Genomic DNA, 44,128 nt, shown 5'->3' with positions numbered 1-44,128 from the left:
TGTTCGACAAGGTGCTGCTCACGGTGCACCCGGCCGACTGCATGGTGCGCGAATTTTTTGCGAACCGCCTGCTGCAGCAGAAGCCCGGTACCGAAGCGCGTGGCGGTGCACGCATGCCGCCGAGTCCGGCCGACCTGATGCTGCGCATGGTCAACCACATGGTCGACAGCTACCTCGAACTGCGCCGCCTGCTGACCCGACAGCTCGACTACCTGCAGCAGGAGCTGTTCAACCCGCGCAGCCACTTCACCAGCTGGCGCACCTTGCTCGATTCGCGCAACACGCTGCACATGCTCGAAGACACGTGCGAAGACCAGCGCGCCGCGATCACCGAATGGATCGACGCGCTCGACGAATGGCCTGACGAGGCCGACAAGGCCGCCGGCCGCGAGCGCGAGCTGCTGCGGGTGCGCTCGCGCGACGTGCTCGAACACATCGAGCGGGTGTTGGTGCATGTGCGGCGGCTCGAATCGTCGGCCGAGAACGCGGTGCAGATGCACTTCGCAGCGCAGAGCCACCGCACCAGCGAGATCATGCGCACGCTGACCGTGCTGACCGCGATCTTCCTGCCGCTGAACCTCGTGACCGGCTTCTTCGGCATGAACTTCGAAGGCCTGCCCTTCATTCACAGCGCGCGCGGCTTCTGGTTCACCTTCGGCTTCATGCTCGTGATCGGTGCGGGCCTGAGCCTGTTCTTCTGGCGCAAGCGTTACCTGAGCCGATCGCGCTGAACCGGCTGCCAGCCCTCAGGGCTGGCCGACGAAGAAGTAGACCGACTGGTTGCGCCCGTCGCTTCGGCCATAGGCCAGGTACACCGGCCCGATCGGCGTGTCGAACGCGAAGTACAACGACGCGCCGCGGTGCGAGCTGGTGGTGTCGGTGGTGCTGAGCTTGTCGGCGATCCGCCCGGCTTCGAGCGACACGCCCACATAAGCGCCGTCGAGCAAGCCCGGTGTGCTGACGCGGTAGTTGTAGACCAGCCGGCCGAAGCCCATTTCGCGGCCGAGCAACTCGCCGGTCCGGTAGCCCGAGAGCTGCAGGAAGCCCCCGAGTGTGAACAGCTCGTAGGTGGGCAAGTCGCGGTTGCCAAGGCTGCGTGCAGCCCGCAGGCCGAGCTGCACCGAATGCGCGCCGCTCGACAGCGCCGAATTGAAGTTGGCCGAGAAGCGCGTGTAGTTGTCGGTGGCGCCGAGTTTCTCGCGCGAGGCGTAGACCTGCACGTCGGCGGCATAACCGGAGCGCGGGAAGCGCAGGTTGTCGAGCGTGTCCAGGCGCACGCGCGCGTCGAGCCCACCCATCTGCGTGGGCGGCACGAACACCGAACCGGGAATGAAACTGGTGTCGGTGGCCAGCTTCAGGTGCCCGCGCACCCAGCCGATGCGGGCTTCGCCGAAGGTGCCCAGCGGCACACCGAGGTCGATGCCCGCGCCGTAGGTCGCCCGGCGGAAACGCGCGAGCCGCGAGCCATTCAGGTACAGGTCGAAAGGCTCGCGCGATTTTTCGGCGTGCAGCGCCACGAACACGCGCTGCGCGTCGGTGAGCGGTTGGTAGAACTCGGTCGCAAGACGGTCGGTGTGACCGACCTGCAGGTCGTTGCGCCACTCGGCGCCCAGGCTGTTGAGCCAGGTCCAGCGGTGGGTGGCGACGAGCGTGAAGAACGAGTCGCCGCTCAGGTCCGACGACAAACCCAGGCCGAAGCGCAGGTAATTCGGGCCCCACGATTTTTCGGTCACGTCGGCCGTCAGCACGCGGCCCAGCGCCGGTTCGTCAGAAAGCGAATAGCTCACTCGCTCGAAATAGCCGCGGGCGAAGATGCGCTTCAGGTCTTCGTCGGCGACCGCCGGGTCGAGGTCGCTGCCGGCCAGTGTGCGGATGGCGCTGGCGATCACTTCGGGGTTGACGATGCGCGTGCCGCGCACCCGCACGGCGTCGATGCGCGCGCTCTGCGCCGCCGGCTCAGCCTCGCGCGCCGCGTGCCAGGCCGCGTAGGCCGGCGCGTCGATGGCGTAGCGCGCCAGTTGGTCCGTGGCCGCGCGCGCTGCCGTTTCGCCGAAAGCCGCCGCTTCGCCCAGTCGGTCGAAGTCACCGGTTGCCACCGTGCCGAGGTCGGGCGTGATGAGGATGTCGCGCGGGCCCAGCTCCCTCAGAGACTGGTTGACGTTGTTGGCCGTGAGGATACGAGAGATCTGGTCCGACACCGTGAGGATGCCGCGGATCTCGGAGCGCTTGCGCAGCGGCGTGCCGATGTTGACCGCGATCACGACGTCGGCGCCCAGGGCGCGCGCCACGTCGACCGGCAGGTTGCGCGACAGGCCACCGTCGACGAGCAAGCGGCCGTCGAGCTCGACGGGGTCGACCACCGCCGGGATCGCCATGCTCGCACGCACCGCGACCGCGAGGCTGCCCTTGTCGAGCACCACCATCTCGGAGGTGGCCAGGTCGGTCGCGATGGCACGAAAGCGGATCGGCAGGCGGTCGAAGTCGAGCACCCGCTGGCGTGCGGTGAGCTGGCGCAACACCGCCTCGATCGACACCCCCGCCACCATGCCCTTCGGAAAGGCCATGCCCTTGGAGGTGACGCCGATCTCGGGGCCGATGTAGTTGGTGGCGTCGTTGACCTTGTCGCGCAGCGGCGTCTCGGTGCGGTCGCCGTCGCGGAACAGCATTTCGGTGCGCAGGCGGCTCATTTCGCGGTCGATCTGCGGCAGCGGCATGCCGCTCGCGTAGGCCGCTGCGACGATGGCACCGGCGCTGGTGCCGACGATCACGTCGACCGGCACACGCAACTCTTCCATCACCTTGAGCACGCCCAGGTGCGCACCGCCGCGCGCCCCACCGCCCGACAGCACGAGGCCGATGCGCGGCCGCCCGAGCGGCGCAGCCGGCGCACTGGCGGGCGCAGCCGCCGGCACGGGTTGGGCCAGCGCCGCGCCCGGCACCGCCCAGCCCGCCGCGGCGCCGACGGCGCACGCCGCGAACCAGGCCAGCGTGCGCACGACACTCATGGCGCGTAAGGGTCGGCGAAGCCGAGCGACAGCATCAGGGCCGACTCGCGCGCTTCCATCACGCGCGCCTCGGCCTCGTCTTCGTGGTCGTGCCCCTGGGCATGCAGGGTGCCATGCACCAGCAGGTGCGCGTAGTGAGCCTCGAGCGTGAGGCGCTGCTCCTTTGCCTCGCGTTGCACCACCGGCGCACACAGCACAAGATCGGCCACCACCACGGGTTCGTGGGTGTAGTCGAAGGTGAGCACGTTGGTTGCGTAGTCACGCTGGCGGTAGTCACGGTTCAGCGCCTGGCCTTCTTCCGCACCGACGATGCGCACCGTGATCTCGGCCGGCGCGTCGAGCGCGGCGCGAATCCAGCGCACGACCTTGTGGCGCGGCAAGGCCGCACGATCTGCCGGGTCGGCGAACTGCAGCGACAGCGTGAGGGGCGGGCGCGCGGTTCTCATGAGCGCGCGGCGTCGTAGGCTTCGACGATGCGGGCGACCAGCGGGTGGCGCACCACGTCGGCCGACGTGAACCGGGTGGTCGCGATGCCCGGCACCCGCCGCAGGATGCGCTCGGCGTCGATCAGGCCGCTTTCGGTGCCGCGCGGCAGGTCGATCTGGCTCACGTCGCCGGTCACGACCGTGCGGGTGCCGAAGCCGATGCGCGTGAGGAACATCTTCATCTGCTCGGCCGTGGTGTTCTGCGCTTCGTCGAGGATCACGAACGCATGGTTCAGCGTGCGCCCGCGCATGAAGGCGAGCGGCGCGATCTCGAGCGTGCCCTTCTCGAACGCCTTGGTCACCTTGTCGACGCCCATCAGGTCGTAGAGCGCGTCGTAGAGCGGGCGCAGGTACGGGTCGACCTTCTGTGCCAGGTCGCCCGGCAGAAAACCGAGGCGCTCGCCGGCCTCGACCGCCGGGCGCGTGAGGATGATGCGTTGCACCGTGCTGCGCTCGAGCGCATCGACGGCGCAGGCGACGGCGAGAAAAGTCTTGCCGGTGCCGGCCGGGCCGATGCCGAAGGTCACGTCGTGGGCAAGGATGTTGCGCAGGTAGTTCAGCTGGTTCGGCGTGCGGCCGGCGAGGTCGGGCCGGCGCGTGCGCAGCGCCAGGCCGCCGGGCGACTCGCCACCGGTGGTGTCGGCCATCACGAGCTGCAGCTGCTCGGCGCCGATGGCGCGTGCCGCCTGTTCGTAGAGCGTCTGCAGCAAGGCCATCGCACGCTCGGCGCGCGGCTTGGCGCCCTCGACCCGAAAGAACTCGTTGCGCCGCGAGATCGACACGTCGAGCGCCGCTTCGATGCTGCGCAGGTTTTCGTCGAGGCTACCGCACAGGTGCGCCAGACGCTGGTTGTCGGGCGGTTCGAAAGAATGGCGCAGGATCACGGTTCGGTGTGGGCTCGGGTGGGTGGCGAATTGTCGCAGCCGGAGTGTGGCGCAATCGTGGGAAACGGGCTGCCAGCGCCGGCGTGGGGCGCCGCCCATCCGTCACAATCTTTGCCGATGCTCGCCCGACTGCCTGCCCACCCCTGCCTGCGCTTGTGGCGCATCGCGTTCGCTTGGCTGGTGCTTGCGGCAGCCGGGTTCGCCCAAGCGGCCCCGACGCCGGTGCAGACGATCTCCAGTGCTTTGGCCTCCGCCAGCAACGCCGAACAGTTCCCGGTCGACACGCCCGGCAGCGCGGTGCAGTTGCCCGACGACTGGGACGATTCGCGCCCGCTCTACGAAGGCAGCGTCTGGTACCGCGCGCGATTCGACACGGCCGAAGGCAGCGACCCGAACGAGCTGCTCGCGCTGTACATCGAACGCGCCTGCAGCAACGTCGAGGTGCGGCTGAACGGCCACCCCGTCTTCAGCGGCGGGCGCCTGGCCGAGCCGGTGACGCGCAACTGCCTGTACCCGCAGCTGGTGACCCTGCCTGCCGCGCTGCTGCGCGAACACGGCAATGTGCTCGACCTGCACGTGGTGGGCCACGCGCTGCAGCGGGTCACATCGCGGCAGCGCGCCGCCGGCTTGTCGGCGCTGCAGGTGGGCCCGCAGGCGGTGCTGGCGGCAGAACATGCGCGCCGTCTGTTCTGGAGCGTCACCTCGGTGCAGATCGCCAGTCTCGCGCTGGCGGTGCTGGGCTGCGTGATGGTGGCGCTGAGCTGGATGCAGCGGCGCGAGGCCTATCTCGGTTATTTCGGCTGGCTCTCACTGGCCTGGGCCCTGATGTCGCTGCGGCTGTGGTGGCGCGACATGCCCTTGGACAACGCGGTCGTCGAGTTCCTGTTCTGCACCGCCTTCGCGCCCGTGACGGCCCTGGCGGTGCAGTACCTGATCAGCTACACCGACCTGCGCTCGCGCTGGATCGAAGCGGCGCTCGCGGTGCAATGGGTGCTGCTGCCGCTCACCTTGCTGGTGGCCGGCCCGGGCCGGCTGTTCATCATGGCTTCGGTCTGGTACGTGCTGCTGCTCATCGAGGTGCTGGCCGCCATCGGCCTGCACCTCTACGTCACGTGGCGGCGCAAGCGCCACGAGTTCTGGCCGATGGCGGTGCTGCTGGCCGGCGCCACGGCGATGGTGCTGACCGAACTCGCGGTGCAGCACGACCTCGTGGCCCTGCCACGCGTTCAGTGGCTGCACTTCGCGCTGCCGCTGCTGTTCATCGGCATCGCCGCGCGGCTGTTGCAGGTGTTCGCGCGCTCGCTGCAGGCGGCAGAAGCCGGCCGCACCACGCTCGAAGTGCGGGTCAAGGAGATCACCGCCGAGATCGAACAGAACTTCGCGCAGCTCGCCGAAATGCGGGTCGAGCAGGTCACCGAGAAGGAACGCAAGCGCATCGCCGCCGACCTGCACGACGACCTGGGCGCCAAGCTGCTGACCATCGTGCACACGAGCGAGAGCGAGCGCATCTCCACGCTGGCACGCGAAGCGCTCGAAGAAATGCGTTTGTCGGTCCGCGGCCTCACCGGCAAGCCGATGCGCCTGGCCGACGCGCTGGCCGACTGGCGCGCAGAAACCGTGTCGCGCCTGGGCCAGGCCAACATCGAGGCCGACTGGCGCGGGCCGGCCGAAGAGGTCGACCAGCTGCTGCCGGCACGCGGCTTCGTGCAGACCACGCGCATCCTGCGCGAAGCGGTAAGCAACATCATCAAGCACAGCGGTGCTTCGCACTGCAAGGTGCGCTGCTCGATCGGCGAGCACGAGTTCGGGCTGATCGTGCAGGACAACGGCAAGGGCATCCCGATGGAGCTCGACGGCAAGCTCGACCGCGGCCACGGCATGTCGAGCATGAAACACCGCGCCAAGCAGATGCAGGGGCAATGCCTGGTCGAGTCGGGGCCGGGGTATGGCACCGTGATCAGGCTCACGCTTCCGCTCTGACACCACGGCGCGGCCGGCCAGCCGAGGTGGCCGGACTGTTACGATGTTTTCGGGCGCGCGTTCGCGCCTGAAAGCGAGGGCCTCGCATGAACAACATCCTGCTGCTCGAAGACCTGCCCGAGATCCGCTCCTGGCTCAAGGTGCTCATCAAGGGCGTGTTCCCCGATGCGCAAATTCACGAAGCTGCGCGCGTGCACGACGCGCTCGGCCTGGTCGGCGCCGTGAAGTTCAACCTCGCGCTCTGCGACCTCGGCCTGCCCGACGGCTCGGGCGTCGACGTGGTGGCGGCGCTGCGTGAACAACAGCCCGAGTGCCAATCGGTCGTGGTGACGATCCACGACGACGACGACCACCTCTTCCCTGCCCTGCAGGCCGGCGCGTTCGGCTACCTGCTGAAAGAGCAGGCGCGCGAACTGATCGCCGAGCAGCTCAAGCGCATGAGCGCCGGCGAACCGCCGCTGTCGCCTTCGATCGCCCGCCGCGTGATCTCTCACTTCGCGTCGCAGACACAGCGCCAGGAACGCCCGCAGAACATGCCGCACGTGGCGCTGACCGAGCGTGAGAACGAAGTGCTGCTGCGCGTGGCCAAGGGTTACACGCTGCCCGAGATCGGCGTGCAGCTGAACCTGTCGCGCCACACGATCGCCGACTACGTGAAGCAGATCTACCGCAAGCTCAACGTGAGCTCGCGCGCCGAAGCCGCGCTGGAAGCGCAGCGGCTCGGGCTGTTCCGCAGAGCATGATCGGCAGGCTCACCGGCACGCTCGCGGGCAAATCGCCACCGCAGATCCTCGTCGACGTGAACGGCGTCGGTTACGAAGTCGACGTGCCGATGAGCAGCTACTACAACCTGCCCGCGCTCGGCGAGCGCGTGGTGCTGCTCACGCACTTCGTGGTGCGCGAAGACGCGCAGTTGCTGTTCGGCTTTCTCACCGCGGAGGAGCGCGCCACCTTCAGGCTGCTGGTGAAGATCTCGGGCATCGGCCCGCGCATGGCGCTGGCGATTCTCTCGGGCCTGAGCATCAACGAACTCGCACAAGCCGTGAGCCTGCAAGAAAGCGTGCGGCTCGTGAAGGTGCCCGGCATCGGCAAGAAGACCGCCGAGCGGCTGCTGCTCGAGCTCAAGGGCAAGCTCGGCGACTCGCTCGCCGCGCCGGCCAGCGTGAGCAGCGGCGCGCAGGGCGACATCCTGCAGGCGCTCGTGGCGCTGGGTTACAGCGACCGCGAGGCGGCGGCCGCGCTCAAGGCGCTGCCGGCCGACGTGGCGGTGAGCGACGGCATCAAGCTGGCCTTGCGCGCGCTGGCCAAGTAGCGCGCTCGGCGCTGCGGCGCTTCAGTGTTTCATGCCGTGGTCGGCGCCCGGCGCCTCCACGTTCACCGTCACGATCACTTCGCCGGCCTTCTCGAACTTCAGCTTGACCGGGAACTTGTCGCCGACCTTCAGCGGCTCTTTCAGGCCGATGAACATGACGTGGTAACCCCCGGGCTTGAGCTCGACCGTCTTGCCGCCCGGCAGCGTGATGCCCTCGACCTGGCGCATCCGCATCACGTCGCCTTCCATCTTCATTTCGTGCAGCTCGACGGTCTTCGACACCTCGGCGCTGACCGACAGCAACTTGTCGTCGGCACCGCCGTTGGCGAACTTCATGAAGCCGCCACCGGTCGGCTGGCCCGCCGCCGTGGCACGTGCGTAGGGGTGGCCAATGGTGATGGCGCCGGCCTTGAATTCGTGGGCCTGGGCCGCGAAGGCCGCGAGCGTGAGCGCGGTGGCGCCGACAAGAGAGTTGAATCGCATGGTTTTCTCCTTCAATGACGTGGTTTTCACAGGTCGAACTTCAGTTCTGCGCTGTAGCTGCGCTGCGGATAGGGGTGGAAGTTCCAGTACGCGTAGTTGTTGAGATTGTCGATGCCGATGGCCGCCGACCATTGGCGCGTGACGCGGTAGTGCACCCGAAGGTCGGCCGTGATGTACTTGCTGACGCCCTGGTAGGTGAAGCCGTTGACGTCGGCGTTGTTCAGGGTGCGGTACTGCGCGCCGCTGTAGCGCACGCCGAGGGTCGTGGAAAGCGCCGCATCGAAGCGGTAGCTGGCCAGCGCCGTGGCCCGCCACGTCGGGATGTTGGGCTGACGCTTGCCGATCGTGTCGCCGGGGGCGGCAACGAAGCCGTCGTTCTCCTTGATCACCGAGTCGGTGTAGGTCGCGCTGCCGCTCAGGTCCAGCCCGCCGAGGAACACGTCGGTCCCGCTCAATGCCAGCTCGAGGCCGCGGGTGCGGATGCGCCCGACGTTCTGCACCCGGCTGATGTTGCGGTTGGCCGCCGGGTCGAAGGTGGTCTGCGAATAGAGCGAGTCGCGCGTGTTCTCGGTGAACAAGGTCGCGCGCAACAGGGCTTCGCCCAGCGTCTTCTCGGCCGTGAGCTCGGTCGTCACCGACTTCTCGGGCTTTAGGTTCGGGTCGTTGATGTACTGCGAATTGGCCGTCGAGGTGGCACCGTAGAGCTCGCCGACGGTGGGCATGCGCACGGCCCGGCCGGCCGAGGCCTTGAGCACCAGGTCGGGCAGCGCCTGGAATGCGAGTGCGGCCTTGGGCGACAGGTAGTTCTCGTTGCGCGACGGATGGTCGAGTGTGCTGCTGGCCGAGAACGCGGTGCGGCCCTCGTACGCGTGCCAGTTCTCGGCGCGCAGGCCGAGCACGGTTTTCCAGCCCGGCGCGAAGGCCCACGCGTCCTGCGCGAAAGCACTGATCAACTGCGTCTTGCCGCCGACGCTGCTGGCGAGTGCGCCAGCAGGATCGGCGAGCCAGTTGCCGACGATGTTCGACGTACGGTACTTCAGCCGGTAGCTGTCCTGTTGCAGGCCGACGTCGACGATGTGTTCACCCTGCATGCCGCCGGGTCGCCAGATGCCCTTGAACGCGAGATTGTTCCACCCGGTGCCGCTGCCGTCGGCGATCGTGCCGGCACCGCCCGTCAGAGCGTTCGGCAAGGTGTTGCCGGCGGCGTTCTGGCGCTTGTCGTCCTTGCGGTAGTCGTAGAGGCTGGCCGCGGCCTCCCAGTCCCACACGCCCTGGGTGTTGCTCTTCACCGTGAGGCCATGCATCAGATGGGTCAGCTTCTCGCGGGTGGCTGCGAAGTCCGCGCCCGTGAGCGGCGCGAACGACTGGCCGTTGATGTTGATGGCTCCGGCGTAGACCGGCTGCCCGTTGGCGTCCTGCAGGTACGAGACCGGGTCGTTGTTCGAGGTGTTCTGCCACACACCCAGCTGGTAGTTTGCGCGGACTGACGGCGTGATGTCGTAGGCCAGCTTGAGTTTGAAGTGGTCTTGCTTGGTGCGGTACTCGGTGCCGGTGCCGATCACGTACCAGGGCTGGTTGGCGTTGTTCAAACCGGGCACGGCGCCAGTCACGGGGGTGCCTGCGGCGCCTGTGGTGCCGCTGCTCTGCAAACGCGTTGCGAAGGTCAGCGGCTGGCCATGACTGTCGGCGTGGTTGACGTTCAGCCACCAGGCGAACTCGCCGCTGCGGTTGCCGATCGTGGCATTCGTCTCCCAGGCGCGGTAGTTGGCACTGGTGTTGTAGAGCTCGAAGGGCTGGCTGGTGTAGCCGACTTTCGCGTGCGCTTCGAAGGCCTGTGGCATGCGTGTCGTGAACACCACCACTGCGCCCACCGAGTTGCCGGGGTAGGCGGCCGAGAACGGGCCGTACATCACGTCGACACGCTCGATTTCCTCTGGCGTGACCATGCCCCAGCGGGGCGGGAAGCTCAGGCCGCCGACACCGTTGCCGAGGTAGTTCGACAACAGGATCCCGTCGGCGTAGACGGCAGAACGCGCACTGTTGCCGGTGCCCGAAGCGCGGCTCGAAAGAATGGCGTGGTTGTAGTCGCCGATGTAGCGCTTGCGCACCAGCAGGCTGGGCAGGTACTTGAGCGCGTCTTCGCTGTCCGTCGCGTTGACGGTGCGCTCGAGCTGTTCGCGTGTGACGCCTTCCATGGTCGCCGGGATCTGCGTCGGCAGCGAGGTGGGCTGGCCGCCGACGACAGTGACCACGCCAAGCGATCTGACGGGCACGTTGTCGTTCGGGTTGCCGACCGGCGTGGTGGCGGCGGGCTGCACCGGCTCGACCGGGCCCGACTGGGCGCGGCCCGGCCAGGGCAGCGCCAGCAGCACGGCACCGGCCAGCGTCGAGAGGGGAAATCGGGAAGAGGTGGAGTTCATGTTGTGGTTCCTGAAGAAGTATTGAAACTGGCGTCGGAGGGCATGGGCCTCACGCCGACGTGACGGCGGCCGAGCGACGGCGCCAGAGGGCCCCGGCCAGCTCGGCGCACATGAAGGCCACCAGGCTGACACCGAAGGCCGGCAGAGCCACGGCGAGCAGCGCGGTCAGCGCCCACAATCCGGGCGGCACGGCGCGCAGTTCGGGCTGGCTGACCTGCGGGGCGCCGAGCCCCTGCGCTGGCCGCCGCTTCCACCACATCACGACGCCCGAGACCAGCGCGAAGATCGCAGCGAGCGCCGCCGCAGCGATCAGCCACTGGTTCCACATGCCGAGTTCGGCCCGGTGAAATGGGATGCCGACCGCCGTGGCTTTCGCCAGCAGCGGCAGGTCTGCCCACCCCGAGCGGTAGCGCACCTGGGCCGTGCGGGAGTCGAGAAGAAGCGTCAGGCGCTGTGTCGGGTCGTTGCGCACGAGTGCGTCCACACGCCAGTGCGCCTGGGCGCCCGTCGGGGGCGTCAGCTGCAGTGGCGCCGTGCCCAGCCCGGCGGCGGCGAACTCGTCGCGCGCGGTTTCGACGACTTGCTGCAAGCTGGCCTGGCGCCCGTCGGAGCCTGCCAGCGCCGGCAGATCGGTCGGCGGCCGCGGGCTGTTCTGATGCAGCGCCTGCTGGGCGGCGCGGAAGTTGTCGCCCGCATGCCGCGACCAGGTCAAGCCGGTCACCAGCACCACGACCAGCAACGCACTCATCAGCACGCCGACACTGGTGTGCAGGCCACGCCAACTCGCGCGGCCACGCCCGAGTCGCGGCACCAGCGCACGCCAGCCCGGCCCGCCGCGAGACTGCGGGCGCGGCCACCACATGGTGATGCCCGTGGCGAACATCAGCAGCATCCAGCTCGCCGCCAGCTCGATCGGCCAACGCCAACCATCGCCTTGCAGCATGCTGGAATGCAATGCGCGGGCCCAGGTCTTGAAGCGCGCCGTTTCGGCGAGGCTGCCAACCACTCGCGCGGTGTACGGATCGACGTAGACGATGCGGCCCTGTGGCAGCCCCCGCAGGTGGGCCGGTGCAGCGGCGTGGCCGACATGCGCACCCTGGTCGGCACGGGGTCGAGCGAACACCACCTGGGTGGTGTCGCCCGGCTCATGGCCAGGCACGACGCTGCGCACACGCACGTCACCCATGGCCGCGGTGGCCGCGGCCAGTTGCTCGTCGAGCGGTCGCGCCACTCCCCCGACCGGCACCCGATCGACCGACGCATGAATCCGGGCTTCGATCTGCGGCGTGAACACATAGAGCAGGCCGCTGAGGGCCGCGAACAAGACCAGGGGCGCGCTGATCATTCCGGCCCAGAAGTGGACGCGCCAGAACACGCGGCGCAGCGCGGCGCGGGCATCGCCCGCGGCATGGGAGAAAGACATGGCAATCGTCCTGAACAGGCCGCGGCAGCAAGGCGCGGCCAAACACGCGGGGCTCGCGCGCGCCTTCTCAGGCAGACGTCAACAAGCCGGCGGAATGGAGTTCAGGAAAAGGCGGGCGGCCCGTGCTTGAGCCGCGCCACCCAGGTGGCGCTGGCGTCGCGCGCTTGCGAAGAAGCGGGGGCGCGAGTGCGCACCACTGCGCGCTGCGGCCCATCGGCCACATCGAGCTCCGAGGGCCCGGTCGCCGCCAGGGCCACCAAGGCCGTGAGCACGCAGTGATCCCCGCCATGCTGTGCCATGGACTCGGGCGCGGGCTCTTGCCCGGACGGCTCGAGCGGCACCAGCGACACACCATAGACGGTGCACACCTCGACCAGCGTCTTGCCCTGCAGTTCGGCCGAGGCCGTCGCCAGCAGCGGCATGGCCGCCTTGAGCAGCAACGCCACGGCGAAGGCCCAAAGGGCCCAGCGCCGGGTTGGAGGGTGACGGGTGTTCACGGCGGCGATTCTGCCCCATGTTGCAGACGCCATGCGGGAAATGAGCAGATGACGAACCCCTCGGATCGATTGGGGAGCCACCCCACCGGCCCCGCGGGACGAGCGCGACTCGCGGCTTCACACGCAGCCGATAATGAAGCATGTCGATCCAGACCGATGACTTCGAACCCGCGCGCCGTGTCGTCAGCGCAGCGCCCGCATCGCCCAACGAAGAAGCGATCGAACGCGCGCTGCGCCCGAAAGGCCTGGCGGAATACGTGGGCCAGGCCAAGGCCCGCGAGCAGCTCGAGATCTTCATCGGCGCCGCAAAGATGCGCAGCGAGGCGATGGACCACGTGCTGCTGTTCGGCCCGCCGGGCCTGGGCAAGACGACTCTCAGCCACATCATCGCCAACGAACTCGGCGTGAACCTGCGCCAGACCTCGGGCCCGGTGCTCGAGAAGCCGAAAGACCTGGCCGCGATCCTCACGAACCTGGAGCGCAACGACGTGCTCTTCATCGACGAGATCCACCGGCTCTCGCCGGTCGTCGAAGAGATCCTCTACCCCGCGCTCGAGGACTACCAGATCGACATCATGATCGGCGAAGGCCCGGCCGCGCGCTCGATCAAGCTCGACCTGCAGCCCTTCACGCTGATCGGCGCGACCACCCGCGCCGGCATGCTCACCAACCCGCTGCGCGACCGCTTCGGCATCGTCGCCCGGCTCGAGTTCTACACCCCCGAAGAACTCGCGCGCATCGTGCGGCGCTCGGCCGGTCTGCTGAACGTGCACACCGACGACGAAGGCGCTTTCGAGATCGCACGCCGCTCACGCGGCACGCCACGCATCGCGAACCGGCTGCTGCGCCGCGTGCGCGACTACGTCGACGTGAAGGCCGACGGCCGGATCGTGAAAGCGCTCGCCGACAAGGCGCTGAAGATGCTCGACGTCGACGCGCACGGCCTCGACGTGATGGACCGCAAGCTGCTCGAAGCGGTGGTGCACCGCTTCGACGGCGGCCCGGTCGGCCTGGACAACGTGGCTGCTGCCATCGGCGAGGAGCGCGACACGATCGAAGACGTGATCGAGCCTTACCTCATCCAGCAGGGTTACCTGCAGCGCACGCCGCGCGGCCGGGTGGCCACGCCGGCGGCGTACCGGCACCTGGGTGTCACGCCGCCGAAGGTGTCGGGCGGCGACTTGTTCGAAGGCTGAGTTCGAAGACCCGCTCAGCCCTTGTTGCGCCGCTGCTGCCAGGCCAGCAGCTCGCCGATGAAGCCCTTGCGGAAGGCCACCACGCACACGACGAAGATCACGCCGATGATCACGTTGATCCACGAGCCCACCTGGTCGGCCAGGAAGTTCTGCAGCCCGATGATCGTGAAGGCGCCGATCACCGGCCCGGCGAAGGTGCCCATGCCACCGAGCAGCGTCATCAGCACCACCTCGCCCGACAGCGACCAATGCGCGTCGGACAAGGTGGCAAAACCCAGCACCAGCGTTTTCATCGACCCCGCCAGCCCGGCGATCGCGGTCGACAGCACGAAGGCGAGCAGCTTGTAGCGGTCGACGTCGTAGCCGAGCGAGACGGCACGCGGTTCGTTCTCGCGGATCGCCTTCAGCACCTGGCCGTAGGGCGAGTGCACGATGCGGATGATGAACAGGAACACCGCGACGAACACGGCCAGCACCACGTAGTAGAGCAAGCGGTCGTCGGCCAGCGAGACCAGGCCGAAGAGCTTGCCGCGCGGCACGCCCTGCAGGCCGTCTTCGCCGCCGGTGAACGGCGCCTGCAGGAACACGAAGTAGATCATCTGTGCCATGGCCAGCGTGACCATCGCGAAGTAGATGCCTTGTCGGCGGATGGCGATGAGCCCGACCGCCAGCCCGCACAGCGCGGCAACGACGGTGCCGGCCAGCACACCGAGCTCGGGCGTGAGCCCGCCCGAGCGCACCAGCCAGCCGGTGGCGTAGGCAGCGGCACCCAGGTAGGCGGCGTGACCGAACGAGAGCAGCCCGGTGTAGCCGAGCAGCAGGTTGAACGCACACGCGAAGATGGCGTAGCACAGCGCCTTCATCATGAAGACGGGGTACAGGCCGATGAAGGGGGCCACGAGCAGCAATGCAAGCCCGAGCAGCAACCCGATCCGGCCGCGCCGCGAGATGTCTGTGGCGGCGCTCATCACTTTTCCTTCCCGAACAACCCGGCCGGCCGGATCATCAGCACGATCGCCATGATCACGAACACGACGATGCTCGACGCTTCGGGGTAGAACACCTTGGTCAGGCCTTCGATCAGGCCGAGTGCGACCCCGGTGATGATCGAGCCCAGGATCGAGCCCATGCCGCCGATCACGACGACCGCGAACACGATGATGATCAGGTTGCTGCCCATCAGCGGCGTGATCTGGATCACCGGCGCCGCGAGAACGCCGGCCAAAGCGGCCAGGCCGGCACCGGCGCCGTAGGTCAGCATCACCATCACCGGCACGTTGATGCCGAAGGCCTGCACCAGCGCCGGGTTCTCGGTGCCGGCCCGCAGATAGGCGCCGAGCCGGGTGCGCTCGATCAGGAACCAGGTGCCCAGGCACACCGTGAGCGAGGCGACCACGACCCATGCGCGGTAGTTCGGCAGCACCATGAAGCCGAGGTTGGTGGCGCCTTGCAGCAGTTCAGGCACCGGGTACTGCTGGCCCGACACACCGAACTTCTCGCGGAACATGCCTTCGGCGATCAGCGCCAGGCCAAAGGTGAGCAAGAGGCCGTAGATCGGGTCGATCTTGTACAGGTGCTTCAGCAGCGTGCGCTCGATCACCACGCCGAGCGCACCCACGATCAGCGGCGCCAGCACCAGAACCACCCAGTAGTTGATGCCGAAGCTGTCGAGCGCCACGAAGGCCACGTAGGCACCGATCATGTAGAGCGCGCCATGCGCGAAGTTGACGATCCCCAGCAGGCCGAAGATGACCGCCAGCCCCAGGCTCAGCATTGCGTAGAACGAGCCGTTGACCAGGCCGAGCAGCAGCTGGCCCAAAAAGGCCTGGATCGGGATGCCGAAGATGTCCATGGGGCGCGGGTGTGGATTTTCGAAAGCGCTCACATGGCGCGGCGCAACCGCCACGCCATGCGATTCAGCTCATCACTTCCAGAGGGCGCACTTCGTTTCGGCCTTGCTGGTCCAGGCGCTGTCGCCCTTGAAGGTCTCGGCCACCTTGTAGTAGTCCCAAGGCTCGGTCGACTCGGCCGGAGTCTTGACTTGCATCAGGTACATGTCGTGCACCATGCGGCCGTCTTCGCGGATGTAGCCGCCCTTGGCGAAGATGTCGTTGATCTTGGTCTTCTTCATCTGCGCCAGCACCTTGTCGGCGTCGTCGCTGCCCGTGGCCTTCACCGCGTTCAGGTAATTCAGCGTGGCCGAGTAGTCGCCGGCCTGGATCGACGATGGCATGCGCTTGACCTTCTCGAAGAACTTGCGGCTCCAGGCGCGTGCATCGGCGTCGCGGTTCCAGTACCAGCTGTCGGTCAGGTACATGCCCTGCGTGGCCTTCAGCCCGAGCGAGTGGATGTCGTTGATGAACATCAGCAGGCCGGCGAGTTTCATCGTCTTGGTGATGCCGAACTCGTTGGCCGCCTTGATCGAGTTGATGGTGTCGCCACCGGCGTTGGCCAGGCCCAGGATCTGCGCCTTGCTCGACTGCGCCTGCAGCAGGAACGACGAGAAGTCGCTCGCCGACAACGGGTGCTTGACCGAGCCGACGATGGTGCCGCCCGCGGCCTTCACGATGGTTGACGTGTCGTTCTGAAGTTGCGCGCCGAACGCATAGTCGGCCGTCAGGAAGTACCAGCTCTTGCCGCCAGACTTCACCACGGCGTTGCCGGTGCCCTTGGCCAGCGCCACCGTGTCGTAGGCCCAGTGCACGGTGTAGGGCGAGCACTGCTCGTTGGTCAGCGCGGAAGTGGCTGCGCCGACCGAGATGAAGGCCTTCTTCTTCTCTTGGGCGATCTTGGCCATGGCCAGGTTGGTGCCCGAGCTGGTGCCGCCGATCAGCATGTCCACGCCTTGCGTGTCGAACCACTCGCGCGCCTTGGCGGCGGCCACATCGGCCTTGTTCTGGTGGTCTGCGACCAGCACTTCGATCTTCTTGCCGTTGATGGCGCCGCCCATGTCGGCGATGGCCATGCGGATCGCGTCGGCACCGGCCGGGCCGTCGATGTCGGCGTACAGGCCCGACATGTCGGTGATGAAGCCGATCTTGATCACGTCGCCGGAAATCTGGGCCTGGGCCGAAGTGCCAAGCAGCGAGGCGAACGCGAGCGCGCAGGCGGAAGAGAGTTTGTTCAGTTTCATGCGGTCTCCTGGTGGATGAGAAAGGGGTGGGCGGCCTGCTTCAGACGCCGAGGTATTCGTGCAGCCGTTCCATGCGCGAGGGCAGCTCGGCCTGGGTGAATTCCTGGATCACCTGGCCGTGTTCCATCACCATGAAACGGTCGGCCAGCTTGGACGCGAAGACGAAGTTCTGCTCGACCATCACGATCGTGTAGCCCTGCTTGCGCAGCGCGGTCACCATGTCGGCGAGCTTCTGCACGATGACGGGCGCCAGGCCTTCGGAGATCTCGTCGAGCAGCAGCAACTTGGCGCCGGTGCGCAGGATGCGCGCGACAGCCAGCATCTGCTGCTCGCCACCCGACAGGCGCGTGCCCTGGCTCGAAGCGCGCTCGCGCAGGTTCGGGAACATCGTGTAGATCTGCTCCACGCTCATGCCGCCCTGGGCCAGCCTGGGCGGCAGCATCAGGTTCTCTTCGCACGACAGGCTCGAGAAGATGCCGCGCTCTTCGGGGCAGTAGCCGATGCCGAGCTGCGCGATCTTGTGCGTGGCCATCGAGACGGTCTCGACACCACGCACCTTGATCGAACCCTTGCGCGCGCCGATCAGGCCCATGATCGAGCGCATGGTGCTGGTGCGGCCGGCGCCGTTGCGCCCGAGCAGCGTGACCACTTCGCCTTCGTTCACATGGAAGTTCACGCCGTGCAGCACGTGCGATTCGCCGTACCAGCCGTGCAGGTCCTTGACCTCGAGGAAAGGGGTCGCCATGTCAGTGCGCCCCTTTCAGTTCGACGTTGGCCGAGCCCATGTAGGCCTCGATCACCGCGGGGTTCTTCGAGACCTCGGCATACGGCCCTTCGGCCAGCGTGGCGCCACGCTGCAGCACGGTGATGGTGTCGGCGATGCTCGCCACCACGCTCATGTTGTGCTCGACCATCAGCACGGTTCGGCTCGCCGCCACCTTCTTGATCAGCTGGCGGATGCGGTCCACGTCTTCGAGGCCCATGCCTTGCGTGGGTTCGTCGAGCAGCATCAGCTTCGGGTCCATCGCCAGCGTGGTGGCGATCTCGAGCGCGCGCTTGCGGCCGTAGCTCAGCTCGACGGCCGGGATGCCGGCGTAGGTCTCGAGGTCGACCTGTTGCAGGAGCGAAAGCGCCTGTTCGTCGAGCGACTGCAGCGAAGACTCGGGCTTCCAGAAGTGGAACGAGGTGCCGAGCTTGCGCTGCAGCGCGACGCGCACGTTCTCGAGCACGCTCAAGTGCGGGAACACGGCCGAGATCTGGAACGAGCGGATCACGCCGCGGCGTGCGATCACGGCGGGTTTCTCGGGCGTGATGTCGGTGCCGTCGAACAGGATCTGGCCGCTGGTGGGAATGAGGAACTTGGTCAGCAGGTTGAAGCAGGTCGTCTTGCCGGCGCCGTTCGGGCCGATCAGCGCGTGGATGCTGCCGCGCTTCACGTTCAGGTTGACCTTGCTGACGGCCACGAAGCCCTTGAACTCTTTCGTGAGCTCGCGGGTTTCGAGAATGAAATCACCGGCGCTCATGAGCGGCCTCCTCGGGGCCGGGGGGCCGCGGGCGCGGGAACGTCGCCGCCAAGGCGCTGCGACAGGCTGCTCGCCACCGCCAGCACCGCGTCGCGGTATTTGTCGCCGCGGTCGGCGCCGATCAGGGCCTTGTTGATGCAGACCGCCACGCCGGCCACCACCTTGCCCGCCGCGTCGAACACCGGCGCGCCGAAGGAATACACCCCCTCGCGCACGGTTTCGTCGTCGACGCTGTAGCCACGTTTGCGTGTCGTCGCCAGTTCTTTCAGCAAGGCCTCGACGTCACGCGGGCCCTTGCGCGTGAGGTGCGTGTGCAGGCCTGCGGCGAAGAGGGCACGAACCTCTTCGGGCTCGCGAAAGGCCAGCATGGCCTTGCCGCTGCCCGAGAGGTACGCCGGCAGACGCATGCCCACGGTGAACGCCAAGCCGAGCGGGCGCGCGCTGTTGCGCACCGCCACGTAGAGCGCGTCGGTGCCGCTGAGCACCGAGAGCACCACGGTTTCGGCCGGCGCGGTGCCGGCGTCGGCCCACAAGGCGCCGAACTCCTGGGCCACGTCGGTGCCCGAGACGAAAGCCTCGGCCAGGCTCATCACCCGCGGGCCGATCAGGAAGGCGCCGTCGGGCTGGCGGCGCAGGTAGCCGAACGACATCAGCGTGTTGCACAAGCCGTGAACGCTGCTCTTGGGCAATGCGAGCTCGCTCGTGAGCTGCGCCAGGCTCATCGGCTCGCGCTGCTGCGCCAGACGGTCGAGCAGGCTCAGCGCACGCGTCACGGCCGGCACCAGCGGCGCGGCGGCGGGCGCGCGCTGCAGGCGCGAATGGCGCAGTGATGTGGTCGTGGCGTGCAGGGCGGTCTCCGGGGGGCGGGCTTGGCGGCACGTGGCGTGCCGGAAGAAAGACCCATTGTTCAGCAGGTTGAACGCCGTTCAATGGAACAGGCGCGCAGTCTATTCACTCCGGGCGCCGCCGCAAACCCCGGAAAGGTCTTTATCGGGAAAACACCGACGCCTCGGCGCGGGCCGATCGGTCGCTCAGCCAGCCCACGAAACACAGGCCGAGCACGACCACGCCCACGCTCGTGACCTGCTCCGCCAGCGACAAGCGGTGCGCGTTCCACAGGAACACCGCCGTGGCGCCGAGCAGCACCGCGAACGCTGCCGCCGCCAGCACCTGCGCGCTGCGCGACATGGGCGGATCGAACCGCTGCACGCGCCGGATGTCGAACGCCGGCTTCGGCCACTTCGCGGCCACGTCGGCCGGCCGCCAGCCGGGGTGCTTGAACCAGACGCGCAGCTTGTCGCCCCAGTTTCTTGCGCGCCACGAGTCGCGCGCCATGTCGGCGTAGTTGTGCAGGTTGGCCCACAGCGGGTTCCAGCTGCGCAGCGGGCCGCGTGTGCCGTAGACACAGGGCACGGCGTCGTCTTCGGCCTCGTAGCTTCCGAACAGGCGGTCCCAGACCAGGAAGATGCCGCCGTAGTTGCGGTCGAGGTATTTGTCGTTCACCGCGTGGTGCACGCGGTGGTTGCTGGGTGCGCAGAACCAGCGGTCGAACCAGCCGAGCTTGCCGATCTGCTGGGTGTGCACCCAGAACTGGTAGAGCAGGTCGACCAGCCCGACCACCCCCAGCACCAGCGGCGGAAAGCCGAGCACTGCCATCGGCAGGTAGAAGACCCAGTCGGCGACCCAGCCGGTGCCGGTCTGGCGCAGCGCGGTCGAGAGGTTGTAGTCCTCGCTCTGGTGGTGCACCACATGCGCGGCCCAGAACAGGGCGACGGTGTGGCCGAACCGGTGCTTCCAGTAGTAAGAGAAGTCGTACAGCACGAGCGCGACCGCCCAGACCCACCAAGCGTCGGCCGGCAGCTTCCACAGCGACGCGTGTTCGTAGACGACGGTGTAGATGCCGATCGACATCAGCACCGTGAGCACACCCACGAGCTGGCTCATGATGCCCAGGCCGATGCTGTTCATCGCGTCGTTCAGGCGGTAGGTGTTCTTGCCGCGGCGCCAGCCGACGAGAACCTCGATGGCGATCAGCAACAGGAAAACCGGCGTCGCCAGAACGATGATCTGCGGCCCGGTCATGCAGCGCTCTCCCGATGTTCAACCGAGGCGGCCGCGGCTGTCGATCGGCCACACGGCCACGACCGTGCCGCTCGCCAGCCCGCCACGCACCACGATGTAGTGGTCGTGCAGGTTGACGGTCGGGTCGCAGTGGCCGGGCACGAGCCAGACGGTGTCGCCGAGCTTCGGCAGCTCGGCCAGCGAGGCGGTGGCGTTCGGGCGCAGGATGCCGTGCTCGTCGCCGCCGTTGCCATAGTCGAGCTCACGCTGCCACACACGCGGCAGGCCGGAGTCGATGGCGTGCGACTTGTGGCCGGCGTCGACCACCGCGTGCGCGGCGCTGCGGCTCATGACCTGCGACTTGACGAAGAGCGCGTGCTCGAAACGCGGCGCGCGTGCGCTGGCTTCGTTGTCGGCGTAGTCGCGGTCCATGAAGAGGTAACTGCCGGCCTGCAACTCGCCGTAGACACCGCTGCCGGCATCGAACGCGAAGGTGCCCGAGCCCGCGCCGGTGACGAGCGGGCACACCATGCCCGAGGCGGTGATGCTCGCCTGCGCCGCACGCACGAGCGCCACCGTGTGGCGCACCGCCGCTTCGCGTTCTTCGGCGCCGCGCAAGTGCTGGGCGCGGCCGTTGTAGGCCTGCAGGCCGGCGAAGCGCAAGCCGTGCGAGACGACCTGGTGCGCAAGAGCGCCCGCAGCCGCAGGTGCGACGCCGCAGCGGCCCTGGCCCACGTCGATCTCGACGAACACGTCGACGCTGCTGCCGGCCGCCTTCAGCGCATCGGCCAAGCGGTCGACGCCGAGCGCGGAATCGACCGCCACCGCCAGCGTGATGCGCTTGGCCAGCTGCGCCAGGCGCGCCAGCTTGTACGGTGCGATCACTTCGTTGCTGATGTAGATGTCGGTCACACCGGCGTCGGCCAGCGCTTCGGCTTCGCCGAGTTTCTGCACGCACACGCCGACCGCGCCCGCCGCCATCTGCAGCTTCGCGATGGCCGCGCTCTTGTGCATCTTGGCGTGCGGCCGCAGCTTGACCTTGTGCTCGCGCGCGAAGCTGGCCATCAGCGCCAGGTTGCGCTGCATCGCGTCGAGGTCGATCACGAGCGCGGGGGTGTCGATGTCGTTCACCGACGCGCCCACCGTGGCGGCCGGGTTGGGCAGGGTCATGCGGCACGCTCCAGGCTGGTCTCGCCGTCGGTCGATTCGTCGAGCGAGCTGTCTTCAAGATGGTAGGTGTCGCTCCAGCCCACCAGCGTGAACCCCTGAGGCGTGTAGAGCAGGCGGTTGATGCTGGCGTTGCCGAGCTGCCACGAACGCGGCGCGTCGAGCGCCACGCGCGAGGCGGCGCGGTACAGGCTGTCCATCACGCCGCCGTGCGCCACGAGCGCGATGGTCTCGCCCGGGTGCGCGGCGGCCAGCCGCGTGGCGGTCTCGACACATCGCGCATAGAAGTCCTGCAGCATCTCGCCCCCGTCGGGGCCGAAAGCCGGGTCACGCTGGCGCCAGCGTTCGCTCTGCTCGGGCCAGCGCTCTTCGATCTCGCGAAAGGTCAGGCCTTCGAACACGCCGAAGCCACGTTCGCGCAAACCGGTGTCGGTGCGAATGGGCTGGCCGCAGCCGCGCGCGACCGACTGCGCGGTTTCATAGGCCCGCAGCAGGTCGCTCGAATAGACCGCGCTGATGCCTTCTTCGGCGACCGCCAGCGCCAGGCGGTGCGCCTGCCACCGGCCGGTCTCGTTGAGCGGAATGTCGAGCTGGCCCTGGATGCGCTTGTCGACATTCCAGGCCGTTTCGCCGTGGCGGATCGCCAGCACACGGGTGACCTGCTGCGCTGCGTCGTCCTCGTTCGACATCATCACAGCAGCCGCTTGTTCAGCGTGTAGGTGCCGGAGTAGGTGGCCTCGCCCAGCACGTGCGGGTAGATCGCCTGCCGCACCTGCAGCCCGGTGAAAGAGCCTTCGACCGGCGCGCGTTCTACCGACAGCGCGTAGACCGTGAACACGTAGTGGTGGATCAGCGAATCGTTGAAAGGCGGGAACGGGCCGTCGTAGCCGAAGTAGTCACCGCTCATCTCGGCGTTGGCGGCAAACCAGCCGGTGTAGTCGTTCAGGCCGTGGCGCGCGGCGGGCAGTGCCGCGACCGCCGGGCCGGGCTTGCCACGCGCAGTGAAGCCGCGGCTGAACGCGCCTTCTTTCAGCTCGCCGAGCGTTCCGGGCAGGTCGACCATCACCCAGTGGAAGAAGTCGACGCGCGGCAGATCGGCCGGCACTTCACGGTCGCTCTGGTTCACGTCGTCGCCGCGGCTCGGCACGTCGAAGTCATGGCAGATCAGCGCGAACGACTTCGTCGCCGCCGGCGCTTCGCTCCACGCCAGGTGCGGGCTCAGGTTGTCGGAGAAGGTGACGCCGTTGGCCCCGTCGGGCTTGCCCGCGGCGAAACGCTGCGGAATGCGTTCGCCGTTGACCCAGCTGTCGCTCCAGAGTTTCATGGCTTGTTTTCCTTCAGACGCCCCAGACGATCTCGGCGTTTTCGCCCATCGACCTTTTCATCATCTCGACCAGTGGCCAGGCGCGCTGGCGCAGCGAAACACCTTCGCGCGGCGCCAGGTTCTTGCCTTCGGCCTTCGCCGCGCTTTCCGCTTCGGCGCGCGCGCGCTCGTCGGCCGCGACCGCCTGCTCCAGCGCGGCGATCGCTGCGGCCATGCTGGCGACTTCGATGATGCCTTGCGCCGCAGCGCTCTTGCCGATCAGCCGCAGCACCTCGTCACCGGCCGGGCCCATCATGATCACGTCACCGGCGGCTTTGGACTTGAACTTGTAGATCATCGGTCGGGCGCGTACATGTAGGCGCGGTTGAAAGGGAACTGCGATTGTGCGCCGCGCATCGGGCCGTCGCCGAGATCACCACTCGGTTTCGAAGTGAGCATCTGGAACAGGCACAACCAGCCTTTCTCGAAACTCATCGCGCTGCCGGCCAGGTAGACGCGGTAGGCCCGCACCACGCTCTCGCGCGTGAGGTCGCGCGCAGCGTCGAGTTTTGCTTCGAGCGCGTCGCTCCAGGCCCACAGGGTGCGGGCGTAGTGCGGGCGCAGGTTCTCCAGGTCGAGCGGCTCCAAGCCGGCGTCGCTCATCACCTCGGTCACTTTCGACACGTGCAGCAGCTCGCCGCCGGGGAAGATGTAGCGCTCGATGAAATCGCCGATGCCGGCGCCGAGCTGGTGGTTGCGGGTGCCGCCCGCCGTGATGCCGTGGTTCATCAGCAGGCCGCCGGGCTTGAGCAGGCGGTGCATCTTGGCGAAGTACTCGGGCAGTCGGGCCCGCCCGACGTGCTCGAACATGCCGACCGAGGCGATCTTGTCGAAGGGTTCGGTCTCGGGCAGCTCGCGGTAGTCGCGCAGCTCCATCGTCACACGCCCGGCCAGGCCACGCGCTTCGATCAGCCGGTTGACGTGCGCGTGCTGGTTGCGGCTGAGCGTGATGCCGTGGGCCTGCACGCCGTAGTGTTCGGCCGCCCACAGCAGCAGGCCGCCCCAGCCGGCGCCGACGTCGAGAAAACGCTCGCCCGGCTGCAGCATCAGCTTGCGGCAGATGTGGTCGAGCTTGGCTTCCTGGGCCTGCGCCAGAGAATGGCCGGCCTCGCGGAAGTAGGCACAGGAATACAGGCGCCGCGGGTCGAGCCAGAGCGCGTAGAACTCGTCCGACACGTCGTAGTGGAACTGCACCTGTTCCGCATCGAGGTGGGGCTCGTGGCGGGCGCGCGAGCGGGCGTGGGCGAGGACGCTGTGCCACCAGTCCATCAACACCGCGCCGGCACCCGAGCGGGTCGGGTCGTCGCCGACCATCTGGGTGGCGATCATCGCCAGGTCGCGCACGCTGCCGGCGAAGTCGAGCCGCCCTTCCACGTAGTCTTCGGCCACCTTGCCGACGTCGCCCGACGCCAGGTGTGCGAGCGGCGTCAGGCTGCGCAGGCGCAAGGTGACCGCGGCGGCGCCTTCGACACCGATGCGTTCGCCGCCGGGCAACACGACGGCCATCGGCACGCCCAGCGCATCGAGTTTGCGTTGCAGGAATCCGTCGAAGCTCGGCATCTCGAACCCTCCTCGACCTCACTTTACAAAAAGTGAAAGCCCTGCGGGTTCGATGGCGTCAAACGCGGCGGCCGTGCCGCGGCTTCAGCGGCCCCCGAATCGGGCCTCGAAGGCGAGCACGTCGAGCGCCGGCGAGAACAGGAAGCCCTGGTACAGGTCGCAGCCGGCGTCGTGAAGGAAGCTGCGCTGCGCCACCGTCTCCACGCCCTCGGCAATGATCTCCAGGCGCAGCGCCCGGCCCATGCTGATGATGGCGCGCACGATGCCGGCGTCGCTTTCGTCCTTGGGCAGGCCGCTGATGAAACTGCGGTCGATCTTGAGCCGCCCGATCGGAAAACGCTTCAGGTAGGCCAGGCTCGAGTAGCCGGTGCCGAAGTCGTCGATGGCCAGCTTCACGCCGAGTTGCGCCAGCGCCTGCAGGCGCAGCATGGCGTCTTGTGCGTCTTGCAGCAGGATCGACTCGGTGAGCTCGAGCTCCAGCCACTCGGCCGGCAGCCGCGCTTCGCGCAGCACGCTGGCCACGCCGTCGACGAAACCCGGTTGCTGGAATTGCAGCGCAGAAACGTTGACCGACACCACCGTCGGCATGCCCGAGGCCTGCCAGGCCGCTGCCTGCTTCACGGCCTGGCGCAGCACCCATTCGCCGATCGACACGATGAAGCCGGTTTCTTCGGCGACCGGGATGAACTCGCCCGGCGAGATCTCGCCCAGCTCGGGGTCGCGCCAGCGGATCAGCGCTTCGGCGCCGACCACGGCCTCGTCGCCGATCCCGACCTGCGGCTGGTAATGCAGCCTGAAGCGGCCCTGCGCGAGCGCCTGGCGCATCGCGTGGTCGAGGTGCATGCGCGAACGCGAACGCGCATCGGCCTGCGCCGGCCGAGGCCGGTGAAAGCGGAAGCTGGCGCGCCCGGCGTGCTTGACCTCGCGCATCGCCGACTCGGCGCGCCGCATCAACTCGTCGAAGCTGGTGCCGTCGTTGGGTTGCATCGCGATGCCGATGCTCGCGGTCACGGTGAAGCTCAGGTCGCCCTGCTTGAACGGTCGCTTGAGCGCTTCCATCACGCGCCAGGCGGCCGATTCGGCGCCGTTTTCGTCGGCCTGGTGCACGAGCAGCACGAACTCGTCGCCCCCAAGGCGCGCCACCGCGTCGACCTGCCGCGTGCTGCCCTTGATGCGTTCGGCGACTTCGAGCAAGACGCGGTCGCCGAAAGTGTGGCCGAGCGTTTCGTTGATGTGCTTGAAGCGGTCGAGGTTAAGGAACAGAAGTGCGAACGGCGTGTTGTCGCGCTTGGCCATGGCCAGCGCCACCTCGACCCGGTCGGCCAGGAGCCGCCGGTTCGGCAGGCCGGTCAATGCGTCGGTGTACGACAGCACCTGGATGCGCTCGCGCGCTTCGAGCTTTTCGGTGATGTCGCGGAACGAATACACCCGCCCGATCGGCCGGCCCGAGCTGCACTGCGGCGAGGCCACCCGCTCCAGCACCTTGCCGGAATGCAGCTTGAGCACGTCGCTCGCCTGCAGCATGGTCGCGTCGTCGATGGTCGCCAGGCGCCGCATGTAGGTGCCGGGCTCGAGCACGCTGCGGCGCATCCATTCGAGCACGGCGTCGTCTTCACGGCGCGTGAGCATCTCGTCGGGAATGTTCCAGAGCGCGGCGAAGCGCCGGTTGAAGTTGCGGATGCGCCCCGACAGGTCGGTGACGAGAATGCCGTCGTCGGTCGACTCAAGCGTGGCGCGCAGGTCGGCCGCGCTCGCTTCGAGCGCGCGTTCGATGCGGAACTGCTCGCTGCGGTCGTGCAGCGCCACCACGTAGAGCGCCGCGCCGTCGGCCTGCTCGACGCGGCTGATGCGGCGCGTCACCGGCGCGGTGCCGCCGCCGAGCTTGCAGACGAAGGTGTCTGACTCGATGCTCTCGGCCAGGCCGCCGGCCACTTCGTCCCAGAAACACAGGTCTTCGGGCGTGGCCGCCAGATCGAGCACACCGCGGCCGACGAGTTCGGCGGCACGCACGCCCATCAGGGTGCCCGCAGCGCGGTTGGCCGCGACCACGCGCAGGCTCGCCGCATCGACGAGCCAGACCGCGTGCAGCATCGATTCGATCATGGCCCGCCAGGGCGCCAGCGCATCGCCTTCGGGCGAAGGCGTGGCACCGTGGCTGCGCGCGTTCATGCCGCGAGCGGCTCCGGGATCATGGGTTCGAAGAAGTACGCCACCCGCGGGCGCGGCGCCAGGTAGTCGAGCGCGGCCGGGGGCAATTGCAGCGGCTTCATGCTGCGCCGGATGCCTAGGCCCGAGACCGTTTCCAGGTCGAGCACCAGCGCTTCTTCGCGCGGCACGGCCGGCTCGTGCACCAGCACGCGGGGCTTGAGCGGGCGCGACGAGTTCACGCCCACGACCATCGCGAAACGGTCGTCGGTGAGCTGCACCGTCGAGCCGGCCGGGTACACGCCCATCATCTTGATGAAGCCGCCCAGGATCGCGGTGTCGAACTTGTTCTTGCCCTGGGCGAACAGCAGCGAGAGCGACTCGTGCGGTGTGAGCGCACGGCCCGGCAGGTGCGGGTTGCACAGGTTGTCGTAGCGGTTCACGAGCGAGACGATGCGGGCCGCCGCCGTCATGCGGTCGGCGTTCAGACGCAGCGGGAAGCCGCTGGCGTCGGCATGCTCGTGGTGCTGGGCGATCACCAGCAGCGCGCCGGCCGACAGGCCCATCTTGCGGCCGAGCGTGACGCCGTGCGCCACGTGTTCTTCGTAGAGGCGCGCTTCGGTGCCGCTGAAGGCCTCGTCGCGGTGGCGCATGCGCTCGGGCAATTCGATCTTGCCGATGTCGTGCAGCATCGCACCCAGGCCGAGTTCCATCATGTCTTCGGCGTCGAGGCCGAAACTGCGGCCCATCAGCAGCGAGATGATGGTCACGTTCAGCGCGTGGGCCGATGCCTTGTCGCCGGCGGCGTCGGAAAGCAGGCGGATGCACAGCTCCTGCTCGCCGAGCATCTTCTGCAGCAACGCAGTCGTCAGGGCTTCGGCCTGCTCGCGTGCCTGCTGCGGCTGGCTGGGCACGATCGCGGAGAGTTGCTGGCAGGCCTGCGACGCTTCGGCGAACTGGCGTTCGCACACGACCAGGGCTTCGCGCTGCTCGGCCAGGCGGCGCACGTGGCGCTCGCGCGCCACGGCCTCGGGGGTCAGCGTGGTCGGCTCGGGGTCGGGGCTCGAACCGTCGCCTGGAGCGACGTCCGGGCCGTCTGCCGCCAGCGAGGCGCCCGGCTCGGCGAGCGGCGCCCAGGCCTTCACTTCGGGCTCGGGCGCTTCTGCCGGGTCGCTCTGTTGCGGGCTCCAGCGCAGCCGCTTCAGGCCGAGCGTGCGGATCGTCGCCATCTGCTCGGCGTTCGTGATCTTGAAGCTGCCGAGCGGGAACGGGTGCGACATCCACCCCATGTCGAGGTGCACGAACATGCCGACGCGCAGGGCGTCGATGTCGATCATGTCTTGAGGGGTGGCAACTTTCATCCGGGAGGGCGGGAGCAATGGGCTCACACGCCCTGCTGGTTTTATCGGCGCCGCCACTGCAGACTTGAATGACGCGACGGACTGCCAAAGACTGCAAGAAGCGTCACAAAAAATAACGGCCCGGCGCCGCAATCGGGCAAGATCGACAGCTCCGGAACCCACCTCGACCGCCCGAAACCCGCATGTCGCCCCCCCCTGCCCCGACCTGGAAGGCCACCATCGGCCTGCGCATGCGCAGGCACCTTCTGCTCAAGCTGGTCGGCACCACGGTGTTCACGTGGGTCTTCTTCATCGGCTACTTTCACCTGCTGCGCAACCCGGCGCACCCGGTGTTCGTGATGCCGCTGACACCGCTCGACCACCTGGTGCCGTTCCAGCCGCAAACGCTGGGCATCTACCTGTCGCTGTGGTTCTATGTCGGCATCGCCCCGGGGCTGCAGCTGACCTTCATCGAGCTGCTCGCCTACGGCCTCTGGGTCGGGGCGTTGTGCCTGACCGGGCTCGGGCTGTTCTATTTCTGGCCGACCGAGATCCCGCTGCCGATGCCGCACATGGCGGGCTTTTCGGGTTTCGAGCTGCTGCGTGGGGTCGACGCGGCCGGAAACGCCTGCCCGTCGATGCACGTGGCCGTGGCCATCTTCTCGGGGATCTGGATCGAATCACTGCTGCGCTGGTCGGGCACGCCCGCCTGGCCGCGCCTGCTCAACGCGGCCTGGTTCCTGGCGATTGCCTACTCCACGCTCGCGATCAAACAACACGTGGTGCTCGACGTGCTCGCCGGTGCGTTGCTGGGCACGGCCTTCGCTGTGCCGGCGCTGCGCTGGCGTCCCGGGCGGGCGCCCGCAAGGCCGGGCGAATATCATCCGTCTTCGCCAATGTCGAGGGCCGGTTGACGCCATGAGTTCGTTGAAAGAGTTGCAGGATCTGATCCAGGAAAAATACGGCGCCGAGATGGCCGCGCTCGATCCCCACGATTCGATGCGTGAAAAGGGCTTCGATTCGCTGGCTTTGGTCGAATTCGTGTTCGCGATCGAAGACCACTTCCACATCTCGATCCCCGACAGCGACCCCGACGTCGACACGCTGGCGCAGCTCGCCGCGATGGTCGACCGCATCAAGGCGGCGCAGGCGTCACCGGCGTCGTGAACGCGTCTTCGGTCGCCGTCACCGGCCTGGGCGTCGTGGCGCCGCATGGCGACGTGCCGGGCGCGCTGTTCGACGCACTGATGCGCGGGCAATCGGCGGTACAGGCGGTGCTGCCCGAGCTGGCCAAGCCCACGGCCGCCGCGCTGGCGCCCTTCGACGCTTCACGCTGGTTCACCAAACTGCAGCTCGCCGGCGTCGACCGTGTGAGCCAGCTCGCCGTGGCCGCCGCCGACATGGCGATGCTTGACGCCGGCGCCCAGGGCGACGTCGAGCCGGAACGACTCGGTGTGTTCGCCGGCTGCGGCATGGGCGGCGCGGCGGCGCTGGAGCTGGCCTACCGCAACACCAGCGGGCGCGCACCGCCGCTGACCATTCCCGCCTTCATGCCGAACGCGCAGGCCTCACAGGTGGCGATGCGTCACGGTGCGCAGGGGCCGGTGCTCACCTATTCCGTGGCTTGCGCGTCGGCCTCGATCGCCATCGCCGAAGCCGCCAAGGCCGTGCAGCGCGGCGAGGTCGACGTGGCCATTGCCGGCGGCAGCGAAGCGCTGATCGTGCCCGGCGTCGTGCTCGCGTGGCAGGCGATGCAGACGCTGGCGAGTTTCCAGCCGGGTGAAGAAGCCACCGCGGTGCGGCCCTTTGCCGCCGACCGCAGCGGCTTCGCGCTCGGTGAAGGCGCGGCCTTCGTGGTGCTCGAATCCGCCGAACGCGCCGCGCGACGCGGCGCACGGGTGCACGCCCGGCTCGCCGGATGGGGACTGAGCAGCGACGCCAGCCACCTGACCAAACCCGACGCGCCGGGCCAGGCCCGCGCCCTGCGCGCTGCGCTGCGCAGCGCCGGCCTGCAGGCGCGCGACGTCGGTTACTGCAACGCCCACGGCACGGCCACGCGCATCGGTGACGTGGTCGAGCGCAACGCCCTCGCCGACGTGTGGGGCAGCGACCTCGAGCATCTGCAGGTGAGCTCCACGAAAGCGCTGCACGGCCACCTTCTGGGCGCCGGCGGGGCGCTCGAAGCGGTGATCACGGTGCTGGCGCTGCAGCGGCGCGAACTGCCGCCGAACGCACACTGCAGCAGCATCGACCCGGCCTGCAGCCTGAACCTGGTGCCGCAGGCCGGCGCCACGGCGCCGAAGCTCGAAGCGGCGATCAGCAATTCTTTCGCCTTCGGCGGCACGAACTCGGTCTTGCTGTTCACCCGCGCCTGAGCCGCGGCGCAGCGCGTCAGCGCTGAATTCGCGTCGACAGCACGATCGCCGAAGTGGTGCGCTCCACCCCGTCGAGGCTGCCGATGCGGTCGATCAGCGCGTCGAGTTCGCCGATCGACGCCGCCGCCACGATCGCGATCAGGTCGAACGGGCCGCTCACCGAATGCAGCACGCGCACCTCGGCGATCTTGCGCAAGGCCACCTCGATCGCGCCGCTGCGTTTCGGCGCCAGCGTGATCAGCACATGGGCGCGCACGAGGCCGGCTTCGAGCTCGTCGGGCACGGTGATCGTGAAGCCGGAAATCACCCGCTGCCGCTGCAGCCGCTCCATGCGGCTCTGCACTGTCGTGCGCGACAGGTTCAGCTTGCGCGCCAGCTCGGCGGTGGGCGCGCGCGCGTCGTCACGCAGCAGCGCGAGCAGGGCGCGGTCGGTCGGGTCGAGCGTCGGGTTGGTCATTTTGACGATCTAATGCGTTGATTCGCCGAAGTATGGACTTCGTTTCGTCGTTCAACCAGATGCGATCTGCAATCAGGCGCCACAAAATCGGCTGCATTCGGCAACCTGCCGGCCCTGGAGCGCGTCATGAAGAACATCCTCGTCATCGGTGGCGGCAAGATCGGCTCGGTCGTCGCCGAACTGCTCGTCGACACGCCCGAAGCCGGCGGCTACCGCGTCACGGTGGCCGACCATTCCGCCGCGACACTCGCCCGCGTGTACGCCGACCCGCAACGCTCGCCGCGCCTGAGCACGCTGCTGCTCGACGTGACCGACCCGGTGCAACTGGGCCGCGCGCTGCAGGGCCAGTTCGCCGTGCTGAGCGCCGCGCCGTATCACCTGACGCTGCACGTGGCCCAGGCCGCCAAAGCCGCCGGCGTGCACTACCTCGACCTGACCGAAGACGTGGCCAGCACACGCGCGATCCGCGCCCTGGCCGCCGACGCGCGCACCGCGTTCATCCCTCAGTGCGGCCTGGCGCCGGGCTTCATCTCGATCGTGGCCGCCGACCTGGCCCGCCAGTTCGATTCGCTCGACTCGGTGCGCATGCGCGTCGGGGCCTTGCCCGCCTACCCGAGCAACGCACTGAACTACAACCTGACGTGGAGCACCGAAGGCGTCATCAACGAGTACTGCGAGCCCTGCGAAGCGATCGTCGACGGCCAGGCCCGCGAGGTGCCGGCACTCGAAGAACGCGAGGAGTTCTCGCTCGACGGCGTGTTGTACGAAGCCTTCAACACTTCGGGCGGCCTGGGCACGCTGTGCGAAACGCTCTCGGGCAAGGTGCGCACGCTGAACTACCGCACGATCCGCTACCCCGGCCATGCCGCGATCATGAAAGCGCTGCTGCACGACCTGCGCCTGAAAGACCGGCGCGACGTGCTGAAAGACATTCTCGAAAAGTCATTGCCCGCGACGATGCAGGACGTGGTCATCGTGTTCGTGACCGTGGCCGGCCTGCGCGACGGCCGCCTGCAGCAAGACACCTACGCGCGCAAGATCTACAGCCACGTGCTCGCCGGCAAGATGCACAGCGCGATCCAGATCACGACCGCCTCGAGCCTGTGCGCGATGCTCGACCTGCTGGCGGCGGGCGAGCTGCCGCAGCAAGGCTTCGTGCGCCAGGAAGAAGTGCCGCTGGCGGCCTTTCTCGCCAACCGCTTCGGCCGGGTCTACGCGGCCGAAGCGCTGGCGCACGCCGCCTGAGCGGCCGGCTTCACATCACCTCGAAGAAGCGCATCACCACGTCGTTCGGGCGGCGCAGGCCCGTGCCGAGGAACACCCGCTCCATCATCCACGCGAGCGCCGGTGCGCTCGCCTCGAAGCGCGGTGCGCAGCGGAAGTAGACGTCGGCCGGCTCGACCGGCTCGCCACGCACCAGACGCGCCATGACTTCGGGAGCCGCCGTGCGCACCGCATCGTTGTGCACGTAGATGCGGTCGCCGGCATCGGTCTCGAGCACGTAGCGCGCTTCGAGCCGGGCCATGCGCTCGTTCACGATCAGCTGAAAGTCGGCACCGCCGGGCAGCACCCTGGCCGTCCAGTCACGCGCCGTGCAGCTGCCGCCGAGGATCGGGATCACGCGACGCGTGCCGTGGCCGACCGCGCCCACCTCGATCGGCGCAGCCACCTGCACCGACAGGTCGGCCAAGCGCTGCAGCACCGGCGCCGCGAGCGGGTCGCTCACTTCACGAGCTTCCACTGCCCGGCTTCAATCTTGACCATCACCTGGCTGCGCGCGTCGACGCCGTTGTGGTCCTTGTCGCTGAGGTTGAACACGCCCTGCGAGCCGACGAATTCTTTCAGGCCCTCGATCGCATCGCGCAGCGCGGTGCGGAACTCGGGCGTGCCGGTCTTGCCGGCTTTCAGCGCGACCGGGATCGCGGCGTTGAGCCAGAGCTGCGCGTCCCACGCGGTGGCGCCGAACAGCGAGCGCGAACCGGCGCCGTACTTGGCCTCGTAGCGTTTCACGTAGTCGACGCCGGGCGCCTTCACCGGGTTCGAGTCGGGCAGTTGTTCGGGCACCAGCACCGGTGCCACCGTCATGAAGCTGCCGTCGAGGTCTTTGCCGCCCACGCGCAGGAAGTCGGCGTTCGCCACACCCTGGGTCTGGTAGATCAGGCCCTTGTAGCCGCGCTTCACGAGCTCGACGTGCGGCAGCGCGCCCGGCGTGCCGGCACTGAAGATGTAGACCGCGTCAGGGTTGGCAGCGATCAGCTTGAGCACCTGCGGCGTGACGCTCTGGTCGGCCTGCGCGTACTTCTCGACCGCCACGATCTTCACGCCCTTGGGTGGTGCGAGGCGCTCGATCGCTTTCAGGAAACCTTCGCCATAGGCCGTGGTGATGCCGATGGTCGCGATCGTGCTGGCCTTGTTCTTCGCCATGTGGTCGAGCACGGCGTTGATCGAGATCGTCTCGGTCGGCGCCATCTTGAAGGCCCAGCGGCGCGGCCCGTCCTGCGGTTCGACGATCGCACCGCCACCGGCCAGCGAGATCACCGGCACGCCGGAACGTGCCGCCACTTCGAGCACCGCCAGCGAGGTGGGCGTGAGCGACGGGCCGACGATCACGTCGACCTTGTCTTCGGTGATGAGCTTCGTGGCGTTCTTCGCTGCCGTGGTCGGGTCGGTGGCGTCGTTCAGCACGAACAGGTTGACCTTCTGGCCACCGAGTTCGGCGGGCCAGAGCTTGATGGTGTTGTCGGCCGGAATGCCAAGCGACGCGCCCGGGCCGGTGAGCGAGACGATCACGCCGACGTTGATGTCGGCGTGCGCCGCCGCGGCCAGGCCGAGGCCGACCGCGAGGCCCAGCGCGTGGCGCGCGAACGAGGTCAAAGAGCGCATTCCGGTCTCCTGAGTTTGTTATGAACCAGCATTAAATGCAGGCTGCTGCCGGGCGGCAATGGGTGAAAACACCGCTCGGTCGTTATGTCGAAAAATCATCGACCCCACGCTCAACGTGGCCAGAGCCGCGGGAAGACTTCGCAGTCGATCGGCTGCCCGGGTTCGATGCCCGGTTTGTGGATCGTGATCGCGGCCTGGCCGTCGCGCGGTGCGTAGACCACGTCGTCACCGGTCCAGCGGGTGGCGTAGGCGCGGCGCCGGCGCGTCGAGCTGGCGTTGCCGGGCGCGCCGTGAACCGTCATGCAGTGGTGGATCAGGCAGTCGCCGGCCTTCATGTCCCAGTTCATAACCTCGAACTGGCCGCGCATCGCCTCGATGTCGGGCAGCGTGTCGCCGGGCAGCATCTTGTACATCTCGGTGTCGCCGGCAAAACTCACCGGGCGGTATTCCTTGCCCCAGCGGTGCGAGCCTTTCAGGTATTCGACGCCGCTGGACTCGACCGTCACGTCGTCGAGCGCGAACCAGATCGACAAAATCTGGTCGCCGCGCACCGGCCAGTAGGGCCCGTCCTGGTGCCAGGGCGTGATGGCCGAGGTGCCGGGTTCCTTCACGAACAGCTGGTCGTACAGAAAGTTGACCTTGCGGCTCTTCAGCAGCCGGCCGGCGATCTCGGCGGCGGGCGACTCTTCGACGAACTTGCGCAGCCCCGGCTTGACAGCCCAGGCGCCGATGTCGCCCAGGAAACGCTGGCCCTGCTTGGTGGCGTATTCGCGCGCCAGCGGGCCGGGGTTGGCCAGGTCGTCTTCAACGGCTTCGCGCATGTGTTCGACCCACTCGGCGCCGAACAGGCCGCGCAGGCAGGTGGCGCCGTCGCGCCAGAAGGTGTCGACCTGTTCGTCGGTGATGGGGGCGAGGGGGTGGGCGTTCATGGGCGGTCTCCGGGTTCGATCCTGAATGCCCACAGCCTAGGCGCCTGCAGCGCCCTTGTCTGTCATCCCCGAAGACGACAGCGGCCGGCCGCGCTGCGCGTTCCCCCGGGTTGCCGCGTTGCGGCGCAGCACCGACCATGGGCGACTTCACCGGAGTTGGCGAACCCATGCAGCTGTGGCCCGTTTTCCTGCCGAATGCCGAAGCGCCGCACGCCGCCGCGGCGGGCCTGATCGACTGCATCGCCCGCCCTGATTTCGGCCGCCGCACGCTCGCCCGCCTGAACCGCTCGCTGCCGCTGGCGTGGTGGACGGTCTACCAGGTCTTCGATGACCAGCCGCCGCGCCTGTGCGCGCACGGCAGCTTCGACGCACCCGACATCGCGCTCGACTGCTGGCGCATCTACCGCAGCGGGGTGTACCGCGCCGACACGCACTTCCAGGCCGCGCGCGCCGAAGTGCGTGGCAGTGCCGCTGAGAACGCCGTGGTCACCCACTGCGTGGCCGACGACTTCGGCCGCGCCCACCGCGAGCAGATCTACCAGGCGCACAGCCTGAGCGAACGGCTCTCGCTGGTGAGCCATGGGGCCGAAGACGCAGGCAGCGGTGCGCTGCTCGCCGTCAACCTGTATCGGCACCGCGCGCAGCCGCGCTTCGGCAGGCAAGACCTCGACACCGTGTTCGCGCTCGCCAGCCCATTGCTGGCCGTGGCGCGCCGCCACATCGAACTGTGCGCACCGGCAGACGAAGACACGGTCGACCTGCTCGCACTCGACGCCGCCACCGCCGGGCCGATCGGCCAGGCTGCACAACGCCTGCGCCGCCGCTGCCCCGAGCTGACCGAGCGTGAGCTCGCGGTCTGCGCGCGGCTGCTGCGCGGCTGGACGTTCGACGGCATCGCGGCCGACCTGGGCGTGTCGCCCAGCACCGCCAAGACCTACCGCAACCGTGCGTTCGGGCGCCTTGGCATCCAGCACCGCAACGCCTTGTTCAACCTGGTGCTCGAATAGCCTTCTACGGCAACGCGTGGCGGCCGAAGAAGGCGTTGATCGCTTCGTTGGCGCTGAAGTCTCTCGCCACCTTGCCGATGAAACGCACCGGCAGGTACTGCATGCCACCGGGCCAGGTGTGGCCGCCGTCGTTGATGCGGTAGAGCAGCACGTCACCCGGGTACTCGACCAGGTCTGTGGTGGTGCCGTCGGTCGGGTCGGCGTCGGCCAGCGTGCGGGTCTGTGGCTGCGTCGCGCCGCCGTTGGCACGGGCCCAGAAGGCCGCCGTTTCGGGTGCCGACAGCACCATGCCGCCGACCGGCCCGAACACGCGCCCACCGGCATACGGCATCAGCGGGTCGGCCGTGCCCGAGAACATCACGACCGGCACGGCACGCGCCGGCCGGCAGCTCGCCGCGAGCGCCGCCGGCATGTTCGCGCCGACGACCGCGATGGCGGCAAAGCGGGTCGACAGCTCGCAGGCCAGTCGCATCGACATCATCCCGCCGTTGGAGATGCCGGCGGCATAGGTGCGACGGGCATCGACCGTGTACTCGGCCGCGAGCGCGTCGAGCAGCGCGTTGATGAAAGCGACATCGTCGGTGTGGTCGGTGACCGCCTCGCGCCCGTCGTCCCAGTGGCCGCGGCGTGAATCGGGGTAGACGGCGATGAAGCCGTGCCGGTCGGCCAGCGCCGAAAAGCCACCCGTGCTGCGCTCGATGCCCGCGGCCTTGCCACCACCGCCGTGCAAGAGCACCACGACCGGCATGGGCCGCGCGGCCGAGTAGCTTGCCGGCACGTGGAGCAGCCAATGGCGCGTGACGCCAGCCACCACCAGTGTCTTGCCGAAGTTGCCCGGCTGGCCTGACGTGTCGTCAGCACCCGCCGCCCCAGTCAGCAGCACCAGCGCGGCCAGCGCACACGACATAGCCCGCCAGAGGTGGGTCGGTGCAGGGCCGATGCAGAGGCGACGGCGGATCACAGCACCACGAGGTGCGCGAGCTGGGCGCCGCGCACCACGCGCATCGGCATGTTCGCGTCGAAGGTGACGAAACGCAGCCCGTGCCAGACCGCCAGACCGAGCAGCCAGGCGTCGGTCACCTGGCGCTGGCCGAGCAACTGGGCGGTGTCGAAATGCTGTTCGTCGAGCAAGCTCAGGTCGCCCGGCACGAACAGGTGGTGTTCGGTCAGCGTGGCTTCGCGCAAGCGTTGCGCCACGCCGGCGGCCGGCAACGCGTTCGGGTAACCGGGCTGCGACATGACGCGCACGCAGCCGTTCTGCGTGACGGCACACGACGCCCAGCCGCCCTGGATGTTCTCGGCCAGCCACTGGGCGGCGCGGGTGTGGTGCAGGTGGTCGGCGTCGAGCAGTGCGATCAGCACGTTCACGTCGAGCAGCGCGCAGCGCAGCTCGGGCCCGGCGGTGGCTTTCGGTGCGGGCTGCGGCTTCGCGAGGTGCCTGGCCTGCGGCTCGCTCGCGCCGACCGACGCGCGCTTGCGCGAGGCCATCAGTACTCGCCTTCGTCGCGAAGTTTCTGGACCAGCGCGTTCGTGACCACGGCGCCGCGCGAAGCGAAGGGCCGGAAGCCGAGCACCGCGGCCGGCTCGGCTTTCACGGCACGCGCTGCGCCCGACCCGGCGCCTTGCGTGAGCGCGCGGCGCGCCAATTCCGACAGCACCTGCCCGGCCGTCTTGTTCTCGCGGCGCGCAATCTCCTTGGCGCTGGCGAGCACGTCTTCGTCGAGGTCGAGGGTGGTGCGCATGGCGGGATCACGGATGTGGAAGCATCTGATGCTATCACATCTGATGCAAAGTGAGCCGCTTGCTGGCATGCTCACTCCCGATACATTGCACAGACACGAACGCTCACGCTCATGAACATCACGCCCGACCAGATCAGCGCCGCCGCCTCACGCATCGAAGCGCACGTGCGCCACACGCCACTCTGGGTGCTGAAGAGCACCGAGCTGGGCCTGCCCGCCGGCACACCCGAATTCGAGGTCTGGCTCAAGCTCGAACACCTGCAACTGTCTGGCAGCTTCAAGGCGCGTGGCATGTTCAACCGGCTGCTGTCGAACCCGATCCCCACGGCCGGCGTGATCGCCGCGTCCGGCGGCAACGCCGGCATCGCCACAGCCGTGGCGGCACGCGCGCTCGGTGTGCCGGCCGAGATCTACGTGCCCGGCGTGATCACGGCCGCCAAGCGCGAGCGCCTGGCCACGCTGGGCGCCACCGTGGTGGTTGCCGGCGACGCTTACGCCGACGCGCTCGCAGCCTGCGAAGCACGCCAGCGCGAGAGCGGCGCCTTGATGACCCACGCGTACGACCAAGCCGAAGTGGTGGCCGGCGCCGGCACGCTGGCGCGCGAAATCGAAACGCAACGCGGCACGCCCGACAGCGTGCTCGTGAGCGTGGGCGGCGGCGGTCTCGTCGCCGGCATCGCTGCCTGGTTCGCGGGTCGCAGTCGCGTCGTCGCGCTCGAACCCGAACTGGCACCCACCTTGTTCGCCGCGCGCGCTGCCGGCCAACCGGTGGACGTGTCGGTCGGTGGCGTCGCCGCCGATTCGCTTGGCGCGCGCCGCATCGGGCAGATCGCCTGGGCGGTCACGCAGCAGCACCTCGCCGAGTCGCTGCTCTTGAGCGACGCAACGATCCGCGACGCGCAGCGCTGGATGTGGAAAGAGCTCAAACTCGCCGTGGAGCCCGCGGCAGCCTTGCCTCTGGCGGCGTTGCGCAGCGGCGCGCTGCGGCCGCGCGCCGGCGAGAAGGTCTGCCTGATCGTCTGCGGCGCGAACCTCGACCCGGCGACACTGGGCTGAACCGCCTTGCCTCCCCCAAGCTTGAGTCCTGCAGGGGCTGGAACACCGCGGGCGCCAGTGACATGATCCCCGGAGACCCCTGACAGGCGTATCGGGAGGCGCATGATGCCCAAGATCTTCATCAGTTACCGGCGCGACGACAGCGCCGCCAGCGCGCGCGAGTTGTATGCGCACCTGAAGAAGGCGTTCGGTGAAGGCGAAGTGTTCTTCGACATTCGCCAGGTCGTTCGCGGCGAGAATTTTGTCGATCTGGTCAAGAAGCAGGTTCGTGCGTCGCAAGTGCTGCTCGCGGTCATCGGCCCCCAGTGGGCCGACATCAAGAACAAACAAGGTGTGTGGCGGCTCGGGCAGCCCGACGACCTGGTGCGTGTCGAGATCGCCACGGCACTGCAGCGCAACATCCGCGTGATCCCGGTCCGGGTCGACGGTGCGCCAATGCCGGCCGCCGGCGCCCTGCCGCCCGAGTTGTCTGCGTTGGCCACGCTCGACGCGCACGAGATCACCCACACCCGCGTCGACTACGACGTGGGCCAGTTGATCATCGCGCTCGGTGGCGCAGCTCCAGCCCCTGCAGCGGCCGACCCGGCCGACGATTTCTGGGGCACGCTGGCGACCAGCTTCGCCTCGAAGCTCGGCGAGCGTCTGGCCAACGTCGGCACGCGCCAGGAGCCGCAGCCGCTGCCATCGGTCTTGCCATTCGCGCCTGCCGCGCGACCGACCCGTTCGATCGCGGCGCTCGCCAGCCCTGACCTGAGCGGCGAATGGCGCGCGACACGTACCGGCGCCCGGCACTTGATGCAGCAGCGTGGCACCGAGATCCTCGACCAGACGCTCGACCCCTTCGGCATGGTCGTGGGCGAAGCGCGGGGCAGGCTGGTCGGCAACCAGCTCTTTCTGGCCTACGTGGCGGCTGGCCCCGCACCGGGTGGAGTCCGTGGCGAACTGCGCGCCCTGGTGTCACCCGACGGCCGGCTGATCCGGGGCTCGGGCATCGACTCGATGGCGGGCGCCTTTCCCGTAGAGTTGCAGCGTGTCTGACCAGAACCCGGCCTGTCGATGAACCTGCTGATCCTCGGCGGCGGCGTCTTTCTCGGCGACGCGGCATTGCAATCGGCGCTGCGGCGCGGCCACGCGGTCACGGTGTTCAACCGCGGCCGCTCGCGCAGCGTGTGGCCCGAGGGCGTGCAGGTTCTGAGCGGCGACCGCGCCACCGATCTCGGCGCGCTGCAGGGCCGCCATTGGGACGCGGTGATCGACACCTGCGGCTACGTGCCCGCCGACGTGCAGGCGAGCGCCGAAGCCTTGCGAGCTTGCGGCAGTTATCTGTTCGTCTCCAGCATCTCGGTCTATGCCACGACCACGCAGGTGCCAGTGCGCGAGACCGACGCGCTCGCCAGCTTCGCGCAACTCGCCCGCGACGACCGCAACCTCGAACACTACGGCCCGCAGAAAGCAGCCTGCGAGGCCGAGGTGCAGCGCGTCTTCGGCGAGCGCGCGCTGATCGTGCGGCCGGGCCTGATCGTGGGCCCTGGCGACCGCAGCGGGCGTTTCAGCCACTGGCCCTGGCGCGCCCTGGCGGGCGGCGAGATGCTGGTGCCCGATGCGCCGCGGGGCGAGCCGCTCCAGTTCATCGACGTGCGCGACCTCGGCGAGTGGATGGTCACGCTGCTCGAAACGACAGCGCGCGGCGTGTTCAACGCCACCGGGCCGGTGGACGATGCGAACCGTGGCGTGGGCGACTGGCACGCGCTGATGCAGACCTGCAGCGACGCGGTCGCCGCACGCGGCGTGGTGCCGGCACGCTTCGTTCCCGTCGCCGAATCGTTCCTGGTCGAACAAGGCGTTCAGCCCTGGAGCGAGCTGCCACTCTGGTTGCCCTCTGGCGACCCCGAATACGCCGGCTTCAACCGCGTCGACCTGAGCCGCGCCCACGCCGCCGGCCTGCGCACACGGTCGCTGCGCGACACGGTCGACGCCGTGCTCGACGAAGGCGTGCCCGCAACCGACGACAGGCGCCGCGCCGGCAAGCTCACGCGCGAGAAGGAAGCTTCGTTGCTTGCCGCCTGGGCCGCCTTGCCCGCCGGCCGCTGACACGTTGCTCGATCAGCCCTTGGCCACCGCCAGCCAACGGTCGAGTTGCGCGCGGTCGGCGAGCAGCTCGGCGCTCGGCGCCGAGTGCACCACAGCGCCACGATCGAGCACCACGGCGTGGTGCGTGATCGGCAGAATCATGCGCGGGTTCTGCTCGACGATGATCGCGCTCATGCCTTCGTTGCGCACCACCCGCGCGATCGAGCGCAGCAGCTCTTCGACGATGATCGGCGCCAAGCCTTCGAGCGGTTCGTCGAGCAGCAGCAGCTTCGGGTTGAGCACCAGCGCGCGCGCCACCGCGAGCATCTGCTGTTCGCCGCCAGACAACTGGTTGCCCATGTTCGACTTGCGCTCGGCCAGCCGCGGGAACATCTCGTAGGCGCGCTTCACGCTCCACGGACCGGGCCGCGCCACGGCCGTGAGGTTCTCGTCCACCGTGAGCGACTTGAAGATGTTGCGCTCCTGCGGCACCCAGCCGATGCCGGCGGCAGCCCGCAGGTGCGAAGGCAGCAGCGTGATGTCTTGCCCCGCGAGTGTGATGCTGCCCTGGTGGCGGCGCGTCACGCCAACCAGCGTGTTCAGCAGCGTCGTCTTGCCGGTGCCGTTGCGGCCGAGCAGCGCGAGCGACTGGCCTTGTTCGAGCGTGAGGCTCACACCCTGCACAACCACCGCTTCGCCATAGCCTGAGCGCAGGCCGTCGACTCTCAGCAAATCAGCCATGCGCGCCCTCGCCTTCACCGAGGTACACGGCTTTCACGCGCGGGTCGTTCGAGATGCTCTGCACATCACCTTCGGCGAACAGCGCGCCGTTGACGAGCACGGTCACGCGCTTCGCGAAGTTGAACACCAGGTCCATGTCGTGTTCGATCAGCAGCACCGTCACGTCGGCCGGCAGCGCGTTGATGATGTCGAAGATCTCCTGGCGCTCGCCTTCGGGCACGCCGGCCACCGGTTCGTCGAGCAGCAACACGCGCGGCTCGCACGCGAGTGCGGTCGCGATCTCGAGCAGGCGGCGCTTGCCGTAGGCCAGCAGCTTGACCTGCTGGTTCATCACGTCGTCGAGGTGGAACTGCGCGAGCAGTTTTTCGCAGGCCTGCACCACGCGCGCATCGCTGCCGAGCGGGCGCCACCATTGCGCGCTCAAGCCCAGATGCGCCGACACCGCCAGCGCGAGCGACTGCAGCGGCGTGAGCTCGCTGAACAACTGGTTGATCTGGAAGGTGCGCACGATGCCACGCCGCACCCGCTCGTGCGGCGCGAGCCGGGTGATGTCTTGCCCGTCGAGCCAGATCGTTCCCGAAGTGGGCTCGGCCACGCCGGTGAGCAGGTTGATCAGCGTCGTCTTGCCAGCGCCGTTCGGCCCGATGAGCGCCTGGCGCGCCCCCTTCTCCACCCGGATCGACACGTCATTCGTGGGCGTGATGCCACCGTAACGCTTGACGAGCGAGCGCGTTTCCAGAACGACCGTCATGATTTGCGGCCCCAGCTGCGTGGGCTCAGCAGCTTGTCGCGGCCCACGAGCACGAGCACGACGAGGAACAGGCCGAGCCAGAAGTTCCAGTACTGCGGTGTCCACGCCGAGATCAGGTCGTGCAGCAGCTTGAAGACGACGGCGCCGAAGATGCCACCGTACAGGTAGCCGGTGCCGCCGATCACGAGCACCAGCAGCACGTCGGCACTGCGGTGGAAGTCGAACACGTCGAGCGACGAAAACCCACTGGTCTGCGCGAGCAGCGCACCCGCCGCGCCGGCGATCGCCGCGGCCACCGTGTACACCGCCACCAGCCGCAGGTTCACCGACAGCCCGATGCTCGCGGTTCGCAGCCGGTTGTCACGCAGGGCCTGCAGCGAATAGCCGAAAGGCGAATGCACGAGCCGGCGTGCGATCAGCAGGCAGACGATCAGAACCAGCAGCGTGTAGGCATAGGCCGTGCGGCCCGCCAGGTCGAACTCGAACGCACCGAAGGGTGTGAGCAACGGGCCCATCACCACGCCCTGCAGGCCGTCGGCGCCGCCGGTCAGCCAGTCGAGCTTGTTGGCGAGTTCGTACATGATCGACGCGACACCGAGCGTGACCATCAGGCGCGTGAGGTCGGAGCCGCGCAGGATCAGCAGGCTGCAGAGGGCACCGAAGGCCGCTGCGACCGAAACCGCCACCGCCATGCCGACCCACGGGTCGGGCATCACGAGCTTGGCGAACAGGGCCGCCGCATAGGAGCCCAAGCCGAAGAAGGCGGCGTGGCCGAGCGAGACGACGCCGGCATAGCCAAGGATCAGATCGAGCGACATCGCGAACAACGCGACGATCGCGATCTCGTTGAGCAGCAGTGCCTGTGTCGGCAGCAGGAACCACGACAGCAGCAGCGCCGCGATCAGCACGAATTCCCACCAGCGCCAGGTGGCATGGGCACGCAGGCTGGCCGCGACGCTCACTTGCCACCCCCGGCGCGCGCGAACAAGCCTTGTGGCCGAACCATCAGGATCACGATCATCAGCGTATAGACGATGAAGGCACCGAGCTTGGGCACGTAGTACTTGCCGGCCACGTCGGCAATGCCGAGCAGCAGGGCGGCGAGCAGCGGGCCGGTGATGGTGGTGGTGCCACCAACCGCGCAGACGATCAGGAAATAGATCATGAACTTGAGCGGGAAGTCGGGCGACAGGCCCAGCACTTCGGCGCCGAGCGCACCGCCCAGGCCGGCGAGGCCCGAGCCCATCGCGAAGGTCAGCAGGAAGATGCGGTTCACGTTCAGGCCCAGGCCGCCGGCCACGCGCGGGTCGTCGACCGAAGCGCGCAGCTGGCTGCCGAAACGCGTGCGCGAGAGCACCCATTGCAACGCCAGCGTGAGCGCCGCGCACACCACGATGATGAACAGCCGGTACTTGCCGATGCCGACCCACTCGATGTCGAAGCGGCCCTTCAACCACAGCGGCAACTGGATGTTCTGCTGCGTGGGCCCGACGAAGTAGTCGACGCCGGCCACCGCCATGAACACCAGGCCGATCGAGAACAACACCTGGTCGAGGTGCGGGCGGTCGTACATGCGCCGGTACAGCGTGGGCTCGAGCACGGCGCCGAGCAGTGCCGCGCCGAGAAACGCCAGCGGCAGGCAGGCCAGGAAAGGCACACCGAGCCGGTTCATCAACAGCACGGTGATGTAGCCGCCGGCCATCGCGAACGCGCCGTGCGCGAGGTTGATGAAGTTCATCAAGCCCAGCGTCACGGCCAGCCCCACGGCCAGCACGAACAGCAGCATGCCGTAGGCGATGCCGTCGAAGAGAAGCGTCAGCATCCTGGAACGCCGTCAAGCCCGCGTGGCCCACCGCCCCGCCGCCCCATGGAGCGGCCGCGCTTCCCCGCGGGGGAGTGTCGCCGCAGGCGACGAGGGGTCGTCATTTCGTCTTGCCGGGGTCCTTCACGGCCTTGATCACGTCGAACTCGACGTTGTACAGGCCATTGCCCATCGCGGCCGCACGCTCGACCTTGCGGATGTAGACGTCCTGCACGATGTCGCGCGTCTGGCCATCGATGTAGACCGGGCCGCGCGGGCTCTCGAAGATCTGGCCCTTCATCGCGTTCAGCAGTGCCTCGCCGCCCGCGCCCTTGCTCG

At 68.3% G+C, this 44,128-nt stretch carries 46 protein-coding genes (1 of these 46 running past the window's edge); 13 read left to right on the top strand and 33 right to left on the bottom strand.

All coding sequences use genetic code 11. The features are described from left to right. Positions 1–731 (top strand): magnesium transporter CorA family protein (locus AC30PD_RS07230; protein WP_489534962.1); only part of this gene is annotated, 731 nt, incomplete at its 5' end. 15 nt (positions 732–746) lie between these two features. On the opposite strand, the gene AC30PD_RS07225 is transcribed toward AC30PD_RS07230, so the two are convergent. From AC30PD_RS07225 to AC30PD_RS07215, 3 genes are read right to left on the bottom strand one after another with little or no spacing between them, the layout of a single operon-like run. Further along, a complete protein-coding gene (locus AC30PD_RS07225) occupies positions 747–3,005 on the bottom strand; it encodes a patatin-like phospholipase family protein (protein ID WP_489534961.1) in 2,259 nt (752 codons plus the stop codon). Continuing rightward, positions 3,002–3,451: an rRNA maturation RNase YbeY gene (gene ybeY, locus AC30PD_RS07220; RefSeq protein ID WP_489534960.1), complete on the bottom strand. Its 450-nt coding sequence runs from the start codon at positions 3,449–3,451 to the stop codon at positions 3,002–3,004. Before ybeY ends, AC30PD_RS07225 begins: the two co-directional genes overlap by 4 nt. Further along, positions 3,448–4,374 carry a PhoH family protein gene (locus tag AC30PD_RS07215; protein ID WP_489534959.1) on the bottom strand — a complete coding sequence of 309 codons (927 nt, stop codon included), beginning with the start codon at positions 4,372–4,374 and terminating at the stop codon, positions 3,448–3,450. The genes ybeY and AC30PD_RS07215 overlap by 4 nt, the downstream gene beginning before the upstream one ends. Before the next feature lie 117 nt (positions 4,375–4,491). Here AC30PD_RS07215 and AC30PD_RS07210 point away from each other — a divergent pair, with 117 nt between their 5' ends. From AC30PD_RS07210 to ruvA, 3 genes are all read left to right on the top strand, one after another. Then, a complete protein-coding gene (locus AC30PD_RS07210; RefSeq protein WP_489534958.1) occupies positions 4,492–6,354 on the top strand; it encodes a sensor histidine kinase in 1,863 nt (620 codons plus the stop codon). Positions 6,355–6,440: 86 nt separating this feature from the next. Then, positions 6,441–7,097 carry a response regulator gene (locus AC30PD_RS07205; RefSeq protein ID WP_489534957.1) on the top strand — a complete coding sequence of 219 codons (657 nt, stop codon included), beginning with the start codon at positions 6,441–6,443 and terminating at the stop codon, positions 7,095–7,097. Further along, entirely contained in the window at positions 7,094–7,666 is a 573-nt protein-coding gene (ruvA, locus tag AC30PD_RS07200; protein ID WP_489534956.1) for a Holliday junction branch migration protein RuvA, read from the top strand. Before AC30PD_RS07205 ends, ruvA begins: the two co-directional genes overlap by 4 nt. Before the next feature lie 21 nt (positions 7,667–7,687). On the opposite strand, the gene AC30PD_RS07195 is transcribed toward ruvA, so the two are convergent. From AC30PD_RS07195 to AC30PD_RS07180, 4 genes are all read right to left on the bottom strand, one after another. Beyond that, a complete protein-coding gene (locus tag AC30PD_RS07195) occupies positions 7,688–8,149 on the bottom strand; it encodes a copper chaperone PCu(A)C (protein ID WP_489534955.1) in 462 nt (153 codons plus the stop codon). 26 nt (positions 8,150–8,175) lie between these two features. Further along, positions 8,176–10,569, bottom strand: a complete 2,394-nt coding sequence (locus tag AC30PD_RS07190) for a TonB-dependent receptor (RefSeq protein ID WP_489534954.1) — start codon at positions 10,567–10,569, stop codon at positions 8,176–8,178. A 49-nt stretch (positions 10,570–10,618) separates the two neighbouring features. Next, on the bottom strand, positions 10,619–11,992 hold the full coding sequence (locus tag AC30PD_RS07185) for a PepSY-associated TM helix domain-containing protein (protein ID WP_489534953.1): 1,374 nt from the start codon (positions 11,990–11,992) through the stop codon (positions 10,619–10,621). 101 nt (positions 11,993–12,093) lie between these two features. Further along, positions 12,094–12,489, bottom strand: coding sequence for a hypothetical protein (locus tag AC30PD_RS07180; RefSeq protein ID WP_489534952.1), 396 nt, complete (start codon positions 12,487–12,489; stop codon positions 12,094–12,096). Positions 12,490–12,629: 140 nt separating this feature from the next. Here AC30PD_RS07180 and ruvB point away from each other — a divergent pair, with 140 nt between their 5' ends. After that, positions 12,630–13,685, top strand: coding sequence for a Holliday junction branch migration DNA helicase RuvB (gene ruvB, locus AC30PD_RS07175; protein ID WP_489534951.1), 1,056 nt, complete (start codon positions 12,630–12,632; stop codon positions 13,683–13,685). Positions 13,686–13,699: 14 nt separating this feature from the next. Here the strand turns inward: ruvB and AC30PD_RS07170 are convergent, their stop codons facing one another. From AC30PD_RS07170 to AC30PD_RS07105, 14 genes are all read right to left on the bottom strand, one after another. Further along, positions 13,700–14,653, bottom strand: a complete 954-nt coding sequence (locus tag AC30PD_RS07170; RefSeq protein WP_489534950.1) for a branched-chain amino acid ABC transporter permease — start codon at positions 14,651–14,653, stop codon at positions 13,700–13,702. Beyond that, entirely contained in the window at positions 14,653–15,537 is an 885-nt protein-coding gene (locus AC30PD_RS07165; protein ID WP_489534949.1) for a branched-chain amino acid ABC transporter permease, read from the bottom strand. Before AC30PD_RS07165 ends, AC30PD_RS07170 begins: the two co-directional genes overlap by 1 nt. A 72-nt stretch (positions 15,538–15,609) precedes the next feature. After that, on the bottom strand, positions 15,610–16,818 hold the full coding sequence (locus tag AC30PD_RS07160) for an ABC transporter substrate-binding protein (RefSeq protein ID WP_489534948.1): 1,209 nt from the start codon (positions 16,816–16,818) through the stop codon (positions 15,610–15,612). Between the two features lie 40 nt (positions 16,819–16,858). Further along, entirely contained in the window at positions 16,859–17,563 is a 705-nt protein-coding gene (locus AC30PD_RS07155) for an ABC transporter ATP-binding protein (protein WP_489534947.1), read from the bottom strand. A gap of 1 nt (position 17,564) precedes the next feature. Continuing rightward, a complete protein-coding gene (locus AC30PD_RS07150; RefSeq protein WP_489534946.1) occupies positions 17,565–18,341 on the bottom strand; it encodes an ABC transporter ATP-binding protein in 777 nt (258 codons plus the stop codon). Next, entirely contained in the window at positions 18,338–19,114 is a 777-nt protein-coding gene (locus tag AC30PD_RS07145; RefSeq protein WP_489534945.1) for an IclR family transcriptional regulator, read from the bottom strand. The genes AC30PD_RS07150 and AC30PD_RS07145 overlap by 4 nt, the downstream gene beginning before the upstream one ends. A 214-nt stretch (positions 19,115–19,328) precedes the next feature. Beyond that, positions 19,329–20,423: a sterol desaturase family protein gene (locus tag AC30PD_RS07140; RefSeq protein WP_489534944.1), complete on the bottom strand. Its 1,095-nt coding sequence runs from the start codon at positions 20,421–20,423 to the stop codon at positions 19,329–19,331. 18 nt (positions 20,424–20,441) lie between these two features. Next, on the bottom strand, positions 20,442–21,572 hold the full coding sequence (locus tag AC30PD_RS07135; RefSeq protein WP_489534943.1) for a DSD1 family PLP-dependent enzyme: 1,131 nt from the start codon (positions 21,570–21,572) through the stop codon (positions 20,442–20,444). Next, entirely contained in the window at positions 21,569–22,261 is a 693-nt protein-coding gene (locus AC30PD_RS07130) for a histidine phosphatase family protein (RefSeq protein ID WP_489534942.1), read from the bottom strand. The genes AC30PD_RS07135 and AC30PD_RS07130 overlap by 4 nt, the downstream gene beginning before the upstream one ends. Further along, entirely contained in the window at positions 22,261–22,893 is a 633-nt protein-coding gene (locus tag AC30PD_RS07125; RefSeq protein ID WP_489534941.1) for a YbhB/YbcL family Raf kinase inhibitor-like protein, read from the bottom strand. The genes AC30PD_RS07130 and AC30PD_RS07125 overlap by 1 nt, the downstream gene beginning before the upstream one ends. 13 nt (positions 22,894–22,906) lie before the next feature. Next, positions 22,907–23,230, bottom strand: coding sequence for a DUF1840 domain-containing protein (locus AC30PD_RS07120; RefSeq protein ID WP_489534940.1), 324 nt, complete (start codon positions 23,228–23,230; stop codon positions 22,907–22,909). Next, positions 23,227–24,492 carry a class I SAM-dependent methyltransferase gene (locus AC30PD_RS07115; protein ID WP_489534939.1) on the bottom strand — a complete coding sequence of 422 codons (1,266 nt, stop codon included), beginning with the start codon at positions 24,490–24,492 and terminating at the stop codon, positions 23,227–23,229. Before AC30PD_RS07115 ends, AC30PD_RS07120 begins: the two co-directional genes overlap by 4 nt. A gap of 84 nt (positions 24,493–24,576) precedes the next feature. Then, a complete protein-coding gene (locus AC30PD_RS07110) occupies positions 24,577–26,661 on the bottom strand; it encodes a putative bifunctional diguanylate cyclase/phosphodiesterase (protein WP_489534938.1) in 2,085 nt (694 codons plus the stop codon). Beyond that, entirely contained in the window at positions 26,658–27,974 is a 1,317-nt protein-coding gene (locus AC30PD_RS07105) for a cyclic di-GMP phosphodiesterase (RefSeq protein WP_489534937.1), read from the bottom strand. Before AC30PD_RS07105 ends, AC30PD_RS07110 begins: the two co-directional genes overlap by 4 nt. A 206-nt stretch (positions 27,975–28,180) precedes the next feature. On the opposite strand from AC30PD_RS07105, the gene AC30PD_RS07100 reads away from it, so the two are divergent. From AC30PD_RS07100 to AC30PD_RS07090, 3 genes are read left to right on the top strand one after another with little or no spacing between them, the layout of a single operon-like run. Beyond that, positions 28,181–28,891, top strand: a complete 711-nt coding sequence (locus tag AC30PD_RS07100) for a phosphatase PAP2 family protein (RefSeq protein WP_489534936.1) — start codon at positions 28,181–28,183, stop codon at positions 28,889–28,891. Between the two features lie 4 nt (positions 28,892–28,895). Continuing rightward, complete coding sequence (locus AC30PD_RS07095; RefSeq protein ID WP_489534935.1) at positions 28,896–29,144, top strand: acyl carrier protein; 249 nt, start codon at positions 28,896–28,898, stop codon at positions 29,142–29,144. Next, positions 29,141–30,352, top strand: a complete 1,212-nt coding sequence (locus AC30PD_RS07090; RefSeq protein ID WP_489534934.1) for a beta-ketoacyl-[acyl-carrier-protein] synthase family protein — start codon at positions 29,141–29,143, stop codon at positions 30,350–30,352. The genes AC30PD_RS07095 and AC30PD_RS07090 overlap by 4 nt, the downstream gene beginning before the upstream one ends. A gap of 16 nt (positions 30,353–30,368) precedes the next feature. Here AC30PD_RS07090 and AC30PD_RS07085 read toward each other — a convergent pair whose 3' ends face one another. Further along, positions 30,369–30,809, bottom strand: coding sequence for an Lrp/AsnC family transcriptional regulator (locus tag AC30PD_RS07085; RefSeq protein ID WP_489534933.1), 441 nt, complete (start codon positions 30,807–30,809; stop codon positions 30,369–30,371). A 126-nt stretch (positions 30,810–30,935) separates the two neighbouring features. Here AC30PD_RS07085 and AC30PD_RS07080 point away from each other — a divergent pair, with 126 nt between their 5' ends. Further along, positions 30,936–32,054: a saccharopine dehydrogenase family protein gene (locus AC30PD_RS07080; RefSeq protein ID WP_489534932.1), complete on the top strand. Its 1,119-nt coding sequence runs from the start codon at positions 30,936–30,938 to the stop codon at positions 32,052–32,054. Positions 32,055–32,064: 10 nt separating this feature from the next. Here AC30PD_RS07080 and AC30PD_RS07075 read toward each other — a convergent pair whose 3' ends face one another. The 3 genes from AC30PD_RS07075 to AC30PD_RS07065 all read right to left on the bottom strand — a co-directional run bounded on the left by AC30PD_RS07075 (position 32,065) and on the right by AC30PD_RS07065 (position 34,621). Next, positions 32,065–32,535, bottom strand: coding sequence for a DUF3237 domain-containing protein (locus tag AC30PD_RS07075; RefSeq protein WP_489534931.1), 471 nt, complete (start codon positions 32,533–32,535; stop codon positions 32,065–32,067). Continuing rightward, positions 32,532–33,692 carry an ABC transporter substrate-binding protein gene (locus AC30PD_RS07070; RefSeq protein ID WP_489534930.1) on the bottom strand — a complete coding sequence of 387 codons (1,161 nt, stop codon included), beginning with the start codon at positions 33,690–33,692 and terminating at the stop codon, positions 32,532–32,534. Before AC30PD_RS07070 ends, AC30PD_RS07075 begins: the two co-directional genes overlap by 4 nt. 110 nt (positions 33,693–33,802) lie before the next feature. After that, a complete protein-coding gene (locus tag AC30PD_RS07065; RefSeq protein WP_489534929.1) occupies positions 33,803–34,621 on the bottom strand; it encodes a phytanoyl-CoA dioxygenase family protein in 819 nt (272 codons plus the stop codon). Positions 34,622–34,788: 167 nt separating this feature from the next. On the opposite strand from AC30PD_RS07065, the gene AC30PD_RS07060 reads away from it, so the two are divergent. Then, positions 34,789–35,628, top strand: a complete 840-nt coding sequence (locus AC30PD_RS07060; protein WP_489534928.1) for a response regulator transcription factor — start codon at positions 34,789–34,791, stop codon at positions 35,626–35,628. Between the two features lie 4 nt (positions 35,629–35,632). Here the strand turns inward: AC30PD_RS07060 and AC30PD_RS07055 are convergent, their stop codons facing one another. Genes AC30PD_RS07055 through AC30PD_RS07045 form a run of 3 tightly spaced genes read right to left on the bottom strand, consistent with a single transcriptional unit; the run spans position 35,633 to position 37,370 of the window. After that, positions 35,633–36,535, bottom strand: a complete 903-nt coding sequence (locus tag AC30PD_RS07055) for an extracellular catalytic domain type 1 short-chain-length polyhydroxyalkanoate depolymerase (RefSeq protein WP_489534927.1) — start codon at positions 36,533–36,535, stop codon at positions 35,633–35,635. 50 nt (positions 36,536–36,585) lie between these two features. After that, positions 36,586–37,116: a TA system VapC family ribonuclease toxin gene (locus AC30PD_RS07050; protein WP_489534926.1), complete on the bottom strand. Its 531-nt coding sequence runs from the start codon at positions 37,114–37,116 to the stop codon at positions 36,586–36,588. After that, entirely contained in the window at positions 37,116–37,370 is a 255-nt protein-coding gene (locus AC30PD_RS07045; RefSeq protein ID WP_489534925.1) for a CopG family transcriptional regulator, read from the bottom strand. Before AC30PD_RS07045 ends, AC30PD_RS07050 begins: the two co-directional genes overlap by 1 nt. Positions 37,371–37,481: 111 nt before the next feature. On the opposite strand from AC30PD_RS07045, the gene AC30PD_RS07040 reads away from it, so the two are divergent. From AC30PD_RS07040 to AC30PD_RS07030, 3 genes are all read left to right on the top strand, one after another. Next, positions 37,482–38,426: a threonine/serine dehydratase gene (locus tag AC30PD_RS07040; RefSeq protein WP_489534924.1), complete on the top strand. Its 945-nt coding sequence runs from the start codon at positions 37,482–37,484 to the stop codon at positions 38,424–38,426. 102 nt (positions 38,427–38,528) lie between these two features. Further along, positions 38,529–39,464 (top strand): toll/interleukin-1 receptor domain-containing protein, encoded by a 936-nt coding sequence (locus AC30PD_RS07035; protein WP_489534923.1) that lies wholly within the window; start codon positions 38,529–38,531, stop codon positions 39,462–39,464. A gap of 18 nt (positions 39,465–39,482) precedes the next feature. Next, positions 39,483–40,517 (top strand): NAD-dependent epimerase/dehydratase family protein, encoded by a 1,035-nt coding sequence (locus AC30PD_RS07030; RefSeq protein ID WP_489534922.1) that lies wholly within the window; start codon positions 39,483–39,485, stop codon positions 40,515–40,517. A 12-nt stretch (positions 40,518–40,529) separates the two neighbouring features. Here AC30PD_RS07030 and AC30PD_RS07025 read toward each other — a convergent pair whose 3' ends face one another. The 5 genes from AC30PD_RS07025 to AC30PD_RS07005 form a co-directional block, all read right to left on the bottom strand. After that, complete coding sequence (locus tag AC30PD_RS07025) at positions 40,530–41,237, bottom strand: ABC transporter ATP-binding protein (RefSeq protein WP_489534921.1); 708 nt, start codon at positions 41,235–41,237, stop codon at positions 40,530–40,532. Beyond that, positions 41,230–41,988 carry an ABC transporter ATP-binding protein gene (locus AC30PD_RS07020; RefSeq protein ID WP_489534920.1) on the bottom strand — a complete coding sequence of 253 codons (759 nt, stop codon included), beginning with the start codon at positions 41,986–41,988 and terminating at the stop codon, positions 41,230–41,232. Before AC30PD_RS07020 ends, AC30PD_RS07025 begins: the two co-directional genes overlap by 8 nt. Next, positions 41,985–42,950 (bottom strand): branched-chain amino acid ABC transporter permease, encoded by a 966-nt coding sequence (locus AC30PD_RS07015; RefSeq protein WP_489534919.1) that lies wholly within the window; start codon positions 42,948–42,950, stop codon positions 41,985–41,987. Before AC30PD_RS07015 ends, AC30PD_RS07020 begins: the two co-directional genes overlap by 4 nt. Beyond that, positions 42,947–43,810, bottom strand: a complete 864-nt coding sequence (locus AC30PD_RS07010; RefSeq protein WP_489534918.1) for a branched-chain amino acid ABC transporter permease — start codon at positions 43,808–43,810, stop codon at positions 42,947–42,949. Before AC30PD_RS07010 ends, AC30PD_RS07015 begins: the two co-directional genes overlap by 4 nt. A gap of 100 nt (positions 43,811–43,910) precedes the next feature. Next, on the bottom strand, positions 43,911–44,128 hold the 3' end of the coding sequence (locus AC30PD_RS07005) for an ABC transporter substrate-binding protein (protein ID WP_489534917.1). Its footprint extends 964 nt past the window's final position; 218 of the gene's 1,182 nt are visible here — the last part of the coding sequence; its start codon lies off the right edge, out of view — the gene reads right to left on this strand; its stop codon occupies positions 43,911–43,913.

Source organism: Rhizobacter sp., from assembly GCF_032229685.1.
In the GTDB taxonomy this organism is placed as follows: Bacteria; Pseudomonadota; Gammaproteobacteria; order Burkholderiales; family Burkholderiaceae_C; genus LMDS01.
This window is presented reverse-complemented; position numbering and strand designations above follow the sequence as displayed.

Excerpts from the sequence above, each read along its gene's own strand:
- AC30PD_RS07185 (WP_489534953.1), bottom strand. The coding sequence starts at position 11,992 with ATGTCTTTCTCCCATGCCGCGGGCGATGCCCGCGCCGCGCTGCGCCGC.
- AC30PD_RS07120 (WP_489534940.1), bottom strand. The coding sequence starts at position 23,230 with ATGATCTACAAGTTCAAGTCCAAAGCCGCCGGTGACGTGATCATGATG.
- AC30PD_RS07170 (WP_489534950.1), bottom strand. The coding sequence starts at position 14,653 with ATGAGCGCCGCCACAGACATCTCGCGGCGCGGCCGGATCGGGTTGCTG.
- AC30PD_RS07110 (WP_489534938.1), bottom strand. The coding sequence starts at position 26,661 with ATGAACGCGCGCAGCCACGGTGCCACGCCTTCGCCCGAAGGCGATGCG.
- AC30PD_RS07190 (WP_489534954.1), bottom strand. The coding sequence starts at position 10,569 with ATGAACTCCACCTCTTCCCGATTTCCCCTCTCGACGCTGGCCGGTGCC.
- AC30PD_RS07155 (WP_489534947.1), bottom strand. The coding sequence starts at position 17,563 with ATGGCGACCCCTTTCCTCGAGGTCAAGGACCTGCACGGCTGGTACGGC.
- AC30PD_RS07160 (WP_489534948.1), bottom strand. The coding sequence starts at position 16,818 with ATGAAACTGAACAAACTCTCTTCCGCCTGCGCGCTCGCGTTCGCCTCG.
- AC30PD_RS07210 (WP_489534958.1), top strand. The coding sequence starts at position 4,492 with ATGCTCGCCCGACTGCCTGCCCACCCCTGCCTGCGCTTGTGGCGCATC.
- AC30PD_RS07205 (WP_489534957.1), top strand. The coding sequence starts at position 6,441 with ATGAACAACATCCTGCTGCTCGAAGACCTGCCCGAGATCCGCTCCTGG.
- AC30PD_RS07115 (WP_489534939.1), bottom strand. The coding sequence starts at position 24,492 with ATGCCGAGCTTCGACGGATTCCTGCAACGCAAACTCGATGCGCTGGGC.
- AC30PD_RS07065 (WP_489534929.1), bottom strand. The coding sequence starts at position 34,621 with ATGAACGCCCACCCCCTCGCCCCCATCACCGACGAACAGGTCGACACC.
- AC30PD_RS07040 (WP_489534924.1), top strand. The coding sequence starts at position 37,482 with ATGAACATCACGCCCGACCAGATCAGCGCCGCCGCCTCACGCATCGAA.
- AC30PD_RS07010 (WP_489534918.1), bottom strand. The coding sequence starts at position 43,810 with ATGCTGACGCTTCTCTTCGACGGCATCGCCTACGGCATGCTGCTGTTC.
- AC30PD_RS07060 (WP_489534928.1), top strand. The coding sequence starts at position 34,789 with ATGCAGCTGTGGCCCGTTTTCCTGCCGAATGCCGAAGCGCCGCACGCC.
- AC30PD_RS07085 (WP_489534933.1), bottom strand. The coding sequence starts at position 30,809 with ATGACCAACCCGACGCTCGACCCGACCGACCGCGCCCTGCTCGCGCTG.
- ybeY (WP_489534960.1), bottom strand. The coding sequence starts at position 3,451 with ATGAGAACCGCGCGCCCGCCCCTCACGCTGTCGCTGCAGTTCGCCGAC.
- AC30PD_RS07070 (WP_489534930.1), bottom strand. The coding sequence starts at position 33,692 with ATGCGCTCTTTGACCTCGTTCGCGCGCCACGCGCTGGGCCTCGCGGTC.
- AC30PD_RS07055 (WP_489534927.1), bottom strand. The coding sequence starts at position 36,535 with ATGTCGTGTGCGCTGGCCGCGCTGGTGCTGCTGACTGGGGCGGCGGGT.
- AC30PD_RS07140 (WP_489534944.1), bottom strand. The coding sequence starts at position 20,423 with ATGACCGGGCCGCAGATCATCGTTCTGGCGACGCCGGTTTTCCTGTTG.
- AC30PD_RS07135 (WP_489534943.1), bottom strand. The coding sequence starts at position 21,572 with ATGACCCTGCCCAACCCGGCCGCCACGGTGGGCGCGTCGGTGAACGAC.
- AC30PD_RS07030 (WP_489534922.1), top strand. The coding sequence starts at position 39,483 with ATGAACCTGCTGATCCTCGGCGGCGGCGTCTTTCTCGGCGACGCGGCA.
- AC30PD_RS07050 (WP_489534926.1), bottom strand. The coding sequence starts at position 37,116 with ATGGCCTCGCGCAAGCGCGCGTCGGTCGGCGCGAGCGAGCCGCAGGCC.
- AC30PD_RS07100 (WP_489534936.1), top strand. The coding sequence starts at position 28,181 with ATGTCGCCCCCCCCTGCCCCGACCTGGAAGGCCACCATCGGCCTGCGC.
- AC30PD_RS07035 (WP_489534923.1), top strand. The coding sequence starts at position 38,529 with ATGATGCCCAAGATCTTCATCAGTTACCGGCGCGACGACAGCGCCGCC.
- AC30PD_RS07195 (WP_489534955.1), bottom strand. The coding sequence starts at position 8,149 with ATGCGATTCAACTCTCTTGTCGGCGCCACCGCGCTCACGCTCGCGGCC.
- AC30PD_RS07225 (WP_489534961.1), bottom strand. The coding sequence starts at position 3,005 with ATGAGTGTCGTGCGCACGCTGGCCTGGTTCGCGGCGTGCGCCGTCGGC.
- ruvB (WP_489534951.1), top strand. The coding sequence starts at position 12,630 with ATGTCGATCCAGACCGATGACTTCGAACCCGCGCGCCGTGTCGTCAGC.
- AC30PD_RS07025 (WP_489534921.1), bottom strand. The coding sequence starts at position 41,237 with ATGGCTGATTTGCTGAGAGTCGACGGCCTGCGCTCAGGCTATGGCGAA.
- AC30PD_RS07045 (WP_489534925.1), bottom strand. The coding sequence starts at position 37,370 with ATGCGCACCACCCTCGACCTCGACGAAGACGTGCTCGCCAGCGCCAAG.
- AC30PD_RS07130 (WP_489534942.1), bottom strand. The coding sequence starts at position 22,261 with ATGATGTCGAACGAGGACGACGCAGCGCAGCAGGTCACCCGTGTGCTG.
- AC30PD_RS07020 (WP_489534920.1), bottom strand. The coding sequence starts at position 41,988 with ATGACGGTCGTTCTGGAAACGCGCTCGCTCGTCAAGCGTTACGGTGGC.
- ruvA (WP_489534956.1), top strand. The coding sequence starts at position 7,094 with ATGATCGGCAGGCTCACCGGCACGCTCGCGGGCAAATCGCCACCGCAG.
- AC30PD_RS07150 (WP_489534946.1), bottom strand. The coding sequence starts at position 18,341 with ATGAGCGCCGGTGATTTCATTCTCGAAACCCGCGAGCTCACGAAAGAG.
- AC30PD_RS07125 (WP_489534941.1), bottom strand. The coding sequence starts at position 22,893 with ATGAAACTCTGGAGCGACAGCTGGGTCAACGGCGAACGCATTCCGCAG.
- AC30PD_RS07080 (WP_489534932.1), top strand. The coding sequence starts at position 30,936 with ATGAAGAACATCCTCGTCATCGGTGGCGGCAAGATCGGCTCGGTCGTC.
- AC30PD_RS07165 (WP_489534949.1), bottom strand. The coding sequence starts at position 15,537 with ATGGACATCTTCGGCATCCCGATCCAGGCCTTTTTGGGCCAGCTGCTG.
- AC30PD_RS07105 (WP_489534937.1), bottom strand. The coding sequence starts at position 27,974 with ATGATCGACATCGACGCCCTGCGCGTCGGCATGTTCGTGCACCTCGAC.
- AC30PD_RS07095 (WP_489534935.1), top strand. The coding sequence starts at position 28,896 with ATGAGTTCGTTGAAAGAGTTGCAGGATCTGATCCAGGAAAAATACGGC.